Raw genomic sequence first — 57,020 nt, 5'->3', positions numbered from 1 at the left:
CTCGCAGGCTGCCTCGGACTCAGGATTGGTGTAGCGGGTAAAGCGGCTGAACAGAGTAATCCGTCCATTCTCAGGGCGAGCGCCATTTGAATACTTGCCCGAAAGCATGCCGAAGGCGAGGGGAGAGTAGGCCAGTAAGCCGCACTGCTCGCGAATGGCTACCTCAGCCAGGCCTACTTCGAACGAGCGATTAAGCAGGTTGTAAGGGTTTTGAATCGAAGCGGCTCGTGGCCAGCCGAACTGCTCTGCCAATTGCAGAAACTTCATTGTGCCCCAAGGGGTCTCGTTAGACAGGCCGATATGACGAATTTTGCCCGCTTTAACTTGGTCATTGAGTACCTCAAGTACTTCTTCCAGAGGCGTGAATTCTGAGGGGGTGTGGCTGTAGCCTAACTGACCGAAGTAGTTGGTCGGGCGCTCTGGCCAATGCAGCTGGTAAAGATCGATCCAATCGGTTTTCAGGCGTTTAAGGCTGGCATCAAGCGCAGCAACGATGTGCTCGCGGTTGTGCTTAAGATTGCCGTCACGAATATGCGAAATCGAGTTGCCAGGCCCTGCCACTTTGCTGGCTAGGATCCAATCCGCACGATCACCGTGCTTTTGAAAGTACTCACCGATGATCTCTTCGGTCCGGCCATAGGTTTCAGGGCGCGGAGGGACCGGATACATCTCAGCAGTATCAATAAAGTTGATGCCGTAGGCTTTAGCCCGTTCAATCTGGGCGATCCCTTCACTGGGCGTGTTTTGCTGACCCCAGGTCATGGTGCCCAGGCACAGGCTGCTAACATTGATACCGGTGCGACCCAGCTGGCGGTAATCCATTACGTGGCTCCTTGGAACGGTTTGGATAATTGGGTTGCTATTCTCTGCATAATCTGCATAATTGCGCACCTCTTTCTGCAGTGGAAGTGATGCGCCGCCTGCCGAAGAATCTTGCCGAAAGACGGACGCGCTGACCCGAGCCCCCGATAGCGCCTGTTTTCGGCTGCCTTTGACCTTGTCAAAGTACGCACTTATCAGTAAGATCCGCCGTCTTATTTTATCTGGACGGCCCCTGAGGCTATAAAGAATGAAAACTTTTACTGCTAAACCGGAAACAGTTAAGCGCGACTGGTATGTCGTCGACGCTGCAGGTCAGACCCTGGGTCGTCTGGCTACCGAGATTGCAAGCCGTCTGCGTGGCAAGCACAAGCCTGAGTACACCCCTCACGTTGATACTGGCGACTACATCGTTGTCATCAACGCTGAGCAGGTTCGCGTTACTGGTGCAAAAACCTCCGACAAGATGTACTACTCCCACTCCGGTTTCCCGGGCGGCATCAAGTCCATCAGCTTTGAAAAGCTGATCGACAAAGCTCCTGAGCGCGTGATCGAGACCGCGGTTAAAGGCATGCTGCCGAAGAACCCGCTGGGTCGCGACATGTATCGTAAGCTGAAAGTCTATGCGGGTGCTGCTCATCCTCATACTGCTCAGCAGCCCCAAGAACTGAAGTTTTAACGGAATAGTTGATTATGTCGGCGACTCAAAATTACGGCACTGGCCGTCGCAAGACTGCAACCGCTCGCGTATTCCTGCGTGCTGGTACTGGCAAAATCTCCATCAACAATCGCTCTCTCGACAATTTCTTCGGTCGTGAAACTGCCCGCATGGTAGTTCGTCAGCCGCTGGAACTGGTTGAGATGACCGAGAAGTTCGATATCTACGTTACCGTTATCGGTGGCGGTGTAAGTGGTCAAGCTGGCGCAATCCGCCACGGTATCACTCGCGCTCTGATGGACTACGACGAAGGTCTGCGTCCTGCTCTGCGTAAAGCAGGCTACGTGACTCGCGACGCTCGTGAAGTTGAACGTAAGAAGGTTGGTCTGCGTAAAGCGCGTAAGCGTCCGCAGTACTCCAAGCGTTAATTCGCTACTGCGTTCGTCAAAACGCCCAGACTCCTTGTGGATCTGGGCGTTTTTTATGGGCGTAGAATGCTTGTGCGGCATCATGCCGCATACGTGCAGGGCCTGATTTGTAAGGGGTTGCGACTGTTCTGAGAGGGTAATTCCTTGTCAGTAGAGGGGCTTTTCTTTACCATTTGGCAAATTTTTTGCGCGAAATGATTTTTACCAAGTATAGGCCTGTGTACAGGCCATAAGAGCTGATGGGAGACGACTGAATGAGCAATGACGGCGTGAATGCAGGCCGGCGTCGCTTTCTGGTAGCGGCCACCTCCGTGGTGGGTGCTGCAGGAGCGGTGGGTGCCGCGGTCCCGTTCGTAGGGTCCTGGTTCCCGAGCGCCAAGGCTAAAGCTGCTGGGGCACCCGTTAAGGTGAACGTCAGCAAGGTTGAGCCAGGCCAGCAGATGGTTGCTGAGTGGCGTGGGCAACCGGTGTTTGTTGTGCGCCGTACCGAGGAAATCCTCGGTAATCTGGTGAAGATCGAAGGGCAGTTGGCGGACTTTGAATCCAAAGCTTCCGTTCAACCGACTTATGTCGATCCGAAAACCCGTTCGATCAAGCCGGAAATCCTGCTGCTCGTTGGTTTGTGTACTCACCTGGGTTGTGCGCCATCTTTCCGTCCGGAAGTGGCTCCTGCTGATCTGGGTGCCGATTGGGTTGGTGGCTATTTCTGCCCATGCCATGGTTCGCGTTATGACCTCGCAGGTCGTGTTTATAAGGCCCAGCCTGCGCCGTTGAACCTGCCAGTGCCGCCGCACATGTATGAGAGTGACGATGTAATCGTCATCGGTGTGGATCAGGAGCAAGCATGATGAGTAAATTCATGGAATGGGTTGATGCGCGCTTTCCCGCGACCAAAATGTGGGAAGACCATCTCTCCAAGTACTATGCCCCGAAGAACTTCAACTTCTTCTACTTCTTTGGTTCTCTGGCACTGCTCGTTCTGGTAAACCAGATCGTCACCGGTGTTTGGCTGACCATGAGCTTCACCCCTTCGGCTGAAGAAGCATTTGCTTCGGTCGAATACATCATGCGAGACGTTGAGTACGGTTGGATTCTGCGCTACATGCACTCCACCGGTGCTTCGGCATTCTTCGTTGTCGTATACCTGCACATGTTCCGCGGTCTGCTCTATGGCTCCTACCAGAAGCCGCGTGAGCTGGTGTGGATCTTCGGTATGCTGATCTATCTGATGCTGATGGCTGAAGCCTTCATGGGCTACCTGCTGCCATGGGGTCAGATGTCCTACTGGGGTGCTCAGGTAATTATTTCCCTGTTCGGTGCCATTCCAGTCATTGGTGATGACCTGACTCAGTGGATCCGTGGTGACTACCTGATCTCCGGCATTACCCTGAACCGCTTCTTTGCGTTGCACGTTGTTGCTCTGCCTATCGTGATTCTGGGTCTGGTTGTTCTGCACATCCTGGCTCTGCATGAAGTTGGCTCGAACAACCCAGACGGCATTGAGATCAAGAAGAACAAGGATGCGAACGGTATTCCGCTGGACGGCATTCCATTCCACCCGTACTACACCGTTAAAGACATCGTTGGCGTAGTGGTGTTCCTCTTTGTGTTCTGCTTCGTGATTTTCTTCTTCCCGGAAATGGGTGGTTATTTCCTCGAGAAGCCTAACTTCGAAGCGGCTAACCCGTTCAAAACGCCTGAGCACATCGCTCCGGTTTGGTACTTCACCCCGTTCTACGCAATCCTGCGCGCTGTTCCGGATAAGCTGCTGGGTGTAATTGCCATGGGTGCAGCAATTGCTGTCCTGTTCGTGTTGCCATGGCTGGATCGTAGCCCGGTTAAATCCATGCGCTACAAAGGCTGGCTGAGCAAGGTCTGGTTGCTGATCTTCTGTGTGTCTTTCGTGATTCTGGGTGTGTTGGGCGTTCTGGCGCCGACTCCGGGTCGTACGCTGCTGTCTCAGGTATGTACCTTCCTGTACTTCGCGTACTTCATCCTGATGCCGTTCTACACCAAAATCGAGAAGACCAAACCCGTTCCGGAAAGGGTGACTGGCTGATGAAAAAGCTATTTGCTGCATTTGTTATCGCTGCACTGCCAGCCTTTGCGATGGGTGCTGCTAGCACCTACCCGCTGGATAAGGTTGATATCGACCTGACCGATAAGGCAGCTATGCAAGATGGTGCTCGTACCTTTGCCAACTACTGCATGGGTTGCCACTCTGCGCAGTACCAGCGTTATGAGCGTGTTGCTGATGACCTGGGTATTCCGCACGAAATCATGCTCAAAAACATTGCGTTCACTGGTGCCAAAATCGGTGATCACATGAAGATCGGTATGCGTCCGAGTGATGCCAAGGTTTGGTTTGGTGCTGCGCCGCCCGATCTGACGCTGGTTGCCCGTGTACGTGGTACTGACTGGCTCTACACCTATCTGCGTACCTTCTATGAAGACCCAGCTCGCCCGCTGGGTGCTAACAACAAGGTGTTCCCGAACGTGGGTATGCCTAACGTGTTGGTCGGCCTGCAGGGTCGTCAGTACATCGGTTGTAAGCAGGTTCAGGTCGTAGAGGATGGCAAGAAGCAGTTTGATCCTCTGACTGGTACGCCGATTACTCATGAGGCGTGCGATCAGTTGACGGTCGAAGCGACTCCAGGCTCTCTGAGTACTGAGGAGTTTGACGAGAAGATCCAGAATCTGGTGACCTTCCTCGCTTACTCTGCTAACCCGGTTAAGCTGGAAAGCCAGCGTATCGGTACCTACGTTCTGCTGTATCTGGCGTTCTTCTTTGTGTTCGCCTATCTGCTCAAGCGTGAGTACTGGAAGGACGTTCATTAATCCTTCCTGATTCGTTGTCAAACTGCGCGCCCTTCGGGGCGCGCAGTTCATTCTGCTGTAAATATCCCTACAAGTGAGGAGGATCACCATGGCCGTGACCAACCGGTTGGCCTGTTACTCAGATCCCACCGATCATTATTCCCATCGTGTGCGTATCGTTTTGGCAGAAAAAGGCGTTGCCGCTGAAGTTATTAGCGTCGACAAGAACCGTTATCCTGCCAAGCTGTTAGAAGTTAATCCCTATGCCAGTCTGCCAACGCTAGTTGATCGTGATCTTGCGTTGTATGAGTCGACGGTGGTGATGGAGTATCTGGATGAGCGTTATCCACATCCACCACTACTGCCGGTATATCCTGTTGCACGCGGCAATAGCCGACTGCTGATTCATCGCATTCAGCGCGATTGGTGTGTCCTGGTGGATCAGATTCTTGATGCGCGGTCTAAAGATGCGGCGCGAGCGCAAGCGCGTAAGGAATTGCGTGAGAGTCTGACAGGTGTATCGCCGTTGTTTGCCGATAAGGCTTTTTTTCTGAGTGACGAAATGAGCCTTGTTGATTGCTGTTTGCTGCCTATTTTGTGGCGTTTGCCTGTTTTGGGTATTGAGCTACCGAGGCAGGCTAAGCCATTGCTGGATTATATGGAGCGCCAGTTTGCCCGTGAGGCATTTCAGGCAAGTCTTTCGCCTGCTGAGCGTGAAATGCGTTAACGCATGGAGGTCATGATGAAGTCGAGTCGTCCTTATCTGGTACGTGCTCTGTATGAGTGGATTGTCGACAATGACTGCACACCTCATTTATTGGTGAACTCTGACTTTGAAGGGGTCAGTGTTCCCGCTGGCTTTGCTAAAGATGGCCAGATTGTCCTGAATATTTCTCCGAACGCAGTCCGCCATCTGCATATGGATAATGAGGCAATCAGTTTTGAAGGGCGTTTTTCTGGCGTTCCTCAGAGTCTGTACATACCATCGGCAGCTGTTTTGGCGATTTATGCTCGAGAGAACGGGCAGGGCATGGTGTTTGATGCCGAGCCACCGGTTTTGGATGATGACGAAGATGATATTGATCCGCCGGATAATGAGCCGCCACGTCCGACGGGCCGGCCAAGTCTGAAAGTGGTCAAATAATAAAAAAGGCGATCTGATGATCGCCTTTTTTATTTGTAGCTGGCTTCAGTTGGTGTATTCAAACAGCTTCACTACTTTTTGCACGCCTGAAACGCTTTGTACGACTCGAACGGCTTGGTTGGCTTCTACCTGAGATACGAGGCCCAGTAGGTAGACAATGCCATTCTCTGTAACGACCTTGATGCGTGAGCCAGGGACGTTACTGTCGGCCAGCATTTGGGTTTTGATACGGCTGGTCAGCAATGAGTCATTGCTGCGTGCGAGCAGTGAGGTGGGGTTCATAACCTGGAGTTCGTTATGAACCTTGCGCACATTATTAACGCGGCTTGCGGCTTGCTCGGCAATGCCCTTGAGGTCGCTGCGTGGTGTCTGGCCTGCTAGGAGTACAACGCCGTTGTAGCTGGTGACAACGATGTGTGAGGTGGGGCTGGTCAGGTCCTTGTGAGCTTCTGAGACTCTGGAACTCACCTCGGGAGCGATAAATTGGTCGTCAATCTTATTGCCGATACTGCGGTTGCCGCAGCCTGCCAGTGCCAGGGTTAGGCTCAGTGCAGCAATGATCAGAGGTGAGCGGGTCATTCTTCACTCCCGAACAATTGGTTATCAATGAGGTCGCACAAGCAGTGAATCGCCAGCAGGTGGACTTCCTGAATGCGCGCGGTCACTTTTGCAGGGACGCGAATTTCAACGTCCTCTGGCAGCAGCAGGGAGGCCATGCCGCCGCCATCGCGTCCGGTAAGGGCAACGACAGTCATCTCACGGTCGTGTGCAGCCTGAATGGCTTGAATGACGTTGGCCGAGTTGCCGCTGGTTGAAATGGCCAGCAGTACATCGCCAGGTTGTCCCAAGGCGCGAATCTGCTTGGAGAACACTTCGTTGTAGCTGTAGTCATTGGCGATCGAGGTGATCGTTGAGCTGTCTGTGGTCAGCGCTATGGCGGGCAGGCTGGGGCGTTCACGCTCGAAGCGGTTAAGCAGTTCCGAGGAAAAATGCTGGGCATCGCCTGCGGAGCCGCCATTGCCACAGGAAAGGATCTTGCCCTCACTGAGCAGCGCCTGAACCATTACATTGCTGCCTTGCTCGATGTATGGGATGAGCACTTCCATGGCCTGCATTTTGGTTTCGATGCTGGCTTGGAAAAGTTGGCGGATACGGGCTTGCATGTCCATTGTGGATATAACCTTCAGTATGGCGTCTGTCAGGTATCAAAAGCGTTTTGAATCCAGTCCAGTCGCGCAGGGGTGTGGCTGTCAGCGTTGACGGCAATCACATCAAATCGGCATGGATGTTTAGCCCAGCGGGATTCTTGCAACAGAAACTGCTGGGCGGCTCTGCAGAGTTTCTCACGTTTTCGCGCGTCTACGCTCTCTGCTGCGCCACCCCATGCTCTATGGCGTCGATAGCGAACTTCAACAAATACTACTGTATCGGCGTGAAGCATGACCAGATCGAGTTCCCCGAGGCGGCAGCGCCAGTTTTGCGCCACTAAGCGCAGACCTTGCTGTTCTAAATGCTGCCTGGCCAGGGCCTCGGCAGCAGCGCCGCTTGCTCGGGTGTCGATCATGGGGTCAGTTGAGGCGCTCTGGCAGTGCCTGTACTTGTCCGTCACGGAACTCAGCCCATGGCAGTTGGCGCTCAATGCGCTGGCCTTGGCCCAGGCTGAGGTTGCCAGTCAGACCCTGTAGCTGGGTCTCAGGCAGTGCTTTAAGTTGGCCCAGGCGTGGTGCTAGGCGGTACGCATCGGCGCCCATCGCATACAGGCGGCCAAGGCTGCCGGTGGCTTGTGGCCATTGGCTGGCGGCTTGTTGGCGCAACGGGTCGTTTACGTTAAGCAGCCATGGGGTCTCGCAGAACTGAATGCCATTCATGTCCATGTACTGGGACTGGTTGTAGACGCCGCTGTACAGGTGTGAAGTGGCATATACGGGAACGTCACCAGCGTACTGAAAGGCTAGGGTAGGCTTGATTTGTTGGGCCTGCTGAGGGGTTGCAGCGAGGAAGATAAAGTCAATGTCGTTGCGCCGTGCAGGCGTGGCGGCCACGGTCTTGCCAAGGGTTTCTTGCAAGGCCTGACCACGGGCTTCGCTTTCCCGTAATTGGAACAGGTCGGCAATCTGGCGAGCCAGTTCTACCGGCTGATCTACGTGCTCAGCTGCAATCAGGGTGCCTCCTTTGGCCTCCCAGTCTTGGCGAAATGCGGCCAGAACTCGGTTGCCCCAGTCGCCACTCGGAACCAAAGCAACGGCACGGCGCATGCCGTCGGACCAAGCGCGGCGCGACACTTCGCGTGCTTCATCTTCAGCTGCGAGGCCAAACTGGAACAGTTGCGCTGGCCCTTCGTGGGCGTTCTCGCTGTAATTCAGTGCGAGGGTGGTAATAGGCAGTTGTTCGCGGCTGTTGAGCTGGCTGACGAGATTCTTCTCCAATGGGCCTACAACCAGTTGTACGCCATCTGCCTTGGCTTGGTTGTAGAAGTTATCCATCGAGCCGATGCGGGCGCTATCGTAGAGGCGGATTTCAGGCGGGTTCTGCCCGGCCTGTTGGGCTTGAAAATGAGCCGCCATAAAACCATCGCGCAGGGCGCGGGCTACGCTGGCCAATTGACCTTCCTGAGGAAGCAGCAATGCGATTTGGTTAATTTGCTGGGCTGAGATTTTTTTCAAATCAACCAACGCTTTAGGCAAATTGACTGCAGCTGGATGCTGTGGGTTGGCTGCGACCCAGCTGTTAATTGCAGCTTGTTGCAGCTCAAGTGTGCCACTGCTTTTAAAGCCTTTGGCTAATGACAGCCAGCCATCCAAGTCAGCGTCACCTGTCGGCTCTAGTTGCGCCAATGGCAGGCTGGAAACGAGTGCCCAAATAGTGTTGTGGTTATCGCTTGCCGCAGCGCCGTTAAGCAGAGGAGCGATAAAAACGCGTTCTTTAGCGGCTGCCAGGCTGCGTCCATCAGCCTGAAGAGCATTGGCGCGGGCTTGTTGGGTGCGAACTTGCTGCTCAACGGGGAGTTCGCCCAGGCGCTCGAGGCTAGGATGTGCGAGTGCTCGCAGTGCCGCTTGTGGTTTGTTGCGCTTTAGTTCCAGTTCAGCACGCAGGGTACTCGCGAAAATCTGTTGCGCAGGCTTGAGGCCGTCGAGCGAGACTTGGTCAAGGATGCTGTACGCGCGACTGAAATCATTTTGTTTGAATGCAGTGTCTGCAGCAGATAGTCGCAACGGGTTGGCTTGTTCAGCTGGGCTGTTTGCAGCTTGTTGCAGCAGTTGGTCAACGCTGGCCTGAGGTGTGCGCGGAAGCTCTCCCAGGCTGGATGATGGTGAGCTGGAGCAGGCAGCCAGCAGGCCTGCAAAGCAGAAAATGGAAAGTGGGCGCAGGCGTGCGATCATGTAAAGGTCCTGTTACTTGATCCTGTTGGATGTTTAATTGTACCCAACAGTGCGCTATCTCGCGATCTTGAGGCGGCGATATCGAGATACAATACCTTTTTAATTTCAGGGGCCTGGCTTGTGACTGTACCTGCGACCACTCATTCCACACCGGGTTGCCTTTATGTTGTGGCAACGCCGATCGGTAATCTGGATGACATAACGGCCAGGGCATTAGGTGTCTTGAAAAGCGTTGCACTGATTGCCGCCGAAGATACTCGGCATTCAGCCAAGTTGTTGCAGCACTTTGGTATTTCTACGCCGTCGGCGCCTTGTCATGAGCACAATGAGCGCGATCAGGGTGGTCGCTTTTTGGCGCGTCTGCTTGCGGGTGACGATGTGGCGCTTATCTCGGATGCTGGAACGCCGCTCATTTCTGATCCTGGCTATCATTTGGTGCGTCAGGCACGCGAAGCGGGTATTAGAGTGGTGCCAGTGCCTGGTGCCTGTGCCTTGATTGCGGCCTTGTCTTCGGCGGGTTTGCCTTCTGATCGATTTATCTTCGAAGGTTTTTTGCCAGCCAAGGCTGTGGGGCGCAGGGCGCGTCTCGAGCAGGTCAGGGAAGAGCCACGGACGCTCATCTTTTATGAAGCACCGCATCGGATCTTGGAATGCTTGCAGGATATGCGCGATGTATTTGGCGCTGAACGTCCGGCTTTATTAGCGCGTGAGCTGACCAAAACCTTTGAGACCCTGCAGGGGATGCCGTTGGCTGATCTTGCTAAATGGGTGGCGGCTGACGCCAATCAGCAGCGCGGCGAATGTGTAGTGTTGGTGGCAGGATGGCAGGCACCGGAAGGGGATGATGCCGTGAGTGCCGAGGCGATGCGGGTGCTGGATCTGTTGCTGGCAGAAATGCCGCTCAAGCGGGCAGCTGCGCTGGCTGCCGAGATCACAGGCGTGCGCAAAAACCTGCTCTATCAGGTTGCCTTAGAGCGCCAGAAGGACGGTTAAGCCTTGTTACAAGGGGCGCTAGTCGGTATTCTTGTGGGTGGAGAGTCGATCGGACAGTCGCTGCCGGGTTTCGTTCAACGAAATCTGGGGGAGGAAAGTCCGGGCTCCATAGGGCGGAGTGCCAGGTAATGCCTGGGGGGCGTGAGCCTACGGAAAGTGCCACAGAAAATAACCGCCTAAGCACTTCGGTGCCGGTAAGGGTGAAAAGGTGCGGTAAGAGCGCACCGCACGGCTGGCAACAGTCCGTGGCTAGGTAAACCCCACTCGGAGCAAGACCAAATAGGGTTCCATTGGCGTGGCCCGCGCTGGAACCGGGTAGGTTGCTAAAGACGTGCAGTGATGTACGTCGTAGAGGAATGGCTGTCCTCGACAGAACCCGGCTTATAGATCGACTCTCCTTCTCTTCTTACAAGTCCGTTTTAAATATCTAAAAATTCTTTCTCTTAAGAAACTACTTTAAGTTTGTGCTTAAGCCTTTTGTGCTGCCTGCGTTTTTATATTCCCCTTTTGTTTTTGCTTTCAGTTTTACCCCTCAAAAGTGACCTAAATCGCCGTTCTATAAGGACTTTTCCTGTCGAGCGTACCTTGACGGTGGGGCGCTTGCGTTCCTATAGTGTGCAGAAGTGGTAAGAAGTGGCGCAAAGTGGGTATTTGGGGCACGGATAGCTAACATAAAAGGGGATCGCGATCGTGTTTCGCGGAGCAAATGCCATCAGTCTCGACGCCAAAGGGCGACTCGCGATGCCAAGCCGGTATCGTGATCAGCTCGTTTCGCGTTGTGCTGGCCAGCTCATCGTGACCATTGATGCAATCGACCCATGCCTGTGTGTCTATACGCTTCCTGAGTGGGAGCTGATTGAAGCAAAGCTCCGCGAACTTGCCTCCTTCCGTGAAGAGAACCGCCGCCTCCAGCGTTTGCTGATTGGTAATGCCGTAGACATTGAGCTGGACGCTAGTGGTCGTTTCCTGGTGCCGCCTCGTTTGCGTGAGTACGCCAAGCTGGATAAGCGGGCGATGCTGGTGGGGCAAATCAATAAATTTCAACTGTGGGATGAAGACGCTTGGAATGCTGTGAATGAGGCCGATATGGCTGCCATCAAGCAACCTGGCGCTTTGTCTGATGACCTGCGGGATTTGATCCTGTGACTATGACTGATAACTTCCGCCACATCACTGTACTGCTCGACGAGGCTGTCGAGGGGTTAGCAGTGCGCGCTGGAGGGTGCTACGCAGATGGCACCTTCGGCCGCGGAGGGCATAGCCGATTGATCTTGCAGAGGCTTGGGGGCGACGGTCAGCTAATCGGGTTTGATAAGGACCCACTGGCAATCGCAACTGGAAATGCACTGGCGGCCGAGGACGGCCGCTTTGTCGTTGTGCAACGCAGCTTCGCTGAGATGGCGGATGAGTTCGCGCAGCGCGGTCTGACGGGTAAGGTCAGCGGCATTTTATTGGATCTCGGGGTGTCGTCTCCTCAACTGGATGATGCCGAGCGTGGCTTCAGCTTTCTTAATGATGGCCCTCTGGACATGCGTATGAATCCAGATGCCGGCATGAGTGCGGCTGAGTTCATCGCTACAGCCCCAGAAGAAGAAATCGCCCGTGTCTTTAAAGAATATGGTGAAGAGCGCTTCGCCAAACGCATGGCACGCGCCGTCGTACAGCGTCGTAGCGAGAAGCCTTTTGAACGTACAGCTGATTTGGCTCAGGTGTTGACGGTTGCCAATCCTGCTTGGGAAAAAGGTAAAAACCCCGCTACTCGAGCGTTCCAAGGGCTGCGTATTCACGTTAACAACGAGTTGGGTGACCTTGAGCGTGGCCTTGATGCGGCTTTGGAGAGTCTTGAGGTCGGTGGTCGTCTGGTGGTGATCAGCTTCCACTCTCTGGAAGACCGGATCGTCAAACTGTTCATGCGCAAGCATGCCAAGGGCGAGGCGGATAAGCTGCCTCGGGATCTGCCTATTATTCCTAAGGCTTTTGAGCCACGCCTGAAAATCATTGGCAAGCCTGTCTTCGCATCTGAGGCAGAATTACAAGCAAACCCACGTTCACGTAGCGCCGTGATGCGCATCGCGGAGAAGTTGCGGTGAGCGCGCTGTTTGCCAAACCGCTACCACGCGGCAGCTTTCTGATGCTGCTGCTGTTTCTGGCTGTGCTGGTTTCCTCGGTCGGGGTTTCCTACAGTGCGCACTGGAACCGCTTGCTGCTGAATGAGCTGTACGCGGAAATGAGTGTGCGCGATAAGGCGCAAGCTGAGTGGGGGCGATTGATCCTCGAGCAGAGCACCTGGACAGCCCATAATCGTATTGAAACCTTGGCTACAGAGCGTCTGGGAATGCGCGTTCCAGATGCTGGTGAAGTCCGTATGGTGGCACCATGATGGGCCTGGAAGGGGCACTCTACCCCTGGCGCTTCCGCCTGGTGCTGGCTGCACTTGCCTTGATGGTCGGTGCGATTGTCTGGCGTATCGTGGATTTGCAGGTGTTCGACCAGAGCTTCCTGCAGGCCCACGGTGATGCGCGTAGTGTTCGTCATATCCCTATTCCTGCCCATCGCGGTCTGATTACTGACCGTAATGGCGAGCCCCTGGCCGTCAGTACGCCCGTTACCACAATTTGGGCCAATGGCAAGGAGTTGCAGAACGGTAAAGCCAAGTGGAATGAGCTGGCAGCCGCTCTGGGGCAGGACGCCAAGAGTTTCTCTGCACGATTGGAAGCCAGCGCGAACCGTGAGTTTATGTACTTGGTGCGCGGACTGACGCCTGAGAAAGGTCAAAGCATTTTGGATTTGAAAGTGCCGGGTGTGTACGGCATTGAAGAGTTCCGTCGCTTTTACCCTGCGGGTGAGGTGACTGCTCATGTCGTCGGCTTTACCGACATTGATGATCGTGGCCGTGAGGGCATGGAGCTGGCCTTTGAAGACTGGCTGGCCGGTGTGCCTGGAAAACGCCAAGTACTCAAAGATCGTCGTGGGCGCCTGATTAAAGACGTACAAGTCTCACAGAACGCCAAGGCCGGTAAGGCGCTCGCGCTGTCCATCGACTTGCGTCTGCAATACTTGGCTCACCGTGAGCTGCGCAATGCAGTCAACGAGTTTGGCGCCAAGGCTGGCAGCCTGGTGATGCTGGATGTGAAGACTGGCGAAGTGCTGGCCATGGTTAACCAGCCGACCTACAACCCCAATAACCGTCGTAATTTGCAACCGGCCGCTATGCGTAACCGGGCGATGATTGACGTGTTTGAGCCAGGGTCTACGGTCAAGCCATTCTCGATTGCAGCTGCGTTGGGAACGGGGCGCTGGAAACCTGAGATGACGGTTGATACCTATCCAGGCAGCTTGAAAATTGGTCGCTACACCATCCGTGACGTATCCCGTGGTGGTGTACTGAACCTGACCCAGATCCTCATGAAGTCGAGTAACGTCGGTATCAGTAAGGTCGCATTCGACATCGGCGCTGATCCTATTTATGCGGTTATGCAGCAGGTTGGCTTGGGGCAGGATACCGGCCTGGGCTTTCCGGGGGAGCGTGTGGGTAACTTACCCAATTATCGCGTCTGGAAGCAGGCTGAAACTGCAACCCTGGCATACGGCTACGGCCTGTCGGTGACTGCAGTGCAGCTCGCGCATGCCTATTCGGTTCTGGCTAACAATGGTCAGAACGTGCCGCTTTCTATGGTGCGTCTGGATCGTGCACCTGATCCGACTCAGGTCATCGACCAGAAAATCGCTAAGACGGTAGTGGGCATGCTTCAGGCTGTTGTTGAAGAGCCGGGCGGCGGTGGTGCGCGGGCTAAAGTGCCTGGTTATCACGTAGGTGGTAAGAGCGGTACAGCGCGTAAGGCTGCGACCGGCACTAAAGGTTATGTGGACAAAGCCTACCGTTCCTTCTTTGCCGGTGTTGCACCTGTTGATAACCCACGCATTGCCGCGGTAGTCATGATTGATGAGCCCAGCGAGGGCGGTTATTACGGCGGTTTGGTGGCTGCGCCGGTATTTGGCAAAGTGATGGCTGGGGCACTGCGGTTGATGAATATTGCGCCAGACAATTTGCCGGAGCATCAACCAGCAACCGTTGCCGCTGCTCCGGTTAAAGGGGGGCGCATCTGATGCCAATGCCTCTGAATCAGCTTTTGCCGCAGGCCGATAGCGCCACATTGATTCGTGAACTGACACTGGATAGCCGCAAAGTGCTGCCGGGTGATTTGTTCCTGGCGGTGCCAGGTATCCAGCAAGATGGCCGCAACCATATAAATGATGCTGTCGCTCGTGGTGCCGCTGCGATTGCATACGAGGCCGATAACGCTCCTGATTTGAGTGTGCAGGGTGCCGAGTTGTTGCCGGTAAAAGGGCTGGCAGGGCAGTTGTCTGCATTGGCTGGACGCTTTTACGGTGAGCCGAGCCGTGGCCTGCATCTGGTCGGTGTGACCGGTACTAATGGCAAAACCAGTGTGACTCAGTTGCTGGCTCAGGCGCTTGATCGTCTTGGAGAACGTTGCGGCATTCTCGGGACACTGGGCAACGGCTTCTATGGCGAGCTTGAGCAAGGTCGGCATACAACACCTGACCCTGTGGGTGTGCAGGCTGCGTTGGCTGGTTTGAAAGCTGAAGGTGCCCGGGCTGTAGCTATGGAAGTTTCCTCCCATGGTCTGCATCAGGGGCGTGTCGCGGCTCTTGAGTTTGATGTGGCGGTGCTGACTAATCTGTCCCGCGATCATCTTGACTATCACGGTTCTATGGAGGCCTACGCTGAGGCCAAGGCGGCGCTCTTCGCATGGCCCAGCCTTCGCTGCCGGGTACTGAACCTAGACGATGCCTTCGGTCGCCAACTGGCTGAGCAAGCGCATGAATCCCGTCTCATCAGCTACAGCCTGAACGAAAGCCGTGCGTATTTATATTGTCGCGATGCACATTTTGACGATCACGGCGTTCGCGCCACGTTGGTGACGCCACAAGGTGAAGGCAGCCTGCGCAGTTCGCTGCTGGGGCGTTTCAACCTGAGCAACCTGCTGGCTGTGGTCGGCGCACTGTTGGGGATGGATTACCCGCTGGATGAAATTCTCAAGGTATTGCCCGAGCTGCAAGGCCCTATAGGCCGTATGCAGCGTCTCGGGGGTGCTGATAAGCCGCTGGTGGTTGTGGATTACGCCCATACCCCGGATGCGCTGGAAAAGGTTCTTGAAGCCATGCGTCCCCACGCCAAAGGCCGTCTGCTGTGCCTGTTTGGTTGTGGCGGTGACCGAGACGCCGGTAAGCGTCCGCTGATGGCGGCTGTTGTAGAGCGCCTGGCCGATGCTGTGCTGGTAACAGATGACAACCCACGAACTGAAGCACCTGAAGTGATTTTTGAAGATATTCGCGGCGGATTCAGCCAGCCGCAAAAGGTGCAGTTCGTACATGGGCGTGGTGCTGCTATCGCCCAGCTGATTGCCTCTGCACACGCTGATGATGTGTTGGTGCTGGCAGGCAAAGGCCATGAGGACTATCAGGAAATTAACGGTGTGCGTCAGCCGTTCTCTGATTTGATCGAAGCCGCTAATGCCCTTGCGGCCTGGGAGGCTGGCGATGCTTAAGCCTCTGCGTCTAGCTGAAGTTGCGGCAGCACTCAATGCTCAGGTAATCGGGGCTGATGTTGCGTTCTCTGGGGTCAGCACAGACAGCCGTGGCATTACTCAAGGACAACTGTTCGTTGCCTTGAGTGGGCCGCGTTTCGATGGCCATGACTACCTCAATGAAGTGGCGGGAAAAGGCGCCGTGGCAGCATTGGTGCAGCGACAAGTGCCGGGTGTGTCAATCCCACAACTGCTGGTGGCGGATACGCGCTTAGCCCTTGGTCAGTTGGGAGCGCTGAATCGCGCAGCCTTTAATGCACCTGTTGTTGCTATTACCGGCTCCAGTGGCAAAACCACTGTTAAGGAAATGCTCGCCAGCATTCTGCGAGAGGGGCTGGGCGGGCCGGTGCTGGCGACCCGCGGCAATCTCAATAACGATCTGGGCGCACCACTGACTCTGCTGGAGCTGGCGCCGGAACATGTTGCCGCCGTTATCGAGCTGGGTGCTAACCATGTCGGCGAAATTGCTTACACCGTCGCGCTGACTAAGCCGCAGGTTGCCTTGATCAACAATGCGGGCACTGCCCATGTCGGTGAATTTGGTGGGCCGGAAAAGATTGTCGAGGCTAAAGGTGAAATTCTCGAAGGATTGGGTGAGGGCGGTGTAGCCATCCTCAATCTGGATGACGCTGCTTTCGCGACTTGGCAGAAGCGAGCGCAAGGTCATCAGGTGCGCAGCTTTTCACAGCTCCATGTTGCGGCGGATGTCTATGCGAGTGATTTGGCTCGGGATGAGCGTGGTTGCCCGGTATTTACCCTGAATCAGGGGGGCGCCGACGCTATCCGCATCCAGCTTAACCTGCTGGGTGAACACAATGTCACCAATGCGTTGGCGGCTGCGGCTGCTGCACTCACGCTCGGCGTTACCCTTAAGTCAATCAAAGCTGGTTTGGAAAACCTGCAACCCGTTAAGGGGCGTGCAGTTGCTCTGCTGTCGGCCAGCGGTGTTCGCGTGATTGATGACAGCTATAACGCGAACCCAAGTTCTGTGTGTGCGGCTATTGATATCCTGGCCGGTTTTTCCACTCGTACTGTGCTGGTACTTGGGGATATTGGCGAGTTGGGCGCCTGGGCGGAACAAGGCCACCGTCAGGTGGGTAGCTATGCCGTTGGTAAAGTTGATGCGCTGTATGCAGTCGGGCCGCTGATGGCATTTGCTGTGAGTGAGTTCGGCCAAGGCGCACGTCACTTCGAGGATCAGGCCAGCCTGATTGAAGCTCTGCGAGGCGAGCAGAGCGGCACCACCATTCTAATTAAAGGTTCACGTAGCGCTGCGATGGAGAAAGTTGTAGCGGCGCTTTGTGGCACATCCGGGGAGATACACTAATGCTGCTGCTGTTGGCGGAATACCTGCAACAGTTCTACAAGGGTTTTGCAGTGTTTCAGTACCTGACACTGCGCGGCATCCTTGGCGTTTTAACTGCGCTGGCACTGGCTTTGTGGCTGGGGCCGTGGATGATTCGCACCTTGCAGGTCCGTCAGATTGGTCAGGCGGTGCGCAACGATGGCCCGCAATCGCATTTGTCGAAAAAGGGCACGCCAACTATGGGCGGCGCGCTGATTCTGACTGCCATCGCGGTTAGTACCTTGTTGTGGGCCGACCTCAGCAACCGTTACGTGTGGGTGGTGTTGGCTGTCACTCTGCTGTTCGGTGCCATTGGCTGGGTGGATGACTATCGCAAAGTCATAGAGAAAAACTCCCGTGGTCTGCCGAGCCGTTGGAAATATTTCTGGCAGTCCGTGTTTGGTCTGGGGGCTGCAATCTTCCTGTTTATGACTGCGCAAAGCCCGGTCGAAACTACGTTCTACATGCCGATGGTTAAAGACTTCGCTCTGGAGCTTGGTGTCGGCTTTGTGGTGCTGACTTATTTCGTCATTGTCGGCTCAAGCAACGCGGTTAACCTGACTGACGGCCTGGATGGCTTAGCGATTCTGCCAACTGTGCTGGTTGGTGGTGCGCTGGGCATTTTCTGCTACCTGTCTGGCCACGTTAAATTTGCCGAATACCTGCTGATCCCCTATGTACCGGGTGCTGGCGAGCTGATCGTTTTCTGTGCAGCTCTGGTGGGCGCAGGCTTGGGCTTCCTTTGGTTTAACACCTATCCGGCTCAAGTGTTTATGGGCGATGTGGGGGCGCTGGCACTGGGCGCAGCGCTCGGCACCATTGCTGTCATTGTTCGTCAGGAAGTAGTGCTGTTCATCATGGGCGGCATCTTCGTTGTGGAAACCCTGTCGGTGATTATCCAGGTCGCGTCATTCAAACTGACCGGCAAGCGTGTCTTCCGCATGGCACCCATTCACCACCATTTTGAATTGAAAGGCTGGCCTGAGCCGCGCGTGATCGTGCGTTTCTGGATCATCACCGTGATTTTGGTGCTGATTGGTCTGGCTACTTTGAAACTGCGTTGAGGAAAGCATGAGCCTGATTGCTTCTGACCATATGCGCATCGTTGTCGGCCTCGGCAAGAGCGGCATGTCTCTGGTGCGATTCCTCGCACGCCAGGGCCTGCCCTTTGCTGTGGTGGATACACGTGCCAACCCGCCGGAGCTGAGCACGTTGCGTGAACAGTATCCGCAGGTTGAAGTGCGCTGTGGCGGGCTGGATGTGGATTTCCTCTGCACTGCCAAAGAGCTCTTGGTCAGCCCTGGGCTCGCCATTGCAACGCCTGAGCTACAGGCTGCCGCTGCCCGTGGCGTGAAGTTATCCGGTGACATCGATCTGTTTGCTCGCTACGCCAAGGCACCGATCGTGGCCATTACAGGTTCCAACGCTAAGAGCACCGTAACCACCTTAGTGGGTGAAATGGCTGCGGCGGCGGGCAAGAAAGTGGCTGTGGGTGGCAACCTCGGCACCCCAGCGCTCGATTTACTGGCGGATGATGTCGAGTTGTATGTGCTGGAGCTGTCTAGCTTCCAGCTGGAAACCACACATCAGCTCAATGCTGAAGTGGCGACTTGCCTGAATATCAGCGAAGACCACATGGATCGCTATGCCGATCTGCAGGCGTACCACCTCGCCAAACACCGCATCTTCCGAGGCGCGAGCCAAGTTGTGGTGAATGCCGACGACGCACTCTCTCGTCCGCTGGTTGCAGATCAACTGCCGTGCACAGTTTTTGGCCTGGGTAAGCCCGACTTCAAGCGTTTTGGCCTTATCGAAGAACAGGGTGAGAAGTACTTGGCCTATCAGTTCGAAACACTGATGCCGGTACGCGAATTGAAAATCCGTGGTGCACACAACCAATCCAACGCACTCGCAGCCTTGGCATTGGGCCAGGCAGTCGGTCTTCCATTCGCACCGATGCTGGAAACCCTGCGCCAGTTTGCAGGCTTGCCACACCGTTGCCAGTGGGTGCGTGAGCTAAATGGCGTGAATTATTACGACGACTCCAAAGCGACCAACGTCGGTGCAGCATTGGCGGCGATTGAAGGCTTGGGCGCCGATATCGACGGGAAGCTGGTGCTGATTGCTGGTGGTGATGGTAAAGGCGCGGACTTTTCTGGACTCAAGGCACCTGTAGGACGCTTCTGCCGTTCAGTCGTGTTGCTTGGCCGTGATGCCGCACTGCTTGAGAGCGCATTGAGTGGCGCCACTGAGTTGGTTCGTGTGCAGACCTTAGAAGAGGCTGTGCAGCGTTGCGCTGAGCTGGCAAAAGCAGGTGATGCCGTACTGTTGTCCCCAGCCTGCGCAAGTCTGGATATGTTCAAAAACTTTGAGCAGCGTGGGCAGTTGTTCGCTCAAGCTGTAGGAGGGCTGAACTGATGCTGGCCCGCCTGTTAGCTGCACCGTCACCGCTGCGCAGCCCCCGTGGGATTGATATCGATTTCCCAATGCTGGCCGGCTGCCTGGCCTTGCTCGGGCTTGGTCTGGTGATGATTGCGTCCGCTTCAACTGAGGTGGCCGCGGCGCAGACAGGCAATCCAATGTATTACCTGATTCGCCACATTATTTATGTGGTGATCGGGGTTAGTGCTGCGCTGATGACATTGATGGTGCCGATGGCATTCTGGCAGAAGCACAGTGCCAAGCTGCTGCTGGTGGCTGTGGTGTGCCTGATTCTGGTGCTGCTGCCGGGTATTGGTCGCGAGGTCAACGGTGCGAAGCGTTGGATCGGTTTCGGCATCTTTAACTTGCAGCCTTCTGAGCTGGCCAAAGTCTTTACCGTGCTGTTCTTGGCCGGTTACATGGTCCGTCGTCAGGTTGAGGTCCGGGAAAAACTCAGTGGATTCATCAAGCCGCTGATGGTGCTGGGCCCCATCGCTGTGCTTCTGCTGGCTGAGCCAGACTTCGGTGCAACCGTGGTCTTGTTTGGCGCCTCGATTGCCATGCTGTTCTTAGGCGGCATCAATCTGGTGCGCTTTATCCCGCTGGGTATTGGCGTTCTGGCGGTCGGCATTCTGGTGATGACTAAAGAGTCCTACCGCTTGCAGCGTCTGACCAACTTCGTTGACCCATGGGCCGACCAATATGGTGCTGGTTATCAGCTGAGTCAGGCCCTGATTGCGTTCGGCCGTGGCGAGTGGCTGGGTGTTGGTCTGGGTAACAGCGTGCAAAAGCAGTTCTATCTGCCTGAAGCACACACTGACTTTGTGTTCTCGGTTCTGGCTGAAGAACTGGGCATGGTCGGGGCGCTGCTGACAGTGGCGCTGTTCGTGTTTGTCAGCGTGCGCGCACTTTATATCGGTCTTTGGGCGGAGAAGGCGAAACAATTCTTCTCGGCGTATGTCGCATACGGCCTGAGCTTTTTGTGGATCGGTCAGATCCTCATCAACATCGGTGTGAACATCGGGCGCTTGCCCACCAAGGGGCTGACCCTGCCGTTCCTCAGCTACGGTGGTAGTTCCCTGGTGATCTGCTGTGTCTGTCTGGCCATGTTGTTGCGCATTGAGTGGGAGCGTCGTACGCAGTTGGGCAGTGCAGAAGTGGAATTTAAAGAAGAAGACTTTTTTGATGTACAACCGGCCAGGGAGGTGCGCCATGCGCGGTAACGTCCTGATTATGGCCGGTGGTACCGGTGGCCACGTGTTCCCCGCGCTGGCCTGTGCCCGCGAGTTCCAAGCACGTGGTTACACCGTGCACTGGCTTGGTACGCCCCGTGGGATTGAGAATGAATTAGTGCCTGCAGCCAATATTCCGCTGCATTTAATTCAGGTTTCCGGTTTGCGCGGTAAGAGCAAGCTGTCTTTGCTGAAGGCACCGTTCCAGCTGATTAAGTCGCTGTTCCAGGCGCGTAAGGTGGTTCGCGAGCTGAAGCCGGTGTGTGTGCTTGGCATGGGTGGCTACGTCACCGGCCCTGGCGGTCTAGCGGCGCGTATGGGCGGTGTGCCGTTGATTATTCACGAGCAGAACGCTGTTGCGGGGACTGCTAACCGTGCGCTGGCGCCAATGGCAGCACGTATTTGCGAAGCGTTCCCAGGTACTTTCAGTTCGAGCGCGAAGTTGAGCAGCACCGGCAACCCTGTACGCGAAGAGTTGTTTCTGGAAACACCTCGCGATCCGTTGCGTAACCGCAAACCGCGCTTGCTGATTGTGGGGGGAAGCCTCGGTGCAGAACCGCTGAACAAGCTGCTGCCACAGGCGTTGGCTCAAGTGGCTGCTGAACTGCGCCCAGAGGTGATGCACCAAGCGGGTAAACAACACGATGGTGTTACCGCAGAGCGTTATCGCGAAGCGGGCGTCGAGGCTCAGGTCGCTCCTTTTATTAAAGACATGGCCCGCGCTTATGCCTGGGCTGATCTGGTGGTCTGCCGCGCAGGTGCACTGACCGTAAGCGAACTGGCTGCCGCTGGCCTGCCGGCGTTTTTGGTACCGCTGCCGCATGCGATTGATGATCACCAGACGCGCAATGCTGATTATTTGGCTAGCCAGGGCGCAGCCGTCCTGCTGCCGCAACATTCCACTGACGCGAGCAAACTGGCCGCGCAGCTGACTGAGGTTCTGATGCACCCCGAGCAACTGGAAAACATGGGGCAGATTGCACGTCGCCTGTCCAAACCTGATGCGACCCGCACCGTTGTCGATATCTGCCTGGAGGTGGCTCGTGGCTAAGTCTCCCGCTGCTGTTCGTTCAGAAGTCCGTCGTATGCGCCGTATTCGTCGTGTGCATTTCGTGGGTATCGGCGGTGCCGGTATGTGCGGTATTGCCGAGGTATTGCTGAATCTGGGTTACGAAGTATCAGGTTCTGACTTGAAGGTCTCGGCTGTAACCGAGCGCCTGGAAAGTTTTGGCGCACAGATTTTTATCGGTCACCGTGCCGAAAACGCTGAGCAGGCTGATGTGCTGGTGGTGTCCAGCGCGATCAACCCGAGCAACCCTGAAGTGGCAGTGGCCCTTGAGCGCCGTATCCCGGTGGTGCCGCGTGCTGAGATGCTGGCCGAGTTGATGCGCTATCGCCACGGTATCGCAGTGGCGGGCACTCATGGCAAAACTACCACTACCAGTTTGCTGGCTTCGGTCTTTGCGGCCGGTGGCCTGGACCCAACGTTCGTAATCGGCGGCCGTCTGAATGCTGCGGGCACCAATGCCCAGCTTGGCAGCAGCCGCTACCTGATTGCCGAAGCCGATGAAAGTGACGCCAGCTTCCTGCATTTGCAGCCGATGGTTGCAGTGGTCACCAACATCGACATGGATCACATGAGTACCTATGAAGGTGACTTCAATAAACTGAAGAAGACCTTCATCGACTTCCTGCACAACCTGCCGTTCTACGGTCTGGCGGTTCTGTGTGTGGATGATCCGTATGTGCGTGAAATTCTGCCGCAGGTGGCGCGCCCAACCGTGACCTACGGTTTCAGCGAAGACGCCGATGTGCGTGCCATCAATGTTCGTCAGGAGGGGATGCGTACCTATTTCACCGTACTGCGCCCTGATCACGAGCCGCTGGATGTGTCGGTCAATATGCCGGGCAACCACAACGTATTGAACTCTCTGGCGACCATCGCCATTGCTACCGATGAGGGCATCACTGACGAAGCCATCATTCAGGGGCTGGCGGGTTTCCAGGGCGTAGGCCGTCGCTTCCAAGTTTATGGTGAGCTGCCGGTAGAAGGTGGCAGTGTGATGCTGGTGGACGACTATGGTCACCATCCGCGCGAAGTGGCCGCTGTAATCAAAGCGGTGCGTGGTGGTTGGCCTGAGCGTCGTTTGGTCATGGTGTATCAGCCGCACCGTTATAGCCGCACCCGTGATCTGTATGAGGACTTCGTGCAGGTGCTGGGTGATGTCAAAGTGCTGATGCTGATGGAAGTCTATCCAGCTGGCGAAGAACCGATCCCAGGTGCAGATAGCCGCAATCTGTGTCACAGCATCCGTCAGCGTGGCCAGCTTGACCCGATTTATGTGGAGCGTGGTGTTGACCTCGCGCCAATCGTAAAACCGCTGCTGCGCGCTGGCGACATCCTGCTGTGTCAGGGGGCTGGTGATATTGGCGGTCTGGCTCCGCAATTGCTGAAGAGCCCGCTGTTTGCTACTGCCGAAGGTGAGTCGAAATGAGTGCGGTGTCCCTGAAGAGCCAGGTTCCGGCCAGCGCCTTCGGACGCGTGGCAGTGCTGTTCGGCGGTAAAAGCGCCGAGCGCCCAGTCTCGCTGAAATCAGGCGCTGCGGTGTTGGATGCGTTGCAAGCCGCTGGCGTTAATGCATTCGGCATTGATGTTGGGGATGACCTGTTGCATCGCCTGAACAACGAGCAAATTGACCGCGCTTTTATCGTGCTGCACGGCCGTGGCGGTGAAGATGGTTCCATGCAAGGTCTGTTGGAGTGTGCCGGTATTCCATACACCGGTAGTGGCATCCTGGCCTCGGCACTGGCAATGGATAAGCTGCGTACCAAGCGTGTGTGGCTGAGTCTGGGCCTGCCAACTCCTGCCCACGCAGTTCTGAGCTCGCCGGACGATTGCCGCAAAGCGGCTGCAGAGTTGGGTTTTCCGCTAATCGTTAAACCTGCCCATGAAGGCTCCAGCATTGGTATGGCAAAGGTCGAGGACATTGACGGCCTGATCGCTGCCTGGAAAGACGCCAGCCGCTATGACGCACAGGTTCTGGTTGAACAGTGGATCGCCGGACCTGAGTTCACCGTTGCCATGCTGCGCGGGCAAGTGCTGCCACCGATTGCATTGGGAACGTCCCATAGTTTTTACGATTACGACGCCAAGTATCTGGCCAATGACACTCAGTACCGGATTCCTTGCGGTCTTTCTGCTGAGAAAGAGGCCGAACTGCGTGACTTGACTGCTCGTGCTTGTGAGGCAGTCGGTACCCAAGGCTGGGCGCGCGTTGATGTGATGCAGGATGCCAATGGCCAGTTCTGGTTATTGGAAGTGAATACGGTCCCGGGGATGACTGATCACAGCTTGGTGCCGATGGCGGCGCAAGCAGCTGATCTGAATTTCCAGGAACTGGTGTTGGCCATTTTGGCTGACAGTCTGGAAGCACGAGGTTAATTCGCCATGACCATCTCTTTGCGTCACCAGTCAGGACCTGCTCGCGCTCCGCTGCGCGGCAAGCCTGTGCCTCGCGGTGCGAGCCGTCTGGTGGCGAAGGAGCCAATCAGCCGGCGTCTGACTGCGCCCAAGGTTAGTTTTTCCTGGGTGCGCCGTGTGACCTGGCCGCTGTTGTTGATTGGGCTTGGGTTTGGCACCTATGAGTTGTCAGTCCGGGCGTTGCCCTATGCCGATCAGCCGATTTCCAAGATCAGCGTCGAGGGTGATCTGGGCTATGTGAACCAGCAGGCTGTGCAAGATCGTATTGCGCCCTATGCCAGTGCGACCTTTTTCAGTGTGGACTTGCCGGGGCTGCGCCACGATCTGGAAGCGATGCCTTGGATTGCCAGTGCTCAAGTGCGCCGAGTATGGCCTGATCAACTGGTGGTGCGGTTGGAAGAACAGCTGCCGATTGCCCGTTGGGGGGATGAAGCGTTGCTGAACAACCAGGGGGGCGCATTCGCACCTCAGGAGTTGAAGAATTATCAGCATTTACCGCAGCTGTATGGGCCTAAGCGGGCACAGCAGCGGGTGATGCAGCAGTATCAGGTACTCAGTCAGATGCTTCGGCCTCTGGGCTTCACGGTGGCGCGCTTGGAATTGCGTGAGCGCGGTAGCTGGTTCCTGTCCACCGGGCAGGGCATTGAGTTGTTGCTCGGCCGTGATCATGTGGTTGAGAAGATGCGCCGCTTTGCGAGCATCTGGAACAAGGCTCTGAAAGAGCAACAAGAGAATATTGCGCGGATCGATTTGCGTTATGCCAACGGCCTGGCTGTGGCATGGCGTGAGCCGGTGGCGCCTGTAGCGGGTGAAACCGCTGCTATGCAGTGATTTAGGAGAACTATAAAGCCATGGCAAACGTGCAGAGCGGCAAGATGATCGTAGGCCTCGATATCGGCACATCCAAGGTTGTGGCCTTGGTGGGTGAGGTTAATGCTGATGGTCAGCTGGAGGTGGTCGGCATCGGCACGCATCCGTCGCGCGGCCTAAAGAAGGGCGTGGTGGTGAATATTGAGTCCACTGTGCAATCTATTCAGCGCGCAGTGGAGGAGGCCCAGCTGATGGCGGGTTGCCGGATTCACTCGGCTTTCGTCGGTATTGCCGGCAACCACGTGCGCAGCCTGAACAGCCACGGCATTGTGGCCATCCGTGATCGTGAAGTCAGCGGTGCTGACCTCGAACGAGTGCTGGATGCTGCACAAGCTGTGGCGATTCCGTCCGATCAGCGAGTGCTGCATACACTGCCGCAGGACTATGTAATCGACAATCAGGAAGGCGTGCGCGAGCCGCTGGGGATGTCCGGCGTACGTCTTGAGGCCAAGGTGCATGTGGTCACCTGTGCGGTCAATGCTGCACAGAACATTGAAAAATGTGTGCGTCGCTGCGGGTTGGAAGTGGATGACATCATCCTTGAGCAGTTGGCTTCTGCTTACTCCGTTCTGACTGATGATGAAAAGGAACTGGGCGTTTGCTTGGTGGACATTGGCGGTGGCACTACCGACATCTGCATTTTCACTGAAGGGGCGATTCGTCATACCGCGGTGATCCCAATTGCGGGTGATCAGGTAACAAATGACATCGCAATGGCATTACGCACTCCTACTCAGTACGCAGAAGAGATTAAGATTAGGTACGCTTGTGCACTTGCCAAATTGGCAGGTGCAGGCGAGACGATCAAGGTGCCGAGTGTGGGGGACCGTCCGCCTCGCGACCTGTCTCGCCAGTCTCTGGCAGAAGTTGTTGAGCCCCGTTACGACGAACTGTTCACCCTGATTCAGGGCGAGCTGCGCCGTAGTGGTTATGAAGATTTGATTCCGGCCGGCATCGTGCTGACCGGCGGCACCGCGAAAATGGAAGGTGCCGTAGAACTGGCTGAGGAGATTTTCCATATGCCGGTTCGTCTGGGGGTACCGCAGGGCGTCAAAGGTCTGGCCGATGTTGTACGCAACCCGATTTATTCGACGGGTGTCGGCCTGCTGATGTACGGCCTGCAGAAGCAGACTGATGGTATTTCCATGTCAGTGGGCAGTTACAGCGATGAACCTAAGGCTCCGGTTTTGGAGCGTTTGAAGCGTTGGGTTCAGGGCAACTTCTGATTTGTTGTAGGCGTAAAAAACTAGAAAGTTATAAAAGGAGAGGGAAATGTTCGAACTCGTAGATAGCGCACCTCAAAGTGCAGTAATCAAAGTTATCGGTGTCGGTGGTGGCGGTGGTAACGCCGTCAATCACATGGCCAAGAACAACATGGAAGGCGTCGAGTTCATCTGCGCCAACACTGATGCGCAAGCATTGAAAAACATCGGTGCCCGCACCATCCTGCAACTGGGCACTGCGGTGACCAAGGGCTTGGGTGCTGGCGCTAATCCTGAAGTCGGCCGTCAGGCGGCGATGGAAGATCGTGAGCGTATTGCTGAAGTTTTGGCGGGCACTGACATGGTCTTCATCACCACTGGTATGGGTGGCGGTACCGGTACCGGCGCTGCACCTGTGATCGCTCAGGTCGCCAAAGAAATGGGCATTCTGACTGTGGCTGTGGTTACCCGTCCGTTCCCGTTCGAAGGCCGTAAGCGCATGCAGATCGCTGAGGAGGGCATCCGTGCTCTGTCTGAAAGCGTCGACTCGCTGATCACCATCCCGAACGAAAAGCTGCTGACCATCTTGGGTAAAGACGCCAGCCTTCTGTCTGCGTTTGCCAAGGCTGACGACGTGCTCTCCGGCGCGGTGCGTGGTATCTCCGACATCATCAAGCGTCCAGGCATGATCAACGTCGACTTTGCCGACGTTAAGACTGTAATGAGCGAAATGGGCATGGCAATGATGGGGACTGGTTGCGCCAGTGGCCCGAATCGTGCGCGTGAAGCTACTGAAGCCGCCATCCGCAACCCACTGCTGGAAGACGTAAACCTGCAGGGCGCCCGTGGCATTCTGGTTAACATCACTGCCGGTCCGGATCTGTCCCTGGGTGAGTACTCCGACGTGGGTAACATCATTGAACAATTCGCTTCCGAGCACGCAACCGTCAAGGTTGGTACCGTGATTGATCCGGATATGCGTGACGAGCTGCACGTGACTGTGGTTGCAACCGGTCTGGGTGCGCGTCTGGAAAAACCTGTGAAGGTTGTCGACAACACCGTAGCGGTAAGCGCCGCTCCAGTAGCGCAGGCTCCGGCTGCACGTCCAGAAACGGGTGTGAACTACAAGGACTATGAGCGTCCGACCGTTCAGCGTCAGAGCCACAGCGGTGCAGCAACTGCTGCCAAGCTGAATCCGCAGGACGACATGGACTATCTGGACATTCCAGCATTCCTGCGTCGTCAGGCTGATTGATAAAATTTATCAGGAGTATTGGGGTGATTGGTGTTCAGCAAAGGTCGGTTCTGCTATTATCCCCGACCATTGTTGAAAACAATTCGCAACTAGTGCTATAGCGGCCCAAGCCATGATCAGACAACGTACCCTGAAGAACATCATCCGTGCCACCGGCGTCGGCCTGCATTCCGGGGAGAAGGTATACCTGACCCTGAAGCCGGCACCTGTGGACACCGGTATCGTGTTCCGTCGCACCGACCTCGACCCTGTCGTGGAAATCCCTGCGCGTGCAGGTAATGTCGGTGAAACCACCATGTCGACCACTTTGGTCAATGGTGATGTGAAAGTGGATACGGTTGAGCATTTGCTTTCGGCCATGGCAGGACTGGGAATCGATAACGCCTACGTCGAACTCTCAGCTTCTGAAGTGCCGATTATGGATGGCAGTGCCGGCCCCTTTGTATTCCTGATTCAGTCTGCTGGTTTGCAAGAGCAGGACGCCCATAAGAAGTTCATCCGCATTCTTCGTGAGGTCACAGTGGAAGAGGGCGACAAGCGCGCCACTTTCGTACCTTTTGAAGGGTTTAAGGTGTCCTTCGAGATCGACTTCGATCATCCGGTGTTCCGCAACCGCACCCAGTCGGCGAGCGTCGACTTCTCCAGCACATCCTTTGTGAAGGAAGTGAGTCGTGCGCGGACATTCGGTTTTATGCGTGATATCGAGTACCTGCGTTCTCATAACCTGGCACTCGGCGGCAGCGTAGATAACGCCATTGTCGTGGATGAATTCCGTGTGTTGAACGAAGACGGCCTGCGTTACGAGGACGAATTTGTTAAGCACAAGATTCTTGATGCGATTGGTGATCTCTATCTGCTGGGTAACAGCCTGATTGGTGAGTTCAAGGGCTTCAAGTCGGGGCATGCGCTGAATAATCGCTTGCTACGTACCTTGATAGATCAGCCCGATGCATGGGAAGTGGTCACTTTCGATGACCCAAACACTGCACCAATCTCTTACATGCGCCCGGTTGCGGCCGTGTAACGCAATACCCTCTTCCTTTATTCGAGGCCACCTTCAGGTGGCCTCTTTTTTTGCGGCTATTATTTTTGCCGGGTTTGCGGAGGTTTCTGCGCGTGTTGCGCTAAACGCTCTAGTGCGGCACGTAGTCGCGGATCGGTGATCCCCTCTGCGCTTGCCTGGATGTGCTCTGCAGCCGAATTTGAGAGCGTCACAGAATGTAGGGTATTTCCCATTTCGGCAGTTGTGGGTTGCACCTTGAACAGAATCTTCGTTAAGGTCGCGAACTCTTCGAGGGCCTGAAGCTGCTTTAGCAACCTTTTTTGCTGATAGCGCAGGCGCGTTGCCCAGTGACCGTCGGTAATGATCAACAGCAGGCAGCCTTCCCGGAAGGTGGCCACACGGCAGTGTTCACGAGCGGCAGGTTGGAGCTGGCTGGCCAGCAATTGTTGTAGACGGTCGGTGTGTAAGGCCTGTTTGAACAGGGCTTGCAGGGGCTTGGCTTCACGCAGCAGGGCTGCGGGAGAACGCGCTGGTGATGGCCTGAAAGTCATGGCAAAAGCCTGATTAATAATTACCTGAAATGAACAGGGAGCATGGTAGCAGAGAGATGCTGCCTGCTCAGGCTTCTTAATTTATGGAGTGGAAGCTATGCAGATTATTCTGCTGAGCCGGAAGCACGGCGCAGCTCGTACACTCACCTTGGATATTCGCTGGATCATGCTGGCTTGTAGTGCGACCTTGGTTGCCGCCCTGGCGGGAGGTGTTGCTGCCGGTGCCTGGTGGTCGTCGAGTAAGGCAAGTGGGCTTGAGGCGAGTCAACTCACTGATGTTCTGGATCAGCAACGCGCTGAGGTGACAGAGGTGCGCCGTGATGCGCAGCGTCAGTTAGATGCATTCGCGGCACATGTGGCAGAGCTACAGGCGCGACTGACTCGTTTGGATGCGTTGGGTGAACGACTGACCGAGCTGGCTGATCTTGATGCCAGTGAGTTCGACTTTTCTCTGAATGTTGGCCAAGGTGGTGCTGAAGACATGCTGGGCGATCAGGCCTATGCGCCACCAGCCTTTATGAGCGCGCTGGACGAGCTGGCTGCACGTGTCGATCTGCGTGAGCAGCAGCTGGAAACCCTTGAGCAACTGATTGGTGAGCGGCAGCTGAGTGCGGCTGAGAGCCTTGCAGGCATGCCGGTGCGTAAAGGTTACATTTCCTCGCCGTACGGACGCAGGGTACATCCGCTTACCGGGCGTTTGAGTGGGCATAAAGGTGTTGATTTTGCCGCTAAGCCCGGCAGTGATGTGGTGGCTGTTGCTGCTGGAGTGGTTACCTTCTCTGGGGTGAAGTCTGGCTACGGCAATACCATCGAGATCAGCCACGCCGATGGCTACACGACGCTCTACGCCCACAATAAAAGTAACAAAGTGCAGATCGGTGATCTGGTTCAGCGCGGTGAAACCATCGCAAAGGTAGGCCGCAGTGGCCGGGCCAGTGGCTATCATGTGCACTTTGAAGTGATTAAGAATGGGCAGCAGGTCAACCCCGCCAGTTACATTGCTCGTGTAGATGTCGAAGAATAACGTAGCTTTCCTCCTTCGCATTTCCGAGTAGAATGCCCCCTTCGCATGCAGCCATGATGGCTGCCTGGGTCGCGTTGATGCCTCCCACAACCCATACGCCTGGAAGATCCTGTCGATATGTTTGCGCCTTTGTTGAAAAAACTCTTTGGAAGCAAGAACGAGCGTGAAGTCAAACGCATGCTTAAGGCGGTACAGGCCGTCAATGCATTTGAAGAGAAGATGCTCGCGCTGTCAGATGAACAGTTGCGCGCCAAAACGGAAGAATTCAAAGCCCGGCTGGCAAAAGGCGAAACACTTGATCAGCTCCTCCCTGAAGCCTTTGCTGTGGCCCGTGAGGCCGGTAAGCGCGTCATGGGCATGCGTCACTTCGACGTACAGCTGATTGGCGGTATGGCCCTGCACGAAGGCAAGATTGCCGAGATGCGTACGGGGGAAGGTAAAACCCTGGTGGGTACATTGGCGGTGTATCTGAACGCCCTGTCCGGTAAGGGTGTACACGTGGTTACGGTCAACGACTACTTGGCCCGCCGTGACGCCAACTGGATGCGTCCGCTGTATGAGTTTCTGGGCTTGACCGTGGGTATTGTTACCCCGTTTATGCCGCCGGAAGAAAAACGCGCCGCTTATGCTGCCGATATTACTTACGGCACAAACAACGAATTTGGTTTCGATTACCTACGCGACAACATGGCGTTTAGCCTGGACGAGAAATTCCAGCGTGAACTCAATTTCGCGGTGATCGACGAAGTCGACTCCATTCTGATCGACGAAGCTCGTACCCCTCTGATCATTTCCGGTCAGGCTGAAGACAGCTCCCGTCTGTATATCGAAATCAACAAGCTAATTCCTCGCCTCAAGCTGCATGTAGAAGAGGAAGAGGGCGTGGTCACTCAGGAAGGCCACTACAAAGTTGACGAGAAGGCGCGTCAGGTTGAGCTGAATGAAGCCGGCCACCTGTATGTTGAGGACATGCTCACCGAAGCCGGCCTACTGGCAGAGGGAGAAAGCCTCTATTCCGCGCACAACCTCAGCCTGCTGACCCACGTATATGCGGGGCTGCGTGCGCACAAACTGTTCCATCGCAACGTCGAATACATTGTGCAGAATGGTCAGGTTATCCTGATTGACGAGCACACCGGGCGTACCATGCAAGGTCGTCGCCTGTCCGAAGGTTTACATCAGGCCATCGAAGCTAAAGAGGGCGTGAATATCCAGGCCGAGAGTCAGACACTGGCTTCGACCACCTTCCAGAACTACTTCCGCCTGTACAACAAGCTGTCCGGCATGACCGGTACGGCTGATACCGAAGCATTTGAATTCCGCCAGATCTACGGTCTGGACGTGGTGGTTATCCCGACGCACCGTCCGATCGCCCGTAAAGATTTCAATGACTTGGTGTACCTGACCCAGGAAGAGAAATACGCCGCCATCGTTAACGATGTGAAGGAGTGTATGGCTCAAGGTCGTCCGATTCTGGTCGGTACAGCCTCGATTGAAAGCTCCGAATATGTTTCCCGCCTGTTGGAAAAAGAAGGTATTGAGCACAAGGTGCTTAACGCCAAGTTCCACGAGAAGGAAGCTGAGATTATCGCCCAGGCCGGTCGCCCGGGTGCGCTGACGATCGCCACTAACATGGCTGGTCGCGGTACCGATATTCTGCTGGGCGGCAACTGGGAAGTCGAAGTTGCCAATCTGGAAAATCCAACGCCCGAGCAGATTGCTCAGGTCAAAGCCGAATGGCAGAAGCGTCACCAACAAGTTATTGAGGCTGGTGGTCTGCACGTAATTGCTTCTGAGCGTCATGAGTCCCGCCGTATCGACAACCAGCTGCGTGGTCGTGCTGGCCGTCAGGGTGACCCAGGTTCCAGCCGCTTCTACCTGTCGCTGGAAGATAACCTGATGCGCATCTTCGCCTCTGATCGGGTGAAGAACTTCATGAAGGCACTCGGCATGCAGTCTGGCGAAGCCATCGAGCATCGCATGGTCAGCAATGCTATTGAGAAGGCACAGCGCAAAGTTGAAGGCCGCAACTTCGACATGCGTAAACAGCTGCTGGAATACGATGACGTGGCGAACGAGCAGCGTAAGGTGATTTATCACATGCGCAACACGTTGCTGGCGGCAGATAACGTCGGTGAGACCATTGAAGAGTTCCGCCGCGAAGTCGTGGAAAGCACGATCAATGCTCATATTCCACCGCAGTCTCTGCCTGAGCAGTGGGATATTTCTGGGCTGGAAGAGGCTATCTTCTCTGGCTTTGGCCTGCGTCTGCCCGTCCAGCAGTGGCTGGACGAAGATGACAAACTCTATGAGGAAACCCTGCGTGAACGGATCCTCAATGAGTTGCTAGCTGCCTATAACGCGAAAGAAGATGAGGCTGGAGCTGAGGCGCTGCGTACCTTCGAGAAGCAGATTCTGCTGCGTGTTCTGGATGATCTGTGGAAGGATCACCTGTCGACCATGGATCACCTGCGTCATGGTATTCACCTGCGCGGTTATGCTCAGAAGAACCCGAAACAGGAATACAAGCGCGAGTCCTTTAACCTGTTCCAGGAACTGTTGGAGTCCATCAAGCGTGACACCATCCGCGTTCTGAGCCATGTGCAGGTTCGCCGTGAAGATCCGGCAGAGGAAGAAGCGCGTCTGCGTCGCGAGGCTGAAGCCCTGGCTCAACGTATGCAGTTCCAACATGCCGATGCTTCCGCCTTGCAAGAGGAAGAGCAGGATCAGGAGCAAGATGGCAGCACGATTTCTGCTACCACTGCGCCTGTACGCACTGAACCCAAAGTGGGCCGTAACGAGCTGTGCCCATGTGGCTCCGGCAAGAAGTACAAACACTGTCACGGTCAGATCACCTGATCTAACCGCTGAAACGGTCTTGCAGCTAGCTGCCGGGCCGCTTCACATGACGCCGCGTCCGGGATTTCCGTTCGCGGCGTTTTACCATCACAATCCGCCCTGTTAGCTGAAGGAGTGTCCCATGGCTGTTGGTCTTGGCCCGTTGTCTACCCTACACCCGGTCGCCGGTTTTGAACTGGGCATCGCTTCTGCGGGCATCAAGCGTCCGGGGCGCAAGGATGTAGTGGTGATGCGATGTGCTGAAGGCTCCACCGTAGCCGGTGTATTCACCCTGAACGCCTTCTGCGCAGCTCCGGTGATTTTGGCCCGTAAGCGTGTGACTGGAACCGTACGTTACCTGTTAACCAACACTGGCAATGCCAACGCCGGGACAGGTGAAGAGGGTCTGAAAAACGCTGAGCGCACCTGTGCCGCGTTGGCGAAACTGGCGGGTGTTGATGAAGCCTCCGTATTGCCGTACTCAACTGGTGTTATCGGCGAGCCGTTGCCGGTAGAGAAGATCGAAGGAGCGCTGCAGGCTGCTCTGGATAACCTCTCCGAGAACAACTGGGCGGATGCTGCAGCTGGCATCATGACCACAGATACTCAGCCCAAAGGGGCAAGCCGTCAGTTTGAACATGATGGCGTGACCATCACTGTGACTGGCATCAGTAAGGGTGCAGGGATGATCAAACCGAACATGGCGACCATGCTCGGCTATATCGCCACTGACGCTAAAGTGGCTCAAGGTGTACTGCAAGACCTGCTGCGTGATGCCGCTAACAAGTCCTTCAACCGCATTACCATTGATGGCGACACGTCTACCAACGACTGCTGCATGCTGATCGCTACCGGCAAGGCTGCGCTGCCTGAAATTACCTCGGCCAGTGGTGAGCTGTTCGCCAAGCTGAAAGAGGCGGTGTTTGCGGTGAGCATGGAAGTGGCCCAGGCTATCGTTCGTGATGGTGAAGGCGCAACCAAATTTGTGACCGTCGAAGTGAACGGTGGTGCGACGCATCAGGAATGCCTGGATGTCGGCTATGCCGTTGCCCACTCGCCACTGATCAAAACTGCTCTGTTTGCCTCCGACCCGAACTGGGGCCGTATTTTGGCCGCTGTTGGCCGCGCCGGTGTACCACAGCTGGATGTCAGCTTGATCGACGTGTATCTGGGGGACGTCTGCATTGCCAGCCGTGGTGGGCGCGCTGCCACGTACACCGAAGCGCAAGGCGCTGCGGTGATGGCGAAGGAAGAAATCAGCATTCGCATCGAGCTGGGCCGTGGTAACTGCAGTGAAACCATCTGGACCACTGACCTGTCTCACGAGTATGTGAAGATCAACGCTGAATATCGCACCTAATTAGGCGGTTCTGATCTCGGCTGAGTATTTCCGTTGTCTGCCATCGTGCAGGCAGCGGAAATCTGCTTTCTGGGGCTGTGATTTTTAGCCCTGTTATGTTTTTCGCTGGTATTAAGAGTCTTCCGGCCATTGTTGTTGAGCACTGGCCGCTCGTCGTCCAAAAGGAAAGTCTGGCATGAAGCGTATTCATGTAGCCGCTGCGGTTATCCGTGGCACCGATGGCCTGATCCTGCTGGCCAAACGCCCTGATGATAAGCATCAAGGGGGACTATGGGAGTTCCCCGGTGGCAAGGTTGAGGACGGCGAAAGTGTGCAACACGCATTGGCTCGTGAGCTGGAGGAGGAGCTTGGGATTGTTCCCAGCCGCAGCCGGCCACTGATTCAGGTACGCCATGACTACGCGGATAAGCATGTGCTGCTGGATGTGTGGGAGGTTACTGAGTTTACGGGGAAGCCGCACGGTGCTGAAGGCCAAGCGCTGGCGTGGGTCAGCCAGAAGCAGCTGGATGATTATGAGTTTCCTGAGGCCAATAAGCCGATTGTGGCTGCTGCCCGTCTGCCTGAACGCTATCTGATTACCCCGGAGGGCTTGAGTGCACCAGAGCTCATACGTGGTGTACAAAAAGCTTTGAGCAGCGGTATTCGCTTGTTGCAGCTGCGCGCTCCAGCCATGTTTGATGCGCAATACCGCGATTTGGCTGTTGATGTGATGGGGCTGTGCGCAGGTAAGGCTCAGGTCATGCTTAAAGGGCCTTTGGAATGGTTGGGGGACTTTCCCGCCGCTGGTTGGCATCTCACCTCAAAGCAGTTACGCCAATACGCCGCCAATGGCCGTCCTTTCCCACCGCATCGCTGGCTGGCGGCCTCCTGCCACAGTGCTGAAGAACTCACTCTGGCGGCACAGATGGGTGTGGATTTTGTAACCCTATCGCCAGTGCAGCCAACAGCGACACATCCCGAGGCGACTCCTTTGGGGTGGGAGCAAACTGCGAACCTGCTACAGAGCTATAACCAGCCGGTTTATTTGCTGGGTGGTGTGACACCGGCCGATCTGGAGCGCGCTTGGCAAATCGGCGCACAGGGTGTTGCGGGGATCCGCGCGTTCTGGCCAGAGTGAGCCTTGTCACATGACTAAGCAGGCGTTCGTGGCCTGGCTCAAAGCGTTCTGGCCTGCACCTATGACGGTTAGTCGCAGTGAGCGTGTGCTGAGCTGTATTGGCGCACTGCTGGGGCTTTTGTTCAGTGGCTGGTTGTGTGGTGAGGCGCTGGGCAGTGCCAGCCCTTGGCTGATTGCGCCGATGGGGGCTTCTGCAGTTCTTCTGTTTGCAGCACCGGCCAGCCCATTGGCTCAGCCTTGGTCGATCATCGCTGGCAACATTGTGTCCGCGCTTGTGGGTGTAACCTGTGCAACGTGGCTGGGTCACAGCGCCGCTGTTGCGGCTCTGGCCGGTGGTCTGGCTATTGGCGGCATGTTTGCTTTGCGTTGTCTGCATCCTCCTGGTGGAGCTGTAGCCTTGACTGCGGTATTGGCTGGGTCGGAAATCAGTCAGCTGGGTTATCACTTTGCTTTGTATCCGGTTGCGGTCAATTCCTTCGCTTTGCTGCTGATTGCCCTGATATTCAACAACCTCCTGCGTCGTCAGTACCCGCATCGGCCTATGGCTCCGGCTAATGTGCATAAGACCCGTGATCCGTTGCCCAGCGCCCGCGTAGGTTTTACCTCTGATGATTTGGATGAGGTCCTGAAGGTCCGGGGGGAGTTGCTGGACATATCCCGTGATGATCTGGAAGAGATTCTCCAGCAAACTGAAGTGCAGGCGTTTAACCGGCGCTTCGGAGAGGTGCGCTGTGCTGACATCATGTCGCGGGATGTTCTGAGCCTTGCGCCTCAAGCGTCGTTGCAGGTTGCTCGGGAACAGCTTCTAATTCATCGTCTGAACGCCATGCCGGTAGTTGGCCCGCAGCAGGAAGTGCTGGGCCTTCTGACGCTGCATGACCTGCTGGGTTCTGCGGCGGATAGCACTGAGGTCAGTCGTTGTATGCGCACTGATGTGCCGACCTGCCGGGCTCAGTGGCCGGTGGCGGATTTGTTGCGAACGCTGGCGGACAGTGATGATCACCATGTTGTTGTGGTTGATGAACAGAACCGCTTGCAGGGGATTATCAGCCAGTCCGATCTGCTGGCGGCCTTGTATCGTATCGCCTTGCACAGCTCTGCTGAGCCTCTCTTTCACTGAGTTTGCCCATGTCTGTTGAAGCCCGTTCTCCCTCAAATATGCGCCCTAGTACGTTGTTTTTGCCGGTAGGGAAATGGAGCACTGTGTTTGAGTGCTTATGCGAGCATTTCCCGGCAATTGCTGCGGATGTCTGGCGTGAGCGCTTTGAGCGGGGGCGAGTGCTGGACGCAGAGGGGCAGGCGTTAACCTTGGCCAGTGCGTATCGGGCTGGGCTGAAAGTGCATTACTTCCGTGAAGTTCCGAACGAGACGCCTATTCCATTCGAGGCTCAGGTGCTGCATGTGGATGATCATCTGCTGGTGGCTGATAAGCCGCATTTTCTGCCGGTCATGCCTGCAGGGCAGTACGTTGAGCAAACCTTGCAAGCGCGTCTGGCCAAGCTGACCGGAAACGCCGATTTAGTACCACTGCACCGGATTGACCGGCACACCGCCGGGCTGGTCTTATTTTCCACCAATCGTGAGACGCGGGGCCTATACCAGGCGTTGTTCCGCGAGCGGGAAATGGGTAAGTGCTATGAAGCCCTGGCTCCGGCTCTACCTCATCTGCAATTTCCGCTGCTGCGCAAAACGCGTCTGGTGGATAGCCAGCCATTTTTCCGAATGGAGGAGGGTGAGGGTGAATCGAACACGGAGACGCGCATTGAAGTTGCAGAGCGTCTGGGTGAACTGTGGCTGTACCGGTTATTCCCGGTGACGGGTAAGAAGCATCAGCTGCGGGTGCATTTGGCAGCGTTAGGGGCGCCGATTTTGCACGATCCGTTTTATCCACAGGTCAGTGCTACACCTGACGCCCCCGACGATTACAGCAAGCCGCTGAAGTTGCTCGCGCGGGGGCTGGAGTTTGTTGATCCAGTGACTGGGCAATTGCGTCAGTTCACCAGCCAACTCAGTCTGCTGTAACGGCTCAGGCCTGGGGTTTCGCAGCAGGCTGCCAGAGCACTTCATTGACTTGCATGCGCTTGGCGATCAGGCGTGAGGCCACGAACAGCAAGTCCGACATCCGGTTGACATAGGCCAGGCCCACCGCGCGCACCGGCTCATGCGCATTAAGGCTTTGGCAGCGACGCTCGGCGCTACGAGCCAAGCTACGGCAGACGTGAGCTTGGGCGATCAAGCGGGAACCACCAGGGAGGATGAAGTTTTCCAACGGGCCGACCTCTTCGTTCCAACGGTCGATGGCGGCCTCTAGGCGTTCGATTTCTTCAGCCTGGAGGGCCTGGTACTCAGGCATGGCCAACTCGCCGCCAAAATCAAACAGGCGGTGCTGGCAGGGTGTTAGCACATCAATGATTTCCGATAAGCCCGGCCACATGACTTCTTGCTCGGAGAGATCGGCCAGCAGCAAACCAATATGGCTGTTGAGGGTGTCCACTTCGCCGATGGCTTCGATGCGTGGGTGGTCTTTGCTGACGCGGCGGCCGTCGGCCAAGCCCGTTTCGCCGGCGTCTCCGGTGCGGGTGTAAATCTTAGAAAGACGGTAAGACATAATTAGTTGCCTGTATCGGGGTTGGCGGCTTCCAGAGGCAGGCGCAGGGTGAAGCAGGTGCCCTGGCCAAGTTTGGAATGCACTTCCATTTGCCCTTTATGGTTGTTGGTGATGATGAAGTAGGAGACAGAAAGCCCAAGTCCAGTGCCTTGGCCGACCTCCTTGGTGGTGAAGAAGGGCTCGAAAATACGTTTGCGCACCAGTTCTGACATCCCCATGCCGTTGTCTTCCACTTGAATCTCAGCCCATGGCGGGCTCAAACGTGTGCGCAGGGTAATCTTGCCGGGGGTGCCACGCTCATGCTGATGAATCGCTTGGGCAGCATTTTTTAGCAAGTTCAGCAGTACCTGCTCCAGTTCGTTAGCAGTGGTTGGAACGTCAGGCAGAGCGGGGTCGAAGTCCCGTTCGATTTCTAAGCCCTTAAAGTCGAAACTTTCGGTCAGGTCGAAGTCATTGCTGGCGATTTCGACGGCTTGATCAATCAGTTTCGACAGGTCGCACAGGGTAAGTTGGCGGTCACTGCGACGGCTGAAATTAAGCATGTGGCTGACAATCTTTGCGGCGCGGCTGCCAGCTTGTTGAATGCCATCCAGCAGGCCGGGAATCTCCCTTCCGTGCAGATACTGGTCGATGGCTTGGAGGCTGATACCTGCCAGTCTGGCCTGCTCGTGGTTTTTCTCCAGTTCAGGAGAAAGGCGCCGGCGGATGTTTTGTACGTTGTGCAGGATGGCCCCTAATGGGTTGTTGATTTCGTGAGCCATCCCCGCTGCGAGGCCGCCGACTGAGAGCATCTTTTCGGACTGCACCATCATTTCTTCCAGATTCAGGCGCTCGGTGATGTCGTCAATACGGATCACGACACCGCGGCCACTGCTGCCGCTGAGTGGGTAAAAGGTCAGGGAGAAGTGTCGCGGCTGACCGTCGATGCCCCAGGTAACCCGCTCAATCTTGACCACCTCATGCTGCTCAATGGCGCGGCGCATTTTGTGTAGGTACGGTTTCAGGTGCTGGAAAGCGAGAACGATGGGTTGGCCGAGTGCTTCATCCAGCGCGGAGCCTGAAATTCTGCTGGCTTCTTGGTTCCATTGACTGACGTAAAGCTGGTCGTCCAGTGCGATCAGGGCTGATGGCATGGAGTCGATAATGCTGTTGAGGTAGTTCTGGAAGCCGGTGAGTTTTTTCTCGATTTTACCGCGTACCTGAACTTCTAGTTCCAGCTTGCGATTGGAGCGACGAGTCTCTTCAGCCAGGTCACGGGCTTGGTCGAAGGCTTGTTGGGCATCGTCTCGCGCACGTTTCAACTGCTGCTCACGGGCTTCAATACGAACCAGCATTGTGTTGAATGCTTCAGCCAATCGTCCGATTTCATCGCCATTACCGGGCTCAGCACGCAGCGCGTAGTTTTCCTCGCGGGTGACTTGATGCGACAGCTCTTCCAGGCTGCGGATAGGGCGGGTGATCAAGCGTTTTACTTCGCGGGAGATAAAGAACCAAAGCAGGACACTGAAAATCAGGATAACCACACTGGCCGTCAGGGTGCCGGTATAGAACGCTCCGGGCAGCTCACTGGACGCCACCAGCAGCAGGTAACCATTGTTCCCTCCTTTGCGTGGTAGCTCGACCAGCTGGCTGATGCGGAACTCCTGATGCTGCCAGGAGCGGACCTCCTCTAAGTACTGCGGCACTTGCAGGCGTGTGCCGCGCTGCAGCTGGGTGAGTAAATTGCCCTGGCCGTCGTAAATAACAGCGGCGCGCAACGGGGAGTAGTCATTGAGGCGTTTCAGCAACTCATCGGCACTGGCTTTGGAGGCAAGCGCCTGCTCGCTCAGTTGCGGGGTCGCAATGAGCTGGGCAAGGGTTTTCAGGGCTTGCGGGGCTACACTTTCTTGCGAAATCCAGTACGCCGCGCTGATAAACGCCAAGTTGGCTACGAGCATTACCGTTGCAAGCAATGCCAGCAAGGCAACCAGAATTTTACGGCCAACCGGGAGGTTTTCGAGGCGCTGACGCAGAAGCATGGAGGGTGTGTCGTGTGAACAAGTTCAGGGCAGGGTAGCGCGGCCTCAGTGGCTCGGCAATCCACGTTCCTTCAGTAATGTCAGCAGGCGTAGGTGAACAGCTTGAAGGTGCGGTAGTTGGAGCTGCAAATCATCGATCTTCTGGCAGGCATAACCGAGCAAATAGGCAATTTCGGTTCGGCGGCTCTGGCTGACGTCCTGATACATGGATGAGTAGTTGTTGGCGGTACCCTGAATGACTTTTACTACATCGCTATACAGATCTGCAGCCGCCTCGGGATGGCCGCTGCGGTGCAAGAGGATCGCCAGCTCCTGACACAGGCTGGCGACTTCGTCAGTGTGGTCGAGCAGCCCTCCGTTACGGCAGTCGTAGAGGACCGTCAGCGGATTAATTGCACAATTGATAGCCAGCTTGCGCCACAGGCGGCTGAGGATGTTATCGGTCCAGTCGTGGCTGATGCCGGCTTTGCTGAGCTCATCCAACCAATTCGGCGCCGCATTGCCTTGGGCATCGCCGAACCAAGTATGCCCTTTGCCGGCATACACCACTTCAAAGTCGGCCTTGCGAAAGGCGCCCTCGGTGCTGGAGGCAAAAATACAGTGGGTGTGCGGCACGCTGCGCGCCACTTGCTCCTGGCTGCCCAAGCCATTTTGCAGCAGGATAATCTCGGCACCCTCGACCAGTCTGTGAGCCACTTGAGTCACTGCGGACACGGCGTCATAGGCTTTGCAGGCTACGAGCAAGCGCCGAATGGGTTCATCATGGGTGGTAGGCTGAGCGGGGATCGGATACAGACGAGCTTGCCCCTGATCCACAAGGGTCAAACCGCCGGCCTGCACGTAGGCATCAACCCGTGCTGGGGTGCGTAGAATTAGCTGAACCTGTAAACCAGCCTGTGCCAGTCTTGCTGCCCATAATGAACCGAGGCTACCAGCGCCGAGAATATGCCATTTGCTCACGGTGGTTAGTTGGCCGTCTGTAAGCGCAGCGCCGTGACGCGGCCGGTACTGTGGGATTCAGGCAGCAGGCGGCTGGCTTGCTGCATGATCTGAGCAGGGGCGCAGGGCAGACTCTTGGCGTTTAGGCCGATCAGGCTGATGCCTGCCTTGAGGCTGATAAAGCCTTCGCTGGTTTTGAAAGCCTTGAGGTTGATGCCTTCATGGAGTCGTTTGAAGCTGCTGGGCGAACACTCATGTAAATCTTCGATCAGGGTAATCAGACCGAAATGACTGTCGTCGAGACGCGTCAGCACATCCAGTGGGCGAACCAGTTGTTGCAGGCGCCGGGCTACGCTGCTGAGTAACTCCTGATAAAAGCCTTCACCATATTGCAGCTTGAGCTCTTGGCTGTCTTGCAGGCCAATCAGCAGGTAGCACATGGCTCCGCCGCGTGACTCAACCTGACGCAGGCTATCGAGCATCTTTTGCTGCAGGTAGCGACTGTTGCCCAGTCCTGTCAGTGGGTCTACCAGATTGCGTTGTTCCAGCGCTGCAATGTTGTCGAGCAGCAACTGATTTTCCTGCATCAACCGATGCAGGCTGTTGCACAGGCGATCTGCTGCATAAATGCGAGGCAGAAGCTGTTCACTCATGGAGGATTTGCTGATGAAGTCATCGACGCCACTGTCGAAGGCTTCGCTCATGACGTTATCGCCCTCTTTACCTGTCAAAAGGACGATATAGGTGTAGTGGTTGGTCATTTCATCAAGCTGACGAACCCGCATGGTCAGCTCCAGACCATTCATTTCAGGCATTAACCAATCAGCCAGCAAGACGCTGGCCGGACGTGTCTCCAATTGCTCCAGCGCTTCCGCGGCGCTACTGGCGAAGCGAATATCCTGATAGCCCGCCTGGCTGAGTGCGCGGCCGATCATGGCGCTGGAGAATTTGGCATCATCGACGACTAGGATACTCAGGTGTGGCGTTGGCATGGGGCAGACTCGTAAGAGGTAGTTGCCAATAAGGCCCGATACATCGTCGGGCGGTGTTTGTACGCTATATAATGGGTAGTTTTTTTAATCGTCAAGCTAGGTGCCATATGTTTGCAATCATTGGGCACCCTGTATGTGGAGTAAAACCATGCCTTCGTTCGACGTTGTGTCCGAACTGGACAAACATGAAGTCACTAATGCTATCGACAATGCGATCAAAGAGCTGGAGCGTCGCTATGATTTGCGCGGCAAGGGCAGCTTTGAGCTCAAGGAGCTGACTGTCAATCTGACTGCTGATGCCGATTTCCAGCTGGAGCAGATGATTGAAATTCTCAAGCTGAGTCTGGTCAAACGCAAGATCGACGTGCAATGCCTGGAGTTCAAAGACGCTTACCCTTCCGGCAAAGTCGTTAAGCAAGAAGTCATTCTGCGTGAAGGGATCGACAAAGAGCTGGCGAAGAAGATCGTTGGCCACGTCAAGGATACCAAGCTCAAGGTGCAGGCTTCGATTCAGGGTGAGCAGGTGCGTATCACCGGCAAGAAACGGGACGACCTGCAGGAGGCAATTGCCTCGCTGCGTGGCAAGGACTTTGGCATGCCACTACAGTTCAACAACTTCCGCGACTAACTGAGCTGAAGTTGCTGCTGGCAGTGAGTGCCGTTTAGCAATAAAAAACGCCACGTTCATGTGGCGTTTTTTATTGAGCGCAATTATTTAGTTTCGGGCTCAGCTGGGGCATCTATGGCAACGGCTTGTTTACGCCACTGGATGAGGATAAGGATAAGGGTCGGGATACCCAATATCGCGGTTACTAGGAAGAAGTCTTCATAGCCTAACTTCTCAACCATTACCCCTGAATAACCGCCAATCAACCTTGGCAGTAGCAGCATGATTGAGCTGAGCAAGGCGTACTGGGTCGCTGAGAATTTAAGGTTGGTCAGGCTCGACAGATAGGCTACGAACGCAGCGGTGGCCAGGCCTGCGCTGAAGTTATCGGCCGAAATGGTGACAATCAACATCTGCAGATGGGCGCCCATGCCCGTGAGCATAAGAAACAGCAGGTTGGTGGCAGCCGACGCAGCGCCGCCGATAAACAGGATCGGCAGAATGCCGAAACGAACAATCAACAAACCACCGACACCTGCGCCTACCAGCGTCATGACCAGCCCGAACAGCTTGCTGACACTGGCGATCTGGTCCTTGGTAAAACCTTGGTCGATATAGAACACGTTAGCCATCACACCCATGACCGTGTCGGACATACGGTAGGTGGCAATCAGCCCTAGTAACAGGAAGGCCTGCCAGCGGTAGCGATGGATAAAGTCGTTGACCGGTGTGAGGACTGGGGCCAGGCCGCGACGTCCCATTGAGGACAGGCAAAGGGCGGTGAAGATGGTGTACATGATCGCACGCAGGAAGGCCCGGTCTTCCAGCAGCAAATCAAGCATGCTCATGTCGCCGTTGATTACGCTTGGGAAGTCTGTGCGGTAAAACTGCGTGCACATGGCTGGTACGGAAACCAGCAGTACAATCAGCACCAGTACTGATGCGATCTGATGGCTAAACCCATAACGGGCAGCTGCCAGCTGGGTGCGGAGGGCAACATCAGGCTCACGCATCCACACACTGGTCAAAAGGCCGGGCAACATCAGCAGGGCGAACAGCAAATAGGTACCGGCCCAGGCCGCATGCTGGTAAAGCAGGATGGTTGAGCCAAAACCTTCAGCGAAATACAAGGCGCCCGCCGTCGCGAGCAAAGCTGCTACTCGATAGCCTGCCATGTAGCTGGCGGCCAGGGCAGCTTGGCGTGTGTCATCGACGATTTCCAGGCGGTAGGCGTCAACCGCGATATCTTGCGTTGCCGAGGCAAATGCAACCAACACAGCGAGGGAGATCAGCCACGTTAAATGGGTTTGAGGGTTGCACAGCGCCATGCCAGCAAGCCCAATGGCGATCAAAATCTGAGAGAGGATCAGCCATGAGCGGCGACGCCCCAAATGGCCGAGCAGAGGCAAACGCCATTGATCCAATAAGGGTGACCAGACCCACTTAAAGGCATACGCCAGACCAATCAGGCTGGCAAAACCGATTGTGTCCCGCGCAACGCCTGCTTCGCGCAGCCACACGGACAGGGTCGAGAACACCAACATGTACGGTAGACCTGCTGCAAATCCCAGTAGGAGCAGAACCAAAGTAGAGGGACTGGAGTAGGCGGCGATGGCATCACGCCAGCTTTTACGGGGCATTGGCAGGTATTAGCCTGAAGTAGAAGTGTGTAAAGGGCGCACTCTAACCGCTGTGATCCATCATGCGCCAGCCATGTTGTGTCATATCGACCCTGTCATTGCTCAAGAAAATCCCTTCCTCCTTTAATCTGCGACGTTGTTCTTCTCCTGCAGGTGTTCCTGCTGGCAGGCTAAGGCGTCCTCCGGACGCGATAACACGATGCCAGGGGAGGGTCGTGCCCTCGGGTAACTGGCTGAGTGTGCGGCCGACCCAGCGTGCTGCGCGGCCCAATCCGGCGAGCTCCGCCAGTTGCCCATAAGTCACCACTTTGCCCGCCGGAATATGTGCCAACGCACCGTAGAGGCTGGACCTGCGTTCTGTCTGACTTGCTGATGGCTCTAATGCCACGGCATTCTCTGTCCTTTGATCTGCCTTGGTGTGTGGACCTTTTATGACGCTCTTACGTTCCATTTTGTGTATCTGTGCGCTCATTCAGCCTCTGTTGGCGTGGTCTGACACGGTGTGGCTTAACAACGGCGATCGACTGACTGGCGAAATTCTGCTCCTGGATGGTGGCAAGCTGGCACTAAAAACGCGTTATGCGGGGCAAGTGCTGATTGCCTGGAAGGAGGTCGAAACGCTCAGTTCTGAGAAACCTTTGATGGTTCGTCGCAAAGGCTTCGACAGTGAGCATAGCAACCAGTTGGCCGCCGCGGACAAAGGATCGGTAAAAGTAATCAACTCACAGGAGCAGATTGTTGAGTTGTCCAGCATTGACCGCTTGATACCGCCTCGCCCATTGCTACAGGACCGAGTGATGGAAGGGAACTTGGATGCCAAGCTGGATATGAAGCGCGACGACAACCACAGTGATGAGTGGAAAGTGAAGGGCGACACCCGTATTGAGCATGGTAAATGGCGTCACGTGCTCAATGGCGAGCTTGAGCGAAAGATCAAAAATGACAATAAAACGGCTGATAACTGGCAACTTGAGTACAGCCTTGACCGCTTCATTACTGATCACTGGTTTTGGCGAGTGAGTGCTGAGCAGGATGAAGATGAGTTCGAGTTCTTTAATCGTCAGCGTTCTATCGGCACTGGGCCTGGCTATCGGTTCTGGGATAACGAATTGGGGCGCCTGGATGTGATCGTCCAGGGTAATCGATTGCGTTTGGATACTGAGGATGAGGAGCTGACGTTTAATACAGCCTCCATCGGCTGGGATTACAAGCGTCTGTTGTTTGGTACGCGTGTGGAGTTGTACAGCACCGGAGAGCTTCAGATACCCGATATCGACTCAGTCGACTATGTGCTGGACAGCGAATATGGCCTGCGTTACCGACTGAATGAGTGGGCGCGATTGTCTTTGTTGTACGAATTGGATCAGGCGCGGGGGCTTGGGCAGACAAGCAGTGGTCGCCGCTATCTCATAGGTGTCGGGGTTGGCTGGTAGTAAATAAGTATTATCTGAACTTTAAATCCGTACGACAGTCATTACTTGCCTTAAAGGGGCGGATACGCATAATGCCGCCCTTCGCAAACTCACCTGCTGCTTTTGTTTTATGTCTCCTAAAACTTTGTTGTGCTTGGCTCTGCTTGTTCCAACTGCTTCGGCCATGGCTGATACCGTTTGGTTGAAAAACGGTGACCGCCTCACCGGTAAGATCAAATTCTACGACGGTAGCAAGCTGGTACTCGAAACTGAGTACGGTGGAAATATCGCGCTGGACTGGAAAAAGATCGCAACGCTTGAAAGCGATCAAGAGATGTTGGTGAAGCAGGATGCCGTAACCGGCGAGCGCGCCAAGTCTCTCCAGCCCGCTGAAGAGGGCAAGGTTACCTTGGCCAATGGCGATACGCCGAAAACTGTTGAGCTGGCCAGCATCGAACAAATTCTCAAACCCAAGCCCTTGGTGGAGGACTTCACCTGGAAGGGCAACGTTGACGCTTCTGTAGACTACAAGCGTGCTGACAGGGATACCGACGATTACGACATCAACCTGAAAACCCAGGCTCGTCATGGCTTGTGGCGTCATAACGCAAAAGCTCAATACAACCGAGAGCTGCGTGACGAAGTCGAGACTACTGACAACTGGAGCGTCGAATACGCCCTTGACCGCTTCCTTACGGAGCACTGGTTCTGGCAAGGCCGCGCTGAGTATAAGCGCGACGATATTGAAGACTTGCATCGTCAGCGCACGTTGGGTTCGGGCCCCGGTTATCAGTTCTGGGACAACGAGCTAGGCGCATTTTCCGTCGCAGGCCTGCTTAACCGTACTGACTATGAGTTCGCCAATGGTGACAAGGAGAACTTCTATTCGGCCGGTCTTAAGTGGGATTACAACCGCTATCTGTTTGGTAAGAACATTGAGTTGTTCAGTGATGGCGATCTGGGCAAGCCGCTGGACAGCGTAGCTGATTACACCCTAGATGCCGCTGTTGGCTTGCGTTACAAAGTCACTGACTGGGCTTCGCTGAATATGCGTGCTGAGAAGGATATTGTCAGCGGCTCCGAGGGCGATATGGACGAAACCCGCTACACGCTGGGCTTTGGCGTCGGTTGGTAAGTCATCACGTGATGCAACAAAAAAGCCCCGCATAGGCGGGGCTTTTTGTTTTCGCAGTGGTATTGCCCTTACAGACGCAGACCGCCGTCCAGCTCCAGTACACGACCGGTGTAATAGTCGTTTTCCAGGATGTAGGCCACCGAGTGGGCGATTTCCGCAGGCTTGCCCATGCGACGCAGTGGGATACCAGCGGTCATGCGCTCAAGTGCTTCTGGCTTCATGCTGGCAACCATTTCGGTTTCGATAAAGCCCGGCGCCACCCCAGCAACCCGGATGCCATAGCGCGCCAGCTCTTTGGCCCAAACCACGGTATCAGCAGCAACACCTGCCTTAGCAGCCGAGTAGTTGGCTTGGCCGACGTTACCCGCACGTGAAATAGAAGAGATATTGATGATCGCGCCTTCGTTTTTCAGCTCGATCATTTTTGCAGCCACTTCACGGGTGCACAGGAACACGCCGGTCAGGTTGACGTCGATGACCGCCTGCCACTGAGCCAGGGTCAGCTTGCTCAGCTCGCCGTCTTTAACTTTGATGGTCAGGCCATCACGCAGGATGCCGGCATTATTCACCAGGCCGTTGATGGCGCCGAAATCGTTGGCGACTTGGTTGACTGTTTGGGTCACCTGCTCTTCGTTGGCCACGTTGCAAATATAGGAGCGGGCTTCAACACCGAGTGCTTTGCAGGCGGCAACCGCTTCATCAAGGCGCTCTTGGTTCAGATCGACCAGTGCCAGTTTACTGCCTTTGCCTGCCAGGTATTCTGCCATGGCGCGACCCAGACCCTGGCCGCCGCCAGTGATGATGATGACTTTATCTTTGAGCTGCATTGCCTGTTCCTCTGTTTTACGAGTGCCTTGCAGACTTACACACGACTGTGCGGACGGCCGATCAGAATGAACGGCTGTGGCAGCTGACCTGGGAGGGCCTGACGTGTGAGTCTTGAGGCGAGTTCTTAGGTGTAATCTTGCCGGCTTTGTACGCGTAAACTTAGTAGTGTCTGTCCGATGTAACGGATTCTTTTAAGGAGTCATAAGATGAGCATCAACGCGAGTATGCATGCACGGCATTTGCTGCTCAAGGAGTACCGTGGTGTGTTGAGTACTCATTCCAAGGCCATGCCGGGCTTTCCATTTGGCTCTGTAGTGCCGTATTGCCTTGATGCCGAAGGCTTTCCACTGATTTTGATCAGCCGAATTGCCCAGCACACGCATAATCTGCTGAAGGACAATAAATGTTCGTTGTTGGTTGGTGAAAGAGAGGCCGCAGATGTGCAGGCTGCCGGCCGACTAACCCTGCTGGCGGAGGCGGTGAAGCTGGAGGGCGAGCAGCAAATCGATCAGGCAGCCCAGCGTTACTACCGCTATTTCCCTGATGCTCAGGACTATCAGAAAGCCCATGACTTCGACTTCTGGCGCTTGAACCCGGTGCGCTGGCGCTTTATCGGTGGTTTTGGGGCAATCAACTGGCTGGATCAGGTGGCACTGGCCAATCCGTTTGCCGGTGAGAGCGGTGTGAGCATGCTGGAACACATGAATAGTGATCATGCCCAAGCCATTGCCCACTACGTTGAGTTGGCCGGTTTACCCAACGAGCCCGAAGCTCAGATGGTAGGCATCGACACCGAAGGTTTTCACCTGCGTATTGGTCAGCGCATTCATTGGTTGGCATTTCCAACATCTTGTAACAGTCCGCTGGAGGTGCGTCAGGCCTTGGTGGCATTGGCTCGCGCTACACAATGGCCTGCCGTTGAGCAGTCTTCAGCTTGAATTCAGGCTAATGCCCCATACTTCAGTAGTACTGGAAGCTGATCTTCCGTGAAGGAATTCTTAATGCGTGCATTTTTGTTTCTCTTTGTGCTGTTCCCGATTCTCGAACTGGCCGTAATCATCAAAGTGGGCAGCAGTATTGGCGTGCTATCGACGCTGTTGCTGATCATCGGCTCGGGCATCCTCGGCGCGTTCCTGCTGCGTTTGGCAGGGGTCGCCACGGCCTTGCGTGCCCGCGAGCGACTGGCACGTGGCGAAATGCCGGAAGAGGAAATGTTTGATGGCTTGTTTATGGCCCTTGGCGGCGGCTTGCTGCTGTTGCCGGGCTTTATCAGCGACATTATCGGTTTGCTCTGCCTGCTGCCGCTCACCCGCCGCTTTCTGATTGGGAAAATGCGCGCCCGTGCAGCCGAGCAGGCCGAACGTCAGCGTGCCTTCTTTGATGACGCCGCAGCCCGTTCCGGTCAAACCCGTCCGAACGTGCTGGAAGGTGAATTTGAACGCCGGGACTAATTCCCGCCCGCATAAATTCAGGGCTTTCAGGGACTTAAAAAATTTCTCCTGCTAGCCCTTGAAATCCCTTCTGGCACCCTCATGTAGTTAGCACTGCAAGGTTTCTGCCTTATTGGCAGTACACAATTCAGCGTTGTGCCTGTGTACAACGCGACCGGCACGAGCCGGACTTTGCTAATCAGCCAGTGGATGTCACTGGTCTATGTAAAACACTTATCTAGGAGAGATCGACAATGAAGCTTCGTCCTCTGCATGACCGCGTCGTTATCCGCCGCAGCGAAGAAGAATCGAAAACCGCTGGTGGCATCGTGCTGCCGGGTTCCGCTGCTGAAAAGCCGAACCGTGGCGAAGTTGTCGCCGTAGGTACTGGCCGCGTGCTGGACAACGGTGAAGTACGTGCTCTGGCCGTTAAAGTCGGTGACAAGGTGGTGTTTGGTCCATATTCCGGCAGCAACACCATCAAGGTCGACGGCGAAGACCTGCTGGTGATGAGCGAGAACGAAATCCTCGCTGTCCTCGAAGGTTGATTTCAGCGCAAGTCGCTACGAATTCCGCTCTATCTGAACGAATTAAGGAATAACCATCATGGCTGCTAAAGAAGTTAAATTCGGCGATTCCGCCCGCAAGAAAATGCTCACCGGCGTTAACGTACTGGCTGACGCAGTAAAAGCCACTCTGGGCCCAAAAGGCCGTAACGTTGTTCTGGACAAGAGCTTCGGTGCTCCGACCATCACCAAAGACGGTGTTTCGGTTGCCAAAGAAATCGAGCTGAAAGACAAGTTCGAAAACATGGGCGCTCAGCTGGTTAAAGACGTTGCTTCCAAGGCTAACGACGCTGCTGGTGACGGTACTACCACGGCTACCGTTCTGGCTCAGGCGATCGTTAACGAAGGCCTGAAAGCTGTTGCTGCTGGCATGAACCCGATGGACCTGAAGCGTGGTATCGACAAAGCCACCATCGCTATCGTTAACGAGATCAAAGCGCTGGCTAAGCCATGCGCTGACACCAAAGCGATCGCTCAGGTTGGTACCATCTCCGCCAACTCCGACAACTCTATCGGTGACATCATTGCCGAAGCCATGGAAAAAGTCGGTAAAGAAGGCGTTATCACCGTTGAAGAGGGCTCGGGCCTGGAAAACGAACTGTCTGTTGTTGAAGGCATGCAGTTTGACCGTGGCTACCTGTCCCCGTACTTCATCAACAAGCCGGACACCATGGTCGCTGAGCTGGATGGTCCGCTGATCCTGCTGGTTGACAAGAAAATCTCCAACATCCGTGAGCTGCTGCCAGTTCTGGAAGCTGTCGCTAAAGCCGGCCGTCCGCTGCTGATCGTTGCAGAAGACGTTGAAGGCGAAGCACTGGCTACTCTGGTTGTGAACAACATGCGCGGCATCGTTAAAGTCGCTGCTGTTAAAGCTCCGGGCTTCGGTGATCGTCGTAAGGCCATGCTGCAGGATATCGCTATCCTGACTGGCGGTACTGTGATCAGCGAAGAAGTAGGTCTGAGCCTGGAAGGCGCTACTCTGGAGCACCTGGGTAACGCCAAGCGCGTTGTTCTGAGCAAAGAAAACACCACCATCATCGATGGTGCTGGTCAGCAGGTTGATATCGAAGCCCGCGTTGCTCAGATCCGTAAGCAGATCGAAGAAACTTCTTCCGACTACGACAAAGAGAAGCTGCAAGAGCGTCTGGCCAAACTGGCTGGCGGTGTTGCCGTGATCAAAGTCGGTGCCGGTACCGAAGTTGAAATGAAAGAGAAGAAAGCCCGCGTTGAAGACGCCCTGCACGCTACCCGTGCGGCCGTTGAAGAAGGCGTGGTGCCTGGCGGTGGTGTGGCGCTGGTTCGCGCACTGCAAGCCATCAGCGAGCTGAAAGGCGACAACGCTGATCAGAACGTCGGTATCGCTCTGCTGCGTCGCGCTGTTGAAGCGCCGCTGCGTCAGATCGTTTCCAACGCTGGCGGCGAGCCAAGCGTAGTGGTCGACAAAGTGAAGCAAGGTTCCGGCAACTTCGGCTTCAACGCTGCAACTGACACCTACGGCGACATGATCGAGATGGGTATTCTCGACCCAGCTAAGGTAACCCGTACTGCGCTGCAAGCTGCTGCGTCCATCGGTAGCCTGATGATCACCACCGAAGCGATGATTGCTGAAGTGGCTGAAGACAAGCCGGCAATGCCTGACATGGGCGGCATGGGCGGTATGGGTGGCATGGGCGGCATGATGTAAGCCACCCGGCAACCTGAGCGTTTCACCCTTGGGTGAAACGCACTGCTGAGAAAACCCCGTGACTTGTTCACGGGGTTTTTTATTGTCTCGAGAACCTCAGCGAGTATGAGTCGCCGCAATTAAACACTTCGAGAATCAGCCATTAATGCGATTCAGTGCTTGTGTAATTAGGTGAATTAATTGATAAAGGGATGATATTTAGAACAATGGTTCTATTTTTTCGCCGATAAGGGTGTCACCGTTGGTCGAAAAATGAACAGTGCTAATTTCTATGCCCTAATATGCAAGTGTGATGTTTAACACTTTCAAGAGGTTGCGCCAATGAACTCAGTAGTTGCACGAAGTCTTTTCGTCCTCGGAGCGTGCTGCGTGGCCTCTCTGGCTGCTGCCGCTTGGCATGAGCCACGACCACAGGTTGTCAGCCATTTTGCTGTAGATGCCTGCCCGGTGCCGATGAAGGCTGCTGCTGTGGCGCAGGCCCGGCCCGATCAGGATTTGTTATTGTTGATGTTTGGTCTTGCACAGGGCGTCGGTCCGCAGGACTAACCCCAGCGTTTGAGCGTGCGATTAGCCACCCCTGAGATAAAAAAGCCCTGCAGATGCAGGGCTTTTCCGTTTAGAGGGCTTGTTTTGCCGGTTCGTCTGGCTTGGCCAGCAAACTGTAAACGCAAGGAAGGACGAACAAGGTGAACAGGGTGCCGATGGACATGCCTGTAGCGATCACCAGACCGATATCGAAACGGCTGACTGCACCTGCGCCGCTTGCCAGAATCAGTGGAACCATGCCGAAGACCATGGCAGCGGTGGTCATTAGAACTGGTCGCAGGCGGATGGCGGCGGCTTCCTCTACTGCCTCACGGCGTGAAAGCCCCTTCTCGCGGCGTAGTTGATTGGCAAACTCGACGATTAGGATGCCATGTTTGGTGATCAGGCCGATCAAGGTCACCAGCCCCACCTGGGTGTAGATGTTCATGCTCGACCAGCCAAGAAACAGCGGAATCAATGCACCGCAGATCGATAATGGCACGGTGACCATGATCACAAGCGGGTCACGGAAACTCTCGAACTGCGCAGCAAGCACCAGGAAAATCAGGGCAAGGGCCAAGGCAAAGGTCACATACAAAGCGTTGCCTTCTTGCACTAACTGGCGGGATGAACCTGCGAAGTCGTAGGCAAAGCCTGCTGGTGCCTCTTCGCGCATGATCTCGGTAATGGTGTCGACTGCCTCGCCCATGCTCACAATCGGTACACCTTGAACAATGGCGGAGTTCAGCTGTTGGAACTGGTTGAGCTGGGTAGGGCGGGCGCGGTCGCTGATTTTTACCAGCGTCGACAGGGCCAGCATTTGTCCGCTTTCACTGCGTACATAATAGCTGTTGAGCCAGCCCGGATTGTCCCGGTAAGGCCGTTCAACCTGCGCGATCACCTTGTAGCTACGGCCATCGATGGTAAAGCGGTTGATCTCGCCTTCGCCCAGCAGGCTGGCCAGCGTAAGGCCGATGTCCTCCATGGAGACGCCCATCTGTGCCGCTTTCTCACGGTCGATGTCTACCAACACTTCAGGCTTATCGAAAGCCAAGTCCACGTCGAGGAAGGCGAACTTACCCGATTCCTCGGCCCGCTTTTTAACTTTGTCAGCGACTTGCAGCAGTGATTCGTAATCGTTAGGGGTGTTGATTACAAACTGGAACGGCAGACCTTCACCGGTGCCTGGAAGTGAGGGCAGGTTAAAGCCGAAAATCTGCAGGCCGGCGATCTCGGACAGGCGCTGCTGGACTTCTGGCAGCAACTCCATCTGGCTACGTTCGCGCTCATTCCATGGCGTCATCATGAACCCGCCAATGCCCGATTGGACACCGCTAAACCCGTTGATTTGGAACGAGGAGTAGTACTCAGGGAAGGACTTAAACGCCGCTACGAACTCATTGGTGTACTTGTTCAGGTACTCGAGGTTAGCCGTCTGTGGTGCGTTGGCGATCATAAAAATGATGCCCTGATCTTCCTCAGGAGCCAGCTCACTTTTGGTGAATTTTAAGAATACCGGAATCAGGCACATCACGATCACGGCGAACAGGATAACGACCGGCCGAGTATCCATGGTGCTACGCAGCGCACGCTGATAGCGTTGCTTAAGGCTGTCGAAAATCAGGTCGAGCTTATGCGCCAGTCCGGAAGGGTTTTCTTCGTGGCGCAGTAGCCTGGAACACATCATGGGGGACAAGGTCAGAGCAACGATGCCCGAGATAATCACGGCTCCGGCCAGGGTCAGGGCAAATTCCTTGAACAACGCGCCGGTAAGCCCCTCCATAAAGCCAATCGGTGCATAGACCGCCGCCAGCGTTACTGTCATCGAAACCACGGGTACTGCGATTTCCCGAGCACCTGCCAGAGCCGCATCGAAAGGTGTTTTACCTTCTTCTATATGACGGTGGATATTTTCGACGACGACGATGGCGTCATCCACCACCAGACCAATGGCCAGCACCATGGCCAGAAGGGTGAGTAGGTTGATCGAGTAGCCCATCAACTGCATAAAGAACAGCACGCCGATCATCGACAGCGGGATGGTGACTACCGGAATCACCACCGAGCGCAAGGCCCCGAGGAACAGGAATACCACGACGATAACGATTAACACGGCCTCGCCAAGTGTTTGCACCACTTCGTCGATGGAGGCCTGAATAAATAGGGTAGCGTCGTAGGCGATCGACACATTTAGATTGGGCGGCAATTGTGCTTCAAGCTCTGGGAGCACGCTCCGGACTTCTTTGATCACATCCAGCGGGTTGGCCGCCGGGGTGCCTTTGATTGCTATATATACAGATGGAATACCGTCAAATGAACTGATGGCGTCGTAGCTTTCGGCCCCCATTTCAACCCGTGCCACATCACGCAGCAGTATGCGACTGTCGCCTTGTGTCAGTACGGGGATCGCAGCAAAGGCTTCGGCCGATTTCAGATCGGTTTCAGCATTGATGCTGGTGACAACATATTCACCCTTTACTTCACCTGCCGCCGCGAGGAAGTTGTATCGACGCACGGCGTTGTTCACGTCGGCAGCGGTAACGTTGTAGGCGGCCATCTTCACTGGGTCCAGCCACAGGCGCATGGCAAAGACTTGATTGCCGAGGATTTCAGCCTCGGCCATGCCGGGCAGAGTGGCCAGTTTGGGCTGGATGACCCGTGACAGGTAATCGGTAATCTGTGGGTTGGATAACTGGTCACTGTGAAAGCTGATGTACATCAGCGCGGTGGAGTCAGCCGCTTCTTTGCTCAGTACTGGGTCTTCGGCGGACTGTGGCAGCTTGTTCTTCACCTCATTGGCTTTGGCCAGCAGCTCGGTAAAGAGGCGGTCGCTGTTGGCGCCGATTCGGGCATAGATGGAGATCACCGAAACGTTTTGGCGGCTGACCGATGTCATGTAGTCAATGCCGTCAGCGCTGGCCAGACTTTGTTGCAGCGGCTGGGTGATATAGCCCTGTATGGTCTCCGCGTTGGCACCGGGGTAGGCGGTGGTCACGGTAATCAGGGCGTTTTCCATGGCCGGGTATTGGCGGATGGTGAGTTTGTTGAACGCCTGTAAACCCAGCAGGATAATCAGCAGGCTCACAACCGTCGCCAGTACGGGGCGTCGGATGAAGGGATCAGTAAAGGCCATAATCAGGTTCCTTGTGTCCGCTCAGGGTTACTCAGCGGTCGACTTGGACGAGGCATCGGCAATGCGCACGTGAGAGCCGTTATCCAGCTTGAGCTGGCCTGAGGTGACAACTTGCTCGCCGGCTTTGAGGCCTTTTAAGACGATGACCTGACCTTCGCGGCGCTCGCCTGTTTCTACAAAACGGCGTTCAACTTCGAGTTGGATCTGCCCTTTGTCGTCTTTGACAACCTGACCGTCCTCATCCTTTTTCTCGATGATGACGTACACCGAGTTACCGTAGAGGGTGTACGTGATGGCAGTTTCCGGAACCACAATGCGGGATTCATCGTTCGGCAGAATCACATTCAAGTTGGCAAACATGCCTGGCAGCAGTTTGCTGTCCGGGTTAGGCAGAATGGCCCGCACCTGGATGTTGCGGGTGGTGTCTTCAACCTTAGGGTTTATCGCGGCAATTTCGCCTTCAAAGACTTCGTCAGGATAGGCTGCAACTGTCACCCGGACCTTTTGCGCGATCGCCAGTTGAGGCACAAAGTGCTCAGGCAGGAAGAAGTCTACGTAGAGTTTTGACAGGTCTTGAAGGGTGGCGATGGTGGTGCCGGATGACAAGTAGTCACCGACATCGACTTGGCGGATGCCGATGGTGCCAGAAAAGGGGGCCTGAATACGTTTCTTCGCCAGTTGGGCCTGTAGTTGCTCAACTGTGGCATTGGCCTTTTTCAGGTTGGCAGAAAGGCGGTCGAACTCACTCTTGGAAATGCTCTGGCGATTAACCAGTGTGCGGCCCCGCTCGAATTCAACTCGGGTCAGGCTCAGGTCGGCCTGTGCGGTGGCGAGAGTGGCCTGTTCTACAGCATTTTCCATCTGGATCAGCGGTTGATTGATGCTGACTTTTTCACCAGAGTTGAACAGCACTTGTTGTACGGTGCCCGCTACCTCCACCGTGAGGTCTACACCTTGATAAGCCTTTAGGGTGCCGATTGCAGGCAAGCGGCTTTGCCAGGAGCGTTCTTCCGCAATGGCTGCTTCAATCGTAATCGCGGGCTGTGGGGCGGTGAACATCTGAATTTGCTGGTAGATGGAATAGCCTTTGTAGGCAGCCAGTACCAGCACCACGAGCAACACGAGACCCAGCATGATAAGCATGCGGCGAAGCAACATAGTTCATATCCTTGGTGAGGCTTCAGATGGCCTAAAAATAGGCAAGCGACCACCATAGTCCGTATGGATTATGGCTGTCAAAAAGCAGCCATAACATTTTATGAATAGTTATTCAGTCGGTCAGGTTTGCCTAGTGGTGCTTCGAGTGGTGATGCCTTGATCAGTCGTTCTGCGGGTAGGAACTGACCGAAAACCTAATGCGAATTTGTAGGAGCATAGAGCGATGCTCCTACAGGTATTCATCACGCAAGACGCAGGTGATTATCCCAAAGCCCAGCAGGTAGCAGTAGGGCGCGGCTGGTGATCTGCTTGTCGGTACAGTCATAGTGGCGGCAACGGCCGATGCCACTGGAGACGACGAAACCTCCCTCTGTAGCAGCAATGCCTGCGCAGTCTGGCAGGTGTTGATCTAGTCGAACCTCAGCGCTGTCCAGGTCCCAGATAAATAAGCGATTACCGCGTGGTGCGGTCATGGCCAACAGGCGCAGTTCACTGTTTATGGCCACGCTGGCCGTGTATTGGTTCATGATCTGCAGCTGTGCTTCGTTCAGCGGGAAATGCTGAAAGGGCTGGCCGGGACGCTTAATGGCCAAGAGTTGCACTGAATCTTCCGCTTCGCCCATGTATTGCTGAGCACTGACGACAGTGCCGTCCTTGGCTACAGCTAGGTGACGCACGCTGTTCTGTTGCTCGGGTAACTGCTCTTTGCTGACCAGTGTGCCGTCACGTTGCATCAGTACGAGGCTGGCCTCCATGGCGTCAAGATTCATCTCCACACGGCTTTCAGCCTCGGTGCGG

At 55.5% G+C, this 57,020-nt stretch carries 54 protein-coding genes and 1 other RNA gene (2 of these 55 cut by a window edge); 39 read left to right on the top strand and 16 right to left on the bottom strand.

The features are described from left to right. On the bottom strand, positions 1-822 hold the 5' portion of the coding sequence (locus tag WG219_17175) for an NADP(H)-dependent aldo-keto reductase (GenBank protein WXL25022.1). The gene continues 216 nt to the left of window position 1, outside the view; the window shows 822 of its 1,038 coding nt (coding positions 1-822); it begins with the start codon at positions 820-822; its stop codon lies beyond the left edge, outside the window. Positions 823-1,069: 247 nt separating this feature from the next. On the opposite strand from WG219_17175, the gene rplM reads away from it, so the two are divergent. The 7 genes from rplM (at position 1,070) to WG219_17140 (ending at position 5,866) form a co-directional block, all read left to right on the top strand. Further along, positions 1,070-1,498, top strand: a complete 429-nt coding sequence (gene rplM, locus WG219_17170) for a 50S ribosomal protein L13 (protein WXL25021.1) — start codon at positions 1,070-1,072, stop codon at positions 1,496-1,498. A 14-nt stretch (positions 1,499-1,512) separates the two neighbouring features. Beyond that, positions 1,513-1,905, top strand: a complete 393-nt coding sequence (rpsI, locus tag WG219_17165; GenBank protein ID WXL25020.1) for a 30S ribosomal protein S9 — start codon at positions 1,513-1,515, stop codon at positions 1,903-1,905. A 254-nt stretch (positions 1,906-2,159) separates the two neighbouring features. Further along, entirely contained in the window at positions 2,160-2,753 is a 594-nt protein-coding gene (petA, locus tag WG219_17160) for a ubiquinol-cytochrome c reductase iron-sulfur subunit (protein ID WXL25019.1), read from the top strand. After that, positions 2,753-3,964, top strand: coding sequence for a cytochrome bc complex cytochrome b subunit (locus WG219_17155; GenBank protein WXL28029.1), 1,212 nt, complete (start codon positions 2,753-2,755; stop codon positions 3,962-3,964). Before petA ends, WG219_17155 begins: the two co-directional genes overlap by 1 nt. Further along, a complete protein-coding gene (locus WG219_17150; GenBank protein ID WXL25018.1) occupies positions 3,964-4,743 on the top strand; it encodes a cytochrome c1 in 780 nt (259 codons plus the stop codon). Before WG219_17155 ends, WG219_17150 begins: the two co-directional genes overlap by 1 nt. Before the next feature lie 88 nt (positions 4,744-4,831). Next, positions 4,832-5,449 (top strand): glutathione S-transferase N-terminal domain-containing protein, encoded by a 618-nt coding sequence (locus tag WG219_17145; GenBank protein WXL25017.1) that lies wholly within the window; start codon positions 4,832-4,834, stop codon positions 5,447-5,449. Between the two features lie 15 nt (positions 5,450-5,464). Beyond that, entirely contained in the window at positions 5,465-5,866 is a 402-nt protein-coding gene (locus WG219_17140; GenBank protein WXL25016.1) for a ClpXP protease specificity-enhancing factor, read from the top strand. Positions 5,867-5,911: 45 nt separating this feature from the next. On the opposite strand, the gene WG219_17135 is transcribed toward WG219_17140, so the two are convergent. The 4 genes from WG219_17135 to WG219_17120 are packed head-to-tail and all read right to left on the bottom strand — an operon-like array spanning position 5,912 to position 9,246. Then, positions 5,912-6,445, bottom strand: a complete 534-nt coding sequence (locus tag WG219_17135) for a BON domain-containing protein (GenBank protein WXL25015.1) — start codon at positions 6,443-6,445, stop codon at positions 5,912-5,914. Then, positions 6,442-7,035, bottom strand: coding sequence for a phosphoheptose isomerase (locus WG219_17130; protein WXL25014.1), 594 nt, complete (start codon positions 7,033-7,035; stop codon positions 6,442-6,444). Before WG219_17130 ends, WG219_17135 begins: the two co-directional genes overlap by 4 nt. Positions 7,036-7,064: 29 nt before the next feature. Next, entirely contained in the window at positions 7,065-7,430 is a 366-nt protein-coding gene (locus tag WG219_17125) for a YraN family protein (GenBank protein WXL25013.1), read from the bottom strand. A 4-nt stretch (positions 7,431-7,434) separates the two neighbouring features. Next, a complete protein-coding gene (locus WG219_17120; GenBank protein WXL25012.1) occupies positions 7,435-9,246 on the bottom strand; it encodes a penicillin-binding protein activator in 1,812 nt (603 codons plus the stop codon). A 120-nt stretch (positions 9,247-9,366) separates the two neighbouring features. Here WG219_17120 and rsmI point away from each other — a divergent pair, with 120 nt between their 5' ends. The 18 genes from rsmI (at position 9,367) to lpxC (ending at position 28,678) form a co-directional block, all read left to right on the top strand. Then, positions 9,367-10,239, top strand: a complete 873-nt coding sequence (gene rsmI, locus WG219_17115; GenBank protein WXL25011.1) for a 16S rRNA (cytidine(1402)-2'-O)-methyltransferase — start codon at positions 9,367-9,369, stop codon at positions 10,237-10,239. Positions 10,240-10,280: 41 nt separating this feature from the next. Continuing rightward, an RNA gene (rnpB, locus tag WG219_17110) (RNase P RNA component class A) lies at positions 10,281-10,639 on the top strand. 290 nt (positions 10,640-10,929) lie between these two features. After that, entirely contained in the window at positions 10,930-11,385 is a 456-nt protein-coding gene (gene mraZ, locus WG219_17105; protein ID WXL25010.1) for a division/cell wall cluster transcriptional repressor MraZ, read from the top strand. A 2-nt stretch (positions 11,386-11,387) separates the two neighbouring features. After that, positions 11,388-12,329: a 16S rRNA (cytosine(1402)-N(4))-methyltransferase RsmH gene (gene rsmH, locus WG219_17100; GenBank protein WXL28028.1), complete on the top strand. Its 942-nt coding sequence runs from the start codon at positions 11,388-11,390 to the stop codon at positions 12,327-12,329. Then, complete coding sequence (gene ftsL / locus WG219_17095; protein WXL25009.1) at positions 12,326-12,619, top strand: cell division protein FtsL; 294 nt, start codon at positions 12,326-12,328, stop codon at positions 12,617-12,619. The genes rsmH and ftsL overlap by 4 nt, the downstream gene beginning before the upstream one ends. Then, on the top strand, positions 12,619-14,346 hold the full coding sequence (locus tag WG219_17090; protein ID WXL28027.1) for a penicillin-binding transpeptidase domain-containing protein: 1,728 nt from the start codon (positions 12,619-12,621) through the stop codon (positions 14,344-14,346). The genes ftsL and WG219_17090 overlap by 1 nt, the downstream gene beginning before the upstream one ends. Then, positions 14,346-15,809 (top strand): UDP-N-acetylmuramoyl-L-alanyl-D-glutamate--2,6-diaminopimelate ligase, encoded by a 1,464-nt coding sequence (locus WG219_17085; GenBank protein ID WXL25008.1) that lies wholly within the window; start codon positions 14,346-14,348, stop codon positions 15,807-15,809. Before WG219_17090 ends, WG219_17085 begins: the two co-directional genes overlap by 1 nt. Further along, complete coding sequence (murF, locus tag WG219_17080) at positions 15,802-17,175, top strand: UDP-N-acetylmuramoyl-tripeptide--D-alanyl-D-alanine ligase (GenBank protein ID WXL25007.1); 1,374 nt, start codon at positions 15,802-15,804, stop codon at positions 17,173-17,175. The genes WG219_17085 and murF overlap by 8 nt, the downstream gene beginning before the upstream one ends. Then, positions 17,175-18,257 carry a phospho-N-acetylmuramoyl-pentapeptide-transferase gene (mraY, locus tag WG219_17075; GenBank protein WXL25006.1) on the top strand — a complete coding sequence of 361 codons (1,083 nt, stop codon included), beginning with the start codon at positions 17,175-17,177 and terminating at the stop codon, positions 18,255-18,257. Before murF ends, mraY begins: the two co-directional genes overlap by 1 nt. A 7-nt stretch (positions 18,258-18,264) precedes the next feature. Next, positions 18,265-19,611, top strand: coding sequence for a UDP-N-acetylmuramoyl-L-alanine--D-glutamate ligase (murD, locus tag WG219_17070; GenBank protein ID WXL25005.1), 1,347 nt, complete (start codon positions 18,265-18,267; stop codon positions 19,609-19,611). Then, positions 19,611-20,837: a putative lipid II flippase FtsW gene (ftsW, locus tag WG219_17065; protein ID WXL25004.1), complete on the top strand. Its 1,227-nt coding sequence runs from the start codon at positions 19,611-19,613 to the stop codon at positions 20,835-20,837. The genes murD and ftsW overlap by 1 nt, the downstream gene beginning before the upstream one ends. Continuing rightward, positions 20,827-21,897 carry an undecaprenyldiphospho-muramoylpentapeptide beta-N-acetylglucosaminyltransferase gene (murG, locus tag WG219_17060; GenBank protein ID WXL25003.1) on the top strand — a complete coding sequence of 357 codons (1,071 nt, stop codon included), beginning with the start codon at positions 20,827-20,829 and terminating at the stop codon, positions 21,895-21,897. The genes ftsW and murG overlap by 11 nt, the downstream gene beginning before the upstream one ends. Before the next feature lie 34 nt (positions 21,898-21,931). After that, complete coding sequence (murC, locus tag WG219_17055) at positions 21,932-23,341, top strand: UDP-N-acetylmuramate--L-alanine ligase (protein WXL28026.1); 1,410 nt, start codon at positions 21,932-21,934, stop codon at positions 23,339-23,341. Further along, complete coding sequence (locus tag WG219_17050) at positions 23,338-24,288, top strand: D-alanine--D-alanine ligase (protein WXL25002.1); 951 nt, start codon at positions 23,338-23,340, stop codon at positions 24,286-24,288. Before murC ends, WG219_17050 begins: the two co-directional genes overlap by 4 nt. 6 nt (positions 24,289-24,294) lie before the next feature. Next, a complete protein-coding gene (locus tag WG219_17045; GenBank protein ID WXL25001.1) occupies positions 24,295-25,158 on the top strand; it encodes a cell division protein FtsQ/DivIB in 864 nt (287 codons plus the stop codon). A 20-nt stretch (positions 25,159-25,178) separates the two neighbouring features. Then, on the top strand, positions 25,179-26,423 hold the full coding sequence (ftsA, locus tag WG219_17040; protein ID WXL25000.1) for a cell division protein FtsA: 1,245 nt from the start codon (positions 25,179-25,181) through the stop codon (positions 26,421-26,423). A 46-nt stretch (positions 26,424-26,469) separates the two neighbouring features. Then, positions 26,470-27,654, top strand: a complete 1,185-nt coding sequence (gene ftsZ / locus WG219_17035) for a cell division protein FtsZ (GenBank protein WXL24999.1) — start codon at positions 26,470-26,472, stop codon at positions 27,652-27,654. Between the two features lie 112 nt (positions 27,655-27,766). Next, entirely contained in the window at positions 27,767-28,678 is a 912-nt protein-coding gene (lpxC, locus tag WG219_17030; protein WXL24998.1) for a UDP-3-O-acyl-N-acetylglucosamine deacetylase, read from the top strand. 59 nt (positions 28,679-28,737) lie between these two features. Here the strand turns inward: lpxC and WG219_17025 are convergent, their stop codons facing one another. Continuing rightward, entirely contained in the window at positions 28,738-29,208 is a 471-nt protein-coding gene (locus tag WG219_17025; protein ID WXL24997.1) for a DUF721 domain-containing protein, read from the bottom strand. A 97-nt stretch (positions 29,209-29,305) separates the two neighbouring features. On the opposite strand from WG219_17025, the gene WG219_17020 reads away from it, so the two are divergent. The 6 genes from WG219_17020 (at position 29,306) to WG219_16995 (ending at position 37,569) form a co-directional block, all read left to right on the top strand. Next, positions 29,306-30,232 carry a M23 family metallopeptidase gene (locus tag WG219_17020; GenBank protein WXL24996.1) on the top strand — a complete coding sequence of 309 codons (927 nt, stop codon included), beginning with the start codon at positions 29,306-29,308 and terminating at the stop codon, positions 30,230-30,232. A 117-nt stretch (positions 30,233-30,349) separates the two neighbouring features. Beyond that, positions 30,350-33,091: a preprotein translocase subunit SecA gene (gene secA / locus WG219_17015; protein ID WXL24995.1), complete on the top strand. Its 2,742-nt coding sequence runs from the start codon at positions 30,350-30,352 to the stop codon at positions 33,089-33,091. 121 nt (positions 33,092-33,212) lie between these two features. Continuing rightward, positions 33,213-34,430, top strand: a complete 1,218-nt coding sequence (gene argJ, locus WG219_17010; GenBank protein ID WXL24994.1) for a bifunctional glutamate N-acetyltransferase/amino-acid acetyltransferase ArgJ — start codon at positions 33,213-33,215, stop codon at positions 34,428-34,430. 175 nt (positions 34,431-34,605) lie between these two features. Beyond that, positions 34,606-35,547, top strand: coding sequence for a Nudix family hydrolase (locus WG219_17005; protein WXL24993.1), 942 nt, complete (start codon positions 34,606-34,608; stop codon positions 35,545-35,547). 10 nt (positions 35,548-35,557) lie between these two features. Beyond that, a complete protein-coding gene (locus WG219_17000; protein WXL24992.1) occupies positions 35,558-36,667 on the top strand; it encodes an HPP family protein in 1,110 nt (369 codons plus the stop codon). Between the two features lie 8 nt (positions 36,668-36,675). Beyond that, complete coding sequence (locus tag WG219_16995; GenBank protein ID WXL24991.1) at positions 36,676-37,569, top strand: RluA family pseudouridine synthase; 894 nt, start codon at positions 36,676-36,678, stop codon at positions 37,567-37,569. 4 nt (positions 37,570-37,573) lie between these two features. Here the strand turns inward: WG219_16995 and WG219_16990 are convergent, their stop codons facing one another. From WG219_16990 to WG219_16975, 4 genes are read right to left on the bottom strand one after another with little or no spacing between them, the layout of a single operon-like run. Continuing rightward, positions 37,574-38,155 carry a cob(I)yrinic acid a,c-diamide adenosyltransferase gene (locus WG219_16990; protein ID WXL24990.1) on the bottom strand — a complete coding sequence of 194 codons (582 nt, stop codon included), beginning with the start codon at positions 38,153-38,155 and terminating at the stop codon, positions 37,574-37,576. Positions 38,156-38,157: 2 nt separating this feature from the next. Next, positions 38,158-40,173, bottom strand: a complete 2,016-nt coding sequence (locus WG219_16985) for an ATP-binding protein (GenBank protein WXL24989.1) — start codon at positions 40,171-40,173, stop codon at positions 38,158-38,160. 45 nt (positions 40,174-40,218) lie between these two features. Continuing rightward, a complete protein-coding gene (locus tag WG219_16980; protein ID WXL24988.1) occupies positions 40,219-41,133 on the bottom strand; it encodes a putative 2-dehydropantoate 2-reductase in 915 nt (304 codons plus the stop codon). Between the two features lie 5 nt (positions 41,134-41,138). Beyond that, a complete protein-coding gene (locus WG219_16975) occupies positions 41,139-42,104 on the bottom strand; it encodes a response regulator (GenBank protein WXL24987.1) in 966 nt (321 codons plus the stop codon). Between the two features lie 148 nt (positions 42,105-42,252). Between WG219_16975 and WG219_16970 the strand changes: the two genes are divergently transcribed. Beyond that, positions 42,253-42,732 (top strand): YajQ family cyclic di-GMP-binding protein, encoded by a 480-nt coding sequence (locus WG219_16970; protein WXL24986.1) that lies wholly within the window; start codon positions 42,253-42,255, stop codon positions 42,730-42,732. A gap of 83 nt (positions 42,733-42,815) precedes the next feature. On the opposite strand, the gene WG219_16965 is transcribed toward WG219_16970, so the two are convergent. Both WG219_16965 and WG219_16960 read right to left on the bottom strand, forming a co-directional pair. Then, complete coding sequence (locus WG219_16965; protein WXL24985.1) at positions 42,816-44,351, bottom strand: AmpG family muropeptide MFS transporter; 1,536 nt, start codon at positions 44,349-44,351, stop codon at positions 42,816-42,818. A 43-nt stretch (positions 44,352-44,394) separates the two neighbouring features. Further along, positions 44,395-44,739, bottom strand: coding sequence for an MGMT family protein (locus tag WG219_16960; protein ID WXL24984.1), 345 nt, complete (start codon positions 44,737-44,739; stop codon positions 44,395-44,397). 43 nt (positions 44,740-44,782) lie between these two features. Between WG219_16960 and WG219_16955 the strand changes: the two genes are divergently transcribed. Together WG219_16955 and WG219_16950 are read left to right on the top strand one after the other, a co-directional pair. Next, positions 44,783-45,784 carry a DUF481 domain-containing protein gene (locus WG219_16955; protein ID WXL24983.1) on the top strand — a complete coding sequence of 334 codons (1,002 nt, stop codon included), beginning with the start codon at positions 44,783-44,785 and terminating at the stop codon, positions 45,782-45,784. 109 nt (positions 45,785-45,893) lie between these two features. Beyond that, on the top strand, positions 45,894-46,898 hold the full coding sequence (locus WG219_16950; GenBank protein WXL24982.1) for a DUF481 domain-containing protein: 1,005 nt from the start codon (positions 45,894-45,896) through the stop codon (positions 46,896-46,898). Between the two features lie 68 nt (positions 46,899-46,966). Here WG219_16950 and WG219_16945 read toward each other — a convergent pair whose 3' ends face one another. Next, entirely contained in the window at positions 46,967-47,725 is a 759-nt protein-coding gene (locus WG219_16945) for an SDR family oxidoreductase (protein ID WXL24981.1), read from the bottom strand. A 207-nt stretch (positions 47,726-47,932) separates the two neighbouring features. Here WG219_16945 and WG219_16940 point away from each other — a divergent pair, with 207 nt between their 5' ends. From WG219_16940 to WG219_16920, 5 genes are all read left to right on the top strand, one after another. After that, the gene (locus WG219_16940; protein WXL24980.1) at positions 47,933-48,664 is read left to right on the top strand and encodes a DUF2470 domain-containing protein; all 732 of its coding nucleotides are present in this window, start codon (positions 47,933-47,935) and stop codon (positions 48,662-48,664) included. A 63-nt stretch (positions 48,665-48,727) separates the two neighbouring features. Beyond that, entirely contained in the window at positions 48,728-49,177 is a 450-nt protein-coding gene (locus WG219_16935; protein WXL24979.1) for an FxsA family protein, read from the top strand. A gap of 233 nt (positions 49,178-49,410) precedes the next feature. Continuing rightward, a complete protein-coding gene (locus WG219_16930; GenBank protein WXL24978.1) occupies positions 49,411-49,704 on the top strand; it encodes a co-chaperone GroES in 294 nt (97 codons plus the stop codon). A gap of 58 nt (positions 49,705-49,762) precedes the next feature. Then, the gene (groL, locus tag WG219_16925; protein WXL24977.1) at positions 49,763-51,406 is read left to right on the top strand and encodes a chaperonin GroEL; all 1,644 of its coding nucleotides are present in this window, start codon (positions 49,763-49,765) and stop codon (positions 51,404-51,406) included. 369 nt (positions 51,407-51,775) lie between these two features. Continuing rightward, positions 51,776-51,952, top strand: coding sequence for a hypothetical protein (locus tag WG219_16920; protein ID WXL24976.1), 177 nt, complete (start codon positions 51,776-51,778; stop codon positions 51,950-51,952). A gap of 70 nt (positions 51,953-52,022) precedes the next feature. Here WG219_16920 and WG219_16915 read toward each other — a convergent pair whose 3' ends face one another. From WG219_16915 to WG219_16905, 3 genes are all read right to left on the bottom strand, one after another. Continuing rightward, positions 52,023-55,064: a multidrug efflux RND transporter permease subunit gene (locus tag WG219_16915; protein WXL24975.1), complete on the bottom strand. Its 3,042-nt coding sequence runs from the start codon at positions 55,062-55,064 to the stop codon at positions 52,023-52,025. A 27-nt stretch (positions 55,065-55,091) separates the two neighbouring features. Beyond that, positions 55,092-56,222, bottom strand: coding sequence for an efflux RND transporter periplasmic adaptor subunit (locus tag WG219_16910; GenBank protein WXL24974.1), 1,131 nt, complete (start codon positions 56,220-56,222; stop codon positions 55,092-55,094). Between the two features lie 242 nt (positions 56,223-56,464). Further along, positions 56,465-57,020, bottom strand: partial view of a DUF1513 domain-containing protein gene (locus tag WG219_16905; GenBank protein ID WXL24973.1) — the 3' portion only. 542 nt of this gene lie beyond the right edge of the window; the window shows 556 of its 1,098 coding nt (coding positions 543-1,098); the start codon falls outside the window, past its right edge — the gene reads right to left on this strand; its stop codon occupies positions 56,465-56,467.

This window comes from Pseudomonas mendocina (assembly GCA_037482215.1).
GTDB lineage: Bacteria > Pseudomonadota > Gammaproteobacteria > Pseudomonadales > Pseudomonadaceae > Aquipseudomonas > Aquipseudomonas mendocina_E.
This window is presented reverse-complemented; position numbering and strand designations above follow the sequence as displayed.

Bases quoted from the DNA above. Each gene is read 5' to 3' on its own strand.
- rplM (WXL25021.1), top strand. From the start codon at position 1,070: ATGAAAACTTTTACTGCTAAACCGGAAACAGTTAAGCGCGACTGGTAT.
- rpsI (WXL25020.1), top strand. From the start codon at position 1,513: ATGTCGGCGACTCAAAATTACGGCACTGGCCGTCGCAAGACTGCAACC.
- petA (WXL25019.1), top strand. From the start codon at position 2,160: ATGAGCAATGACGGCGTGAATGCAGGCCGGCGTCGCTTTCTGGTAGCG.
- WG219_17155 (WXL28029.1), top strand. From the start codon at position 2,753: ATGAGTAAATTCATGGAATGGGTTGATGCGCGCTTTCCCGCGACCAAA.
- WG219_17150 (WXL25018.1), top strand. From the start codon at position 3,964: ATGAAAAAGCTATTTGCTGCATTTGTTATCGCTGCACTGCCAGCCTTT.
- WG219_17145 (WXL25017.1), top strand. From the start codon at position 4,832: ATGGCCGTGACCAACCGGTTGGCCTGTTACTCAGATCCCACCGATCAT.
- WG219_17140 (WXL25016.1), top strand. From the start codon at position 5,465: ATGAAGTCGAGTCGTCCTTATCTGGTACGTGCTCTGTATGAGTGGATT.
- WG219_17135 (WXL25015.1), bottom strand. From the start codon at position 6,445: ATGACCCGCTCACCTCTGATCATTGCTGCACTGAGCCTAACCCTGGCA.
- WG219_17130 (WXL25014.1), bottom strand. From the start codon at position 7,035: ATGGACATGCAAGCCCGTATCCGCCAACTTTTCCAAGCCAGCATCGAA.
- WG219_17125 (WXL25013.1), bottom strand. From the start codon at position 7,430: ATGATCGACACCCGAGCAAGCGGCGCTGCTGCCGAGGCCCTGGCCAGG.
- WG219_17120 (WXL25012.1), bottom strand. From the start codon at position 9,246: ATGATCGCACGCCTGCGCCCACTTTCCATTTTCTGCTTTGCAGGCCTG.
- rsmH (WXL28028.1), top strand. From the start codon at position 11,388: ATGACTGATAACTTCCGCCACATCACTGTACTGCTCGACGAGGCTGTC.
- WG219_17090 (WXL28027.1), top strand. From the start codon at position 12,619: ATGGGCCTGGAAGGGGCACTCTACCCCTGGCGCTTCCGCCTGGTGCTG.
- WG219_17085 (WXL25008.1), top strand. From the start codon at position 14,346: ATGCCAATGCCTCTGAATCAGCTTTTGCCGCAGGCCGATAGCGCCACA.
- murF (WXL25007.1), top strand. From the start codon at position 15,802: ATGCTTAAGCCTCTGCGTCTAGCTGAAGTTGCGGCAGCACTCAATGCT.
- mraY (WXL25006.1), top strand. From the start codon at position 17,175: ATGCTGCTGCTGTTGGCGGAATACCTGCAACAGTTCTACAAGGGTTTT.
- murD (WXL25005.1), top strand. From the start codon at position 18,265: ATGAGCCTGATTGCTTCTGACCATATGCGCATCGTTGTCGGCCTCGGC.
- ftsW (WXL25004.1), top strand. From the start codon at position 19,611: ATGCTGGCCCGCCTGTTAGCTGCACCGTCACCGCTGCGCAGCCCCCGT.
- murG (WXL25003.1), top strand. From the start codon at position 20,827: ATGCGCGGTAACGTCCTGATTATGGCCGGTGGTACCGGTGGCCACGTG.
- murC (WXL28026.1), top strand. From the start codon at position 21,932: ATGCGCCGTATTCGTCGTGTGCATTTCGTGGGTATCGGCGGTGCCGGT.
- WG219_17050 (WXL25002.1), top strand. From the start codon at position 23,338: ATGAGTGCGGTGTCCCTGAAGAGCCAGGTTCCGGCCAGCGCCTTCGGA.
- WG219_17045 (WXL25001.1), top strand. From the start codon at position 24,295: ATGACCATCTCTTTGCGTCACCAGTCAGGACCTGCTCGCGCTCCGCTG.
- ftsA (WXL25000.1), top strand. From the start codon at position 25,179: ATGGCAAACGTGCAGAGCGGCAAGATGATCGTAGGCCTCGATATCGGC.
- ftsZ (WXL24999.1), top strand. From the start codon at position 26,470: ATGTTCGAACTCGTAGATAGCGCACCTCAAAGTGCAGTAATCAAAGTT.
- lpxC (WXL24998.1), top strand. From the start codon at position 27,767: ATGATCAGACAACGTACCCTGAAGAACATCATCCGTGCCACCGGCGTC.
- WG219_17025 (WXL24997.1), bottom strand. From the start codon at position 29,208: ATGACTTTCAGGCCATCACCAGCGCGTTCTCCCGCAGCCCTGCTGCGT.
- WG219_17020 (WXL24996.1), top strand. From the start codon at position 29,306: ATGCAGATTATTCTGCTGAGCCGGAAGCACGGCGCAGCTCGTACACTC.
- secA (WXL24995.1), top strand. From the start codon at position 30,350: ATGTTTGCGCCTTTGTTGAAAAAACTCTTTGGAAGCAAGAACGAGCGT.
- argJ (WXL24994.1), top strand. From the start codon at position 33,213: ATGGCTGTTGGTCTTGGCCCGTTGTCTACCCTACACCCGGTCGCCGGT.
- WG219_17005 (WXL24993.1), top strand. From the start codon at position 34,606: ATGAAGCGTATTCATGTAGCCGCTGCGGTTATCCGTGGCACCGATGGC.
- WG219_17000 (WXL24992.1), top strand. From the start codon at position 35,558: ATGACTAAGCAGGCGTTCGTGGCCTGGCTCAAAGCGTTCTGGCCTGCA.
- WG219_16995 (WXL24991.1), top strand. From the start codon at position 36,676: ATGTCTGTTGAAGCCCGTTCTCCCTCAAATATGCGCCCTAGTACGTTG.
- WG219_16990 (WXL24990.1), bottom strand. From the start codon at position 38,155: ATGTCTTACCGTCTTTCTAAGATTTACACCCGCACCGGAGACGCCGGC.
- WG219_16985 (WXL24989.1), bottom strand. From the start codon at position 40,173: ATGCTTCTGCGTCAGCGCCTCGAAAACCTCCCGGTTGGCCGTAAAATT.
- WG219_16975 (WXL24987.1), bottom strand. From the start codon at position 42,104: ATGCCAACGCCACACCTGAGTATCCTAGTCGTCGATGATGCCAAATTC.
- WG219_16970 (WXL24986.1), top strand. From the start codon at position 42,253: ATGCCTTCGTTCGACGTTGTGTCCGAACTGGACAAACATGAAGTCACT.
- WG219_16965 (WXL24985.1), bottom strand. From the start codon at position 44,351: ATGCCCCGTAAAAGCTGGCGTGATGCCATCGCCGCCTACTCCAGTCCC.
- WG219_16955 (WXL24983.1), top strand. From the start codon at position 44,783: ATGACGCTCTTACGTTCCATTTTGTGTATCTGTGCGCTCATTCAGCCT.
- WG219_16950 (WXL24982.1), top strand. From the start codon at position 45,894: ATGTCTCCTAAAACTTTGTTGTGCTTGGCTCTGCTTGTTCCAACTGCT.
- WG219_16945 (WXL24981.1), bottom strand. From the start codon at position 47,725: ATGCAGCTCAAAGATAAAGTCATCATCATCACTGGCGGCGGCCAGGGT.
- WG219_16940 (WXL24980.1), top strand. From the start codon at position 47,933: ATGAGCATCAACGCGAGTATGCATGCACGGCATTTGCTGCTCAAGGAG.
- WG219_16935 (WXL24979.1), top strand. From the start codon at position 48,728: ATGCGTGCATTTTTGTTTCTCTTTGTGCTGTTCCCGATTCTCGAACTG.
- WG219_16930 (WXL24978.1), top strand. From the start codon at position 49,411: ATGAAGCTTCGTCCTCTGCATGACCGCGTCGTTATCCGCCGCAGCGAA.
- groL (WXL24977.1), top strand. From the start codon at position 49,763: ATGGCTGCTAAAGAAGTTAAATTCGGCGATTCCGCCCGCAAGAAAATG.
- WG219_16915 (WXL24975.1), bottom strand. From the start codon at position 55,064: ATGGCCTTTACTGATCCCTTCATCCGACGCCCCGTACTGGCGACGGTT.
- WG219_16910 (WXL24974.1), bottom strand. From the start codon at position 56,222: ATGTTGCTTCGCCGCATGCTTATCATGCTGGGTCTCGTGTTGCTCGTG.